This is a genomic window from uncultured Lamprocystis sp., assembly GCF_903933125.1.
Taxonomy (GTDB): domain Bacteria; phylum Pseudomonadota; class Gammaproteobacteria; order Chromatiales; family Chromatiaceae; genus Thiodictyon.
Window position 1 is genome coordinate 1 of the sequence record NZ_CAIZIZ010000333.1, and the last position, 41,276, is coordinate 41,276.

The 41,276-nt window shown below is 62.3% G+C and carries 30 protein-coding genes, 1 pseudogene and 1 riboswitch; of the genes and pseudogenes, 22 read left to right on the forward strand and 9 right to left on the reverse strand.

The features are described from left to right. Positions 1 to 141: 141 nt before the first annotated feature. From QZY03_RS17160 to QZY03_RS17240, 17 genes and pseudogenes are all read left to right on the forward strand, one after another. Positions 142 to 435, forward strand: a pseudogene (locus tag QZY03_RS17160) (transposase); the annotation flags it as partial. A gap of 825 nt (positions 436 to 1,260) precedes the next feature. Further along, the gene (locus tag QZY03_RS17165) at positions 1,261 to 8,991 is read left to right on the forward strand and encodes a type I polyketide synthase (RefSeq protein ID WP_295583186.1); all 7,731 of its coding nucleotides are present in this window, start codon (positions 1,261 to 1,263) and stop codon (positions 8,989 to 8,991) included. Between the two features lie 206 nt (positions 8,992 to 9,197). After that, positions 9,198 to 10,358 carry an aminotransferase class I/II-fold pyridoxal phosphate-dependent enzyme gene (locus QZY03_RS17170; RefSeq protein WP_295583188.1) on the forward strand — a complete coding sequence of 387 codons (1,161 nt, stop codon included), beginning with the start codon at positions 9,198 to 9,200 and terminating at the stop codon, positions 10,356 to 10,358. Then, complete coding sequence (locus QZY03_RS17175; protein ID WP_295583190.1) at positions 10,355 to 11,158, forward strand: formyltransferase family protein; 804 nt, start codon at positions 10,355 to 10,357, stop codon at positions 11,156 to 11,158. Before QZY03_RS17170 ends, QZY03_RS17175 begins: the two co-directional genes overlap by 4 nt. Before the next feature lie 330 nt (positions 11,159 to 11,488). Then, complete coding sequence (locus QZY03_RS17180) at positions 11,489 to 12,652, forward strand: capsule biosynthesis protein (RefSeq protein WP_295583192.1); 1,164 nt, start codon at positions 11,489 to 11,491, stop codon at positions 12,650 to 12,652. Positions 12,653 to 12,661: 9 nt separating this feature from the next. Beyond that, positions 12,662 to 13,450, forward strand: coding sequence for an ABC transporter permease (locus tag QZY03_RS17185; RefSeq protein ID WP_295583194.1), 789 nt, complete (start codon positions 12,662 to 12,664; stop codon positions 13,448 to 13,450). 14 nt (positions 13,451 to 13,464) lie between these two features. Continuing rightward, positions 13,465 to 14,097, forward strand: a complete 633-nt coding sequence (locus QZY03_RS17190) for an ABC transporter ATP-binding protein (protein ID WP_295583196.1) — start codon at positions 13,465 to 13,467, stop codon at positions 14,095 to 14,097. Then, complete coding sequence (locus QZY03_RS17195) at positions 14,072 to 15,646, forward strand: glycosyltransferase family 1 protein (RefSeq protein ID WP_295583198.1); 1,575 nt, start codon at positions 14,072 to 14,074, stop codon at positions 15,644 to 15,646. Before QZY03_RS17190 ends, QZY03_RS17195 begins: the two co-directional genes overlap by 26 nt. A 12-nt stretch (positions 15,647 to 15,658) precedes the next feature. Further along, a complete protein-coding gene (locus QZY03_RS17200) occupies positions 15,659 to 17,647 on the forward strand; it encodes a hypothetical protein (RefSeq protein ID WP_295583200.1) in 1,989 nt (662 codons plus the stop codon). A 9-nt stretch (positions 17,648 to 17,656) separates the two neighbouring features. Next, the gene (locus QZY03_RS17205) at positions 17,657 to 19,003 is read left to right on the forward strand and encodes an exostosin family protein (RefSeq protein WP_295583201.1); all 1,347 of its coding nucleotides are present in this window, start codon (positions 17,657 to 17,659) and stop codon (positions 19,001 to 19,003) included. A gap of 42 nt (positions 19,004 to 19,045) precedes the next feature. Then, complete coding sequence (locus QZY03_RS17210) at positions 19,046 to 20,320, forward strand: glycosyltransferase family 2 protein (RefSeq protein ID WP_295583203.1); 1,275 nt, start codon at positions 19,046 to 19,048, stop codon at positions 20,318 to 20,320. 1 nt (position 20,321) lies between these two features. Further along, positions 20,322 to 21,521, forward strand: a complete 1,200-nt coding sequence (locus tag QZY03_RS17215; RefSeq protein ID WP_295583205.1) for a polysaccharide biosynthesis/export family protein — start codon at positions 20,322 to 20,324, stop codon at positions 21,519 to 21,521. A 23-nt stretch (positions 21,522 to 21,544) separates the two neighbouring features. Then, positions 21,545 to 22,702, forward strand: coding sequence for a glycosyltransferase family 1 protein (locus tag QZY03_RS17220; protein WP_295583207.1), 1,158 nt, complete (start codon positions 21,545 to 21,547; stop codon positions 22,700 to 22,702). A 7-nt stretch (positions 22,703 to 22,709) separates the two neighbouring features. Continuing rightward, complete coding sequence (locus QZY03_RS17225) at positions 22,710 to 23,738, forward strand: hypothetical protein (protein ID WP_295583208.1); 1,029 nt, start codon at positions 22,710 to 22,712, stop codon at positions 23,736 to 23,738. A 5-nt stretch (positions 23,739 to 23,743) separates the two neighbouring features. Next, a complete protein-coding gene (locus QZY03_RS17230; RefSeq protein WP_295583210.1) occupies positions 23,744 to 24,991 on the forward strand; it encodes a capsular biosynthesis protein in 1,248 nt (415 codons plus the stop codon). Beyond that, entirely contained in the window at positions 24,991 to 25,770 is a 780-nt protein-coding gene (locus QZY03_RS17235) for an SDR family oxidoreductase (RefSeq protein WP_295583212.1), read from the forward strand. The genes QZY03_RS17230 and QZY03_RS17235 overlap by 1 nt, the downstream gene beginning before the upstream one ends. Before the next feature lie 8 nt (positions 25,771 to 25,778). Beyond that, positions 25,779 to 27,290, forward strand: a complete 1,512-nt coding sequence (locus tag QZY03_RS17240) for an LTA synthase family protein (protein WP_295583214.1) — start codon at positions 25,779 to 25,781, stop codon at positions 27,288 to 27,290. 19 nt (positions 27,291 to 27,309) lie between these two features. Here QZY03_RS17240 and QZY03_RS17245 read toward each other — a convergent pair whose 3' ends face one another. The 4 genes from QZY03_RS17245 to QZY03_RS17260 all read right to left on the reverse strand — a co-directional run bounded on the left by QZY03_RS17245 (position 27,310) and on the right by QZY03_RS17260 (position 30,419). Then, positions 27,310 to 27,867: a CreA family protein gene (locus tag QZY03_RS17245; RefSeq protein WP_295583216.1), complete on the reverse strand. Its 558-nt coding sequence runs from the start codon at positions 27,865 to 27,867 to the stop codon at positions 27,310 to 27,312. 69 nt (positions 27,868 to 27,936) lie between these two features. After that, positions 27,937 to 29,151 (reverse strand): FAD-dependent oxidoreductase, encoded by a 1,215-nt coding sequence (locus QZY03_RS17250; RefSeq protein WP_295583218.1) that lies wholly within the window; start codon positions 29,149 to 29,151, stop codon positions 27,937 to 27,939. Positions 29,152 to 29,156: 5 nt separating this feature from the next. Further along, the gene (locus QZY03_RS17255) at positions 29,157 to 29,702 is read right to left on the reverse strand and encodes a hypothetical protein (RefSeq protein WP_295583220.1); all 546 of its coding nucleotides are present in this window, start codon (positions 29,700 to 29,702) and stop codon (positions 29,157 to 29,159) included. A 117-nt stretch (positions 29,703 to 29,819) separates the two neighbouring features. Continuing rightward, on the reverse strand, positions 29,820 to 30,419 hold the full coding sequence (locus tag QZY03_RS17260; protein ID WP_295583222.1) for a DUF3365 domain-containing protein: 600 nt from the start codon (positions 30,417 to 30,419) through the stop codon (positions 29,820 to 29,822). A gap of 675 nt (positions 30,420 to 31,094) precedes the next feature. Between QZY03_RS17260 and QZY03_RS17265 the strand changes: the two genes are divergently transcribed. Together QZY03_RS17265 and QZY03_RS17270 are read left to right on the forward strand one after the other, a co-directional pair. Next, positions 31,095 to 32,930: an asparagine synthase-related protein gene (locus tag QZY03_RS17265; RefSeq protein ID WP_295583224.1), complete on the forward strand. Its 1,836-nt coding sequence runs from the start codon at positions 31,095 to 31,097 to the stop codon at positions 32,928 to 32,930. Then, complete coding sequence (locus QZY03_RS17270; RefSeq protein ID WP_295583226.1) at positions 32,914 to 33,735, forward strand: potassium channel family protein; 822 nt, start codon at positions 32,914 to 32,916, stop codon at positions 33,733 to 33,735. The genes QZY03_RS17265 and QZY03_RS17270 overlap by 17 nt, the downstream gene beginning before the upstream one ends. Before the next feature lie 118 nt (positions 33,736 to 33,853). Here the strand turns inward: QZY03_RS17270 and QZY03_RS17275 are convergent, their stop codons facing one another. The 4 genes from QZY03_RS17275 to QZY03_RS17290 form a co-directional block, all read right to left on the reverse strand. Continuing rightward, the gene (locus QZY03_RS17275; protein ID WP_295583227.1) at positions 33,854 to 35,398 is read right to left on the reverse strand and encodes an ATP-binding protein; all 1,545 of its coding nucleotides are present in this window, start codon (positions 35,396 to 35,398) and stop codon (positions 33,854 to 33,856) included. A 342-nt stretch (positions 35,399 to 35,740) separates the two neighbouring features. Further along, positions 35,741 to 36,097 carry a hypothetical protein gene (locus QZY03_RS17280; protein ID WP_295583229.1) on the reverse strand — a complete coding sequence of 119 codons (357 nt, stop codon included), beginning with the start codon at positions 36,095 to 36,097 and terminating at the stop codon, positions 35,741 to 35,743. Continuing rightward, positions 36,094 to 36,384 (reverse strand): DUF6516 family protein, encoded by a 291-nt coding sequence (locus QZY03_RS17285; protein ID WP_295583231.1) that lies wholly within the window; start codon positions 36,382 to 36,384, stop codon positions 36,094 to 36,096. Before QZY03_RS17285 ends, QZY03_RS17280 begins: the two co-directional genes overlap by 4 nt. Before the next feature lie 134 nt (positions 36,385 to 36,518). Next, the gene (locus QZY03_RS17290) at positions 36,519 to 36,896 is read right to left on the reverse strand and encodes a hypothetical protein (RefSeq protein WP_295583233.1); all 378 of its coding nucleotides are present in this window, start codon (positions 36,894 to 36,896) and stop codon (positions 36,519 to 36,521) included. A gap of 162 nt (positions 36,897 to 37,058) precedes the next feature. Here QZY03_RS17290 and QZY03_RS17295 point away from each other — a divergent pair, with 162 nt between their 5' ends. From QZY03_RS17295 to QZY03_RS17305, 3 genes are all read left to right on the forward strand, one after another. After that, positions 37,059 to 37,250 (forward strand): hypothetical protein, encoded by a 192-nt coding sequence (locus QZY03_RS17295; RefSeq protein ID WP_295583235.1) that lies wholly within the window; start codon positions 37,059 to 37,061, stop codon positions 37,248 to 37,250. A gap of 531 nt (positions 37,251 to 37,781) precedes the next feature. Then, a complete protein-coding gene (locus QZY03_RS17300; protein ID WP_295583237.1) occupies positions 37,782 to 38,066 on the forward strand; it encodes a DUF6516 family protein in 285 nt (94 codons plus the stop codon). Continuing rightward, positions 38,051 to 38,416, forward strand: a complete 366-nt coding sequence (locus tag QZY03_RS17305) for a transcriptional regulator (protein ID WP_295583239.1) — start codon at positions 38,051 to 38,053, stop codon at positions 38,414 to 38,416. The genes QZY03_RS17300 and QZY03_RS17305 overlap by 16 nt, the downstream gene beginning before the upstream one ends. A 173-nt stretch (positions 38,417 to 38,589) precedes the next feature. Here QZY03_RS17305 and QZY03_RS17310 read toward each other — a convergent pair whose 3' ends face one another. Continuing rightward, positions 38,590 to 40,737 (reverse strand): CARDB domain-containing protein, encoded by a 2,148-nt coding sequence (locus QZY03_RS17310; RefSeq protein WP_295583241.1) that lies wholly within the window; start codon positions 40,735 to 40,737, stop codon positions 38,590 to 38,592. A gap of 116 nt (positions 40,738 to 40,853) precedes the next feature. Beyond that, positions 40,854 to 40,940: riboswitch (cyclic di-GMP riboswitch) on the reverse strand. Between the last annotated feature and the right edge of the window lie 336 nt (positions 40,941 to 41,276).

A 41,276-nucleotide genomic window follows, 5' to 3' on the forward strand; every position in this document is an offset into this window, starting at 1 on the left:
CACACCGGACCGTTACCAGTCCCGCATGTGCTCCTAGGCTACGACGGGAGAAACCGTCGGTTCTATCAGGCCGCCTCCTAGCGACTTCTTGTAGAACATTCACTTACGCGACTTCGTGTCGCACAACGATGATCAAGGCCGCAGTTCACCAGCGAGGCGTTCACGCGGGTCCTCTTGGACGCTGGCATCGCCATCAGCATGGACGGGCGGGGTCGGGCGCTGGACAACATCTTCGTCGAGCGCCCGTGGCGCACCGTGAAGTACGAAGACGTGTACGTCAAGGGCTATGCCAGCCTGCCCGAGTTGCTGCTTGGGCTGGCTGCGTATTTCGTCTTCTACAACGGGGAGCGTCCGCACCAATCCTTGGGCTACCGCACGCCCGAAGAGGTGCATCGATCAGGGATTGGCGGTGGGGCCTGCATCGTCGATCGGTTCGGCGACCGACCCGCGCCCGCTGCCGCAGCACCGACGCGGGCGGCGGCCGAGTGCTGGCGGACTCCGTGTGGACACAGCGTGAATGTCGCAGTAGCGACCGTGTGGACAAGCCGGGGACAACGCGCTGCGGGCGCGTTGTCCCCACCTTGCCCACACGCATTCACCCTTTGCCCACACTGCGCCGCACGATCGCCGGGGATAACCGAGGATGCCTGCGGCGCAACAGCAACAGATTTTTTTCTTAATCGCTGCGCGGATGCCGTCTTAAACCACGCCCAGTGCGAGAAACGTAATTTGTAGGTGCGGCTTTAGCCGCACGCTTGGCCGGTGCGGTTGACACCGCACCGATGCCAAAATTACGCATCCCGTCCTGGGCGCGGTTTAACGATCGCTCCCCCGTCGGTGGGACAGCGCCAAACCGCTGCGATGAACGTGGGCACGATAGCTTAAATTCGGGGGAAAACTGTCCTGGACGCAGTGCTGATGCTCGGATGCTCGCCTTTGGGCAGCGATTTCTGGTAATATCCAGTATAGTTGGTTGCCGTAGCTGTGATTCTAGAGTTGAGTTTCGGCGGTACAGCGTAAAAAATGGCAGAACAACAACGATGACATGGCAAATGCTAGATTTTTTCAGGGTTTTTTCAAGGCTAAGCAACTTGAATCGTAATGAGGTAGAGCGTTTGTGATGCTGCTTGACTTCCTGGCCGGCGTTTGTTCCTGAAGCTACAACATCTGGTTTATCCCGCGAATAGCCCGTCAAATTGACCCGCGCAGACTTGCCTTAAGACTTGATCGTGTGCCGTCATTACGGAAGCGAGTACCTGAATGGACCACACAACGTTGCATATCGTGTCGAGTTCTACCCTTCCACGCCTGGCCATCGTCGGTTGTGCGTTCCGGTTTCCCGGCGCGCGCGACCGCGCCGCGTTGTGGGATGCTCTGATCTCCGGCCGGGATCTCGTCAGCCGGGTCGCACCGGAGCGCTTTGCCCAAGCGGCCTTTGAGCACCCGCGGAAATCGGAACCCGGCACCAGCTATACCTTCGCTGCCGGGTCGCTGGGCGAGGTCGCGGGGTTCGACGCCGAGTTTTTTGGTATCTCCCCGCGTGAAGCGATCCAGATGGACCCCCAACAGCGGCTCCTGCTTGAACTGGCGTGGGAGACCTGTGAGGACGCCGGGCTGCCCCCATCGCGGCTGCGCGGCAGTCGGTGTGGGGTCTTCCTTGGCATCTCAGGAGTCGACTACAGCTATCGGCTCGCCGATGACCTCGGGTCGATCGACGCGACCACCATGACCGGCAATACGGCCAGCGTTGCCGCCAATCGCTTGTCTTACTATTTTGATTTACACGGTCCGAGCATGGCGATTGATACCGCCTGCTCGTCGGCCTTGGTGGCCTTTCATCAAGCGTGCCGCTCGGTCCTGAGCGGCGAATCGAGTGCGGCACTCACCGGTGCCATGGTTTTGCATCTGCATCCCTTTGCTTTCATCGGTTTCTCCAAGGCGTCGATGTTATCGCGCCGCGGGTTTTGTAACCCCTTTGGGGCGGAAGGGGACGGTTATGTACGTTCCGAGGGTGGCGGCCTCCTCCTGATTAAACGGCTCACTGACGCGGTGGCTGATGGCGATCGGATCCTGGCGGTGGTGCTCGATTCGGCGCTCAACACCGATGGCCGTAAGCAGGGATTGACCATCCCCAGTCATCAGGTCCAGTCCGCGCTCCTGCGCGAGGTCTACGGACGCTGTGGGATTCGGCCGGATGAGATTGACTACATCGAGGCCCACGGTACCGGGACCGTGGTCGGAGATCCACTCGAAGCGCGGGCTTTGGGGGATGCGCTGGGCCGACGGCGTGCGCCGGGGCGGCCGCTGCTGATCGGTTCGGTGAAGAGTAATCTGGGGCATCTGGAGGTTGCCTCGGGTCTGGCCGGACTGGTCAAGGCGATGCTGTGTCTGGAGCATCGCGAGATTCCGCCGACCATCCACCTCGATACACTCAACCCGAACATCGACTTCGTTGGCTGGAACCTGCGGCCCGTCGTTGATCCCACACCGTTAGATCCCGAACGTCAGTTGGTTGTCGGCGTTAGCTCCTTTGGTTTCGGCGGGGCCAATGCGCACGTCATACTCGGGAGTCCGGACCTTGGGCCGCGACCCGCACCGGCGGTTCCCGCGACCGTGATCCCGCCGTTGGTGCTCTCCGCGCGCAGCCCCGCGGCACTGGAGTGTCTGGCCCGCGCCATGGCAACGCGGGTGGCAATGTGCGCGGATCAGGAGTTTTACGACATCGCCGCGGCCGCGGCCTTTCGCCGCGACGCCCTGCCGTATCGCCTGGCGGTGTTCGCCGCCGATCGCGCAGGACAGGCGGCGGCCCTGACGCGCTTTGCCGCTGGTGAAACGACGGCCGACCTAACGACGGGTCAGTGGCTGGCCGCAGCGGTCGGACCGGTGTTCGTCTACGCCGGCAACGGCGCGCAATGGGTTGGCATGGGGCAGGCATTACTCACGGAGGACGCTGCGTTCCGGGCGGCGGTCGCGGCGGTGGATGCCCTGTTCACGTTGCGTGGGGGATTCTCGATCCTGGCCGCACTCGCGGCACCGGCGGATGCGGAACGTCTGGCGGCGACCGAGGTCGCGCAACCATTGCTGTTCGCTATTCAGGTCGGGCTGACCCGCATGCTGGCCGAGCGCGGCGTTCACCCGACCGCAGTGGTCGGTCACAGTGTCGGCGAGGTCGCCGCTGCCTGGGCGTGTGGGGCCTTGAGTCTTGAGCAGGCGGTCGCGGTGATTCATGAGCGCAGTGTGCATCAGGCGCGGACACGAGGTGCTGGTCAGATGACGGCTGCCGCGTTGGACGAGGCGGCAGCGCACGCATTGGTCGAGGCGCTGGGGCTCACTGACTGTTTGTGGGTGGCGGGAATCAACAGTGCGGGTTCCGTGACGCTCGCCGGGACTCAGGACGCTCTCGCCGTCTGCGAGCATGACCTGAGTGCCCGTTCGATCTGGTTTCATCGGCTTGACTTGGACTATGCTTTCCATAGTCCCGTCATGGATCCGCTGCACGACGACTTGCTGGCGGCCTTGGCGCAACTCACCCCAGGTGCCGGGACCATCCCGTTCCACTCCACCGTGACCGGGTCCGTGCTGGCCGGTACCGGTCTGGATGCTGACTATTGGTGGCGCAATGTGCGGGAGCCGGTGCGCTTCGGCCAAGCCGTCGCGGGGCTGCTCGAAGCCGGCTTCAACTGTTTCGTCGAAATCGGTCCCGCCCCCATCCTGCGCGGATACTTGAATGAGTCGGTGCGGCGGGCGGCGACGGCAGCGGTGATTCTGCCGACCCTGTCGCGAGAGGCGGGAGGGCGTGCACAGATCAACCGCTGCTTCCATCAATTGCTCTTGAGCGGGGTCGACTACGACTGGATGCGTCTGTTCCCACGGCCGGCGCGTTTCGTCGATCTTCCTCATTACCCATGGCAGCATGAGCGTTTCTGGCTGGAGGAGGGTGCCGATGCGCTGGGGCTGCTGGCGCGCCACAAGGTGCACCCACTGCTGGGTTATCGCATGGCGCAGGCGCCGCTTCAGTGGGAGAATGTGCTTGATACCACGCTTTATCCTCACTTGGCCGATCATGCGGTGGGCGATGCGGTCGTCTTTCCGGCAGCCGGTTTTGCCGAGATGGCCTTGGCCGCCGCCTTCCAGTGGCACCCGGAGCGGTTGACTGACATCGCGGGTTTGGAGATCGTCGCCCCACTATTGCTAGAACACGCCAGCTCGAAGTGCGTGCGGCTCGCCATAGATGCGAGTGATGGGTGCTTTACAATTCGCAGTCGCGCAAGAAACGATCCTGGCCCGTGGTTGCTTCACGCCACTGGGCAGATCGCGGAGGCCGCCGGCACCGATCCGGTCATGCCGCTGGGTCAGGTTCCGGTCGGCGCTCCAGACGTAGACGCCGATCTGCATTATCAGTGCACACGGGCGGTGGGGCTGGATTACGGACCGGCGTTCCGTGCGGTCGCCGGCGTGTGGATCAGCGGGGAACGAGCGCTAGCGACGCTCGTGACTCCGGAGGTGATCAGGCCGGAGTTGATGCAGGCCCGTCTGCATCCTGCCTATCTCGACGGCGCGCTCCAATTGCTGGCTGATCTGCTGGCCCCGCGGTCACAGCCGAGCACCGCGCGCGCCTATATTCCGATCCGTATTGAACGTTTGCGGCTAGCCCAGGCCGGCGTCGCGGTGGAATTGGTTGAAGCGCAGTTGAAGCGTATCGGTAAGCGCGCGCTACTGGCCGATTTTCGTCTTTACGATGCGGTAGGCAGCCTTGTCGCCGAAGTGAGCGGGGCGCGTTTTCGTGCCGTGCAACTCAAGCGTTTGGCGACTGAGCATGTGCGGCAGGTAACAACCGTCGCGATCCCGCGTCCACGTCCGGCGGATACGGCTCACTCGGTGGTGGTGGCGGTAAGCACGCTCGCGGGGCTGGCGGCCGCGCGCTGGGGTGAGCCCGAGCGAATGGTCTGGCGCGGTCGTTACCTCGGCGAGGCCGAGCCCTTGCTGGACGCTTTGTGCGCGGCGTTTGCCCAGCGTGCCTTGCGGACCCTGGACCCGCGCGGGGCTTGGATCGATCCCGATCGGTTGTTGGCGTCCGGCGCGATCCCCACGTCGAATGAATCGTTGTTGCGCTGCCTGTTGCAGATGCTGACGGACGACGGTGTCCTGGAGCGGGTCGAGGGGCATTGGTTATGGCGGGACGATTCCATACTGCCTGATCCCGAAGATATTTGGATCAGTCTGATGGGTGACTATCCTGATCAAGCTGGGTTGATCGGCCTGGTGGGGCGCGCGGGTCTCAGGTTGCCGGAGATTCTCGCCGGGTCGATGAGTCCGGCGCTGGTGTTGGCCGGCGACGCTGACCTCGCCGCACTTGGGCCGTTCGGGACTGAACCCGGCCTGAAGCAGCGCCTGGCGGGGACGATTGCGGATCTCATCGGCGAGATCGCGGTGCGGTTGCCGTTCGGCCGTCGTCCGCGGGTCATCGAGTTGATTGGCGCCGTGCCGGATGCAGTCTGCATCGCCGCGTTGCTCGATGCGTCTCACGCCGATCTGGTGGTGGTCGCCCAGACGCCGGAGCGCGGCGCGGAACTCGCGGCCTTGCTGCTCCATCGCCCTGCCGTACGCACCTTGGTCATCGATCCGGCGGAGCCCGGGGCGGCGCGGGCGGACTTGGGCGGCTGGTTCGACTTGGTCATTCTTGGCAGCGGTTTGGCTGGTGGTGCTCCCGTCGACTTGCTGACGCGGTCGCGGTCGCTCATTGCTCAGGGCGGTCTCTTGGTCGTTTGTGAGCAATATCCGACCCGCGCTCATGACGTGAGTTTCGGTTTGCATCCGGAATGGTGGTCCAAGACTCACCGCTCGCGTTTGCGAACACCGGAGAGTTGGCAGGCGTTACTCGCCCGCAACGGCTTTCCGGATGCCGCGATCATTCCCGACACCCCTGACGCCATCTCCGGCCACTACCTGGTGTTGGCGACGCCGGATGGCGCGGCGCGAGCGATGGCCGCAGACCCGTGCGGCGATGCCCAGTCGCTCGGACCCTGGTGCATCATGGTCGACACCACGCCCTATGCGGTGGTGCTTGGGCAGACGCTGGCGGGCGTGCTGGCCGCGCGCGGCGATGACGTTTTGTGCATCGTTGCGGGTGACGGCGATAGCGGATCGGCAGCGGGCAACGCATCGATTGCGCTGCCGCTGGCCGATAGTGACGCCTGGCAGCGCTTACTCGTCGATCTGGGGTCTCACCAAGCGGCGCCGCGGGCGATCATCCACTTGGCCGGGCTGGATGTTCAGCCGGCGCGCGATGCTTCAGACTGCTTGGTGCGCCAGGAGCGAAGAGCGGCAGCGCTGCTTGCCTCGTTGCAAGGCTGTATCGCGGCTGGACAGACGCCGGACTATTATGTGATCACCGCGGGGGCCGGGGTCGGATTGCTGGACGCCGGGTGGTCGGGTCCGCGGGGTGGCGGCAGCGTCCAGGATGCCCCGCTGTGGGGATTGGCGCGGGTCGCCATGAATGAATGCCCAGGGCAGCGGGTGCGCTGGATCGACTTGGCAGAGTCACTGGCGCCGCCCCAGGCTGCCGATCTGCTGGCCGCGGAACTGCTGGCACCGGACGCCGAGGATGAGGTGATCTTGCTGTCGACCGCCCGTTATGTGCCGCGGCTCCGGGTCTTGGGGCCGGCATTGCCGGGCCGTGATGCGCCGACACCCTCCCGACGGCGTGTCTATCTGGACTTTGGCTCACCAGGGCCGCTCCGGAACCTTGCCTGGCAAGAGGGTGACGTTGCGGTCCCTGCGCCCGATGAGGTGGAGATTGCCGTGCGGGCAGTCGGTCTGAACTTCCGCGACGTGATGTACGCGATGGGACTCCTGCCCGATGAGGCGCTGGAAAGCGGTTTTTCCGGTCAGACGTTGGGTATGGAGCTTGCCGGGGTGGTCACTGCCGTCGGCGACGTCGTCACTGAGATCCGCGTCGGCGACGAGGTCATCGCTTTTGCCCCAGCCGCCTTCGCCAACCGCGTGATCACGCGTGCCGCCGTCGTGGTCGCCAAGCCGAAGGACTGGTCGTTCGCCGCGGCGGCGACCGTACCGACGGCCTTTTTCACCGCGTTTTACGCCATTGCTGAATTGGCGCAGTTGCAAGAGGGCGAACGCATATTGATTCATGGCGCCGCGGGCGGAGTGGGTCTCGCCGCCTTGCAGATCGCCAAGATGCGGGGGGCGGAGATCTTCGCTACCGCTGGTACGCCGGAGAAGCGTGATCTTGTCCGAATGCTCGGTGCCGACCATGTCTTCGACTCGCGTTCGTTAGCATTCGCGGATGATGTCCTGGCGATCACTGGCGGGGTCGGCGTCGACTGTGTCCTCAATTCACTCTCGGGTGAGGCAATCAGACGCAACCTGAGCGTCCTGCGCCCATTCGGTCGCTTTCTTGAACTCGGTAAGCGGGATTTTTACGAGAACACCCAGATCGGCCTGCGTCCGTTCCGCAACAACATCACTTATTTCGGCGTTGATGTCGATCAGTTGATGAGCGAGCGACCGCTGCTTGCTCGGCGCCTGTTCTTGGATTTAATGTCGCTGTTCAGGCACGGATTGCTCAAGCCGCTGCCTTACCGCGCTTTTGACGCTGCCGAAGTGGTCGATGCCTTTCGTTACATGCAGCACTCCCGCCAGATCGGCAAGGTGGTCGTTACCTTTGCGACCGATTTCGCACCAGTGTCTAAGCCAGCATGGGCCACGGAACCACTCCGGCTCTGCGCGGACGCGTCTTATCTGGTCACTGGCGGGTTGAGCGGATTCGGTCTGCGGACCGCTCGCTGGCTGGTTGCCAAGGGGGCGCGATCCTTAGTCTTGTTGAGTCGACGCGGTGAGTTCGGCGAGGACGCTCCAGACGAGGCGCTTGCCGAACTGCGTGCGGCCGGGGTCCGGGTGCATGCCCCCGTCTGTGATGTCACCAACCGGTTCGCGCTCGCCGCGATTATCGAGCAGGTGGCGGCGGAATTGCCGCCGTTGCGCGGGATCATCCATGCGGCGATGGTGATCGACGATGGGCTGTTACGAACTCAGGACGTTGCGCGGTTGCACCGCGTCCTGGCACCCAAAGTACTGGGCGCCCTGCACCTCGATGCTTTGACCCGCGATCAGTCGCTGGACTTTTTTGTGCTCTGTTCCTCCGCGACAACCCTATTCGGCAATCCGGGGCAGGGCAGCTACGTGGCGGCCAATATGACGTTGGAGGCGCTGGCCGCAGAGCGTCGGGCACACGGATTGGCAGCCACCTGTATCAGCTTCGGACCGATTGCTGACGTCGGTTATCTGGCGAGCAACCCCGAACTTCGCGAGACGCTGGTCGCGCGGATGGGTGGCGCGCCGCTGCAGGCGGACGAGGCGCTGGTCATCCTCGAACAGATGCTGGTTTCCAACACCTCGAATCTTGGTGTTCTCGATCTCGCTTGGGGGGTGATGGCGCGCCTGTTGCCGTCGGCCGCGGCACCGAAGTTTCTGGAGCTTGCCGCCGCTGGTGCGGATACGGCCGGCACTGCCGAAGGCGACGAGGATCTGCGTCGCCAGCTCGATGCACTGGACTTGGGAGCGCTGCGCGATGCGGTCGCCGACATCCTCCGGCAGGAATTATGCGAGATCTTGCGGTTAGCACCGGAAAAGATCGACAGTAATCAGTCGCTCTACGACTTGGGCATGGACTCCTTGATGGGTGTCGAACTGATCACCGCATTGGATGCCCGCTTAGGACTGACCCTGCCGTTGCTGGCGATCAGCGAGGGACCGACGATCGCGCGTCTGACCGAACGAATCGTTCATGCGTTGCGCCCGTTGGATACGAGTGAAGCCGAATCGGATACCCCCGCTGATTTCACCCGGCAAGTACAGCAATTGGCTGAACAACACGGTGATTCCCTGGCACCCGAGTTTGTTCAAACGCTGTCGGTGGAGGTCGGGGCGTCCGTCCAGGCAGGGACTCTGTCATTGACGAGAGATGCTGGATAATGGCCTGGTCAACCAAGGGGTTTCAGGGGATCACGGGGCCGCTCAAGGAGCGTCTTATCCAGCAGGGCCTGGAACGGCGGGCGCGTCGGTCCGAACGTGGGCTTGCCGAGGATCTTGACGCCAATGGTGGCGACGACGCAATTCCGAATCGGGGGAACGGTTCCGATGAATCGTGTCGCTTCGACCTCGACCCGGCCTATCAACAGTTGCGACTCGTCGGCGAAGGAGCCGCACGCCTGGGTATCTCCAACCCGTTTTTTCGTCCCCACGATGGGATTGCCGGCAATACGACCGTAATCGCGGGCCAAACCTACATTAATTTTTCCAGCTACAACTACCTTGGACTCTCCGGGCATCCTCTGGTCAGTGCCGCTGCCAAGCAGGCGATCGACGACTATGGGACATCGGTGTCGGCCAGTCGCCTGGTTTCTGGGGAACGACCGATCCATCGCGCCTTGGAAGAGGCGTTGGCGCGGCTGCATGGGGTTGATGATTGCATCACCTTTGTCAGCGGTCATGCCACCAATGTCACCACTATCGGCGTTCTGTGTGGTCCCGGGGACTTAGTCTTACATGATTCATTGATTCACAATAGTATATTGCAGGGAATCGCCCTATCCAAGGCCAAGCGTCTCTCGTTCCCTCACAATGATTGGGCCGCCGCGGACCGCCTGTTGAGCGAGATCCGCGGTCAGTTCCGGCGTGTTCTGATCATTATCGAGGGGCTCTACGGCATGGATGGAGACGTCCCGGATCTGCCGCAGTTCATTTTGGTCAAATTGCGACACCATGCGCTGTTAATGGTGGACGAGGCCCATTCATTTGGGGTATTGGGCGCACGTGGACTGGGAATTCGGGAGCATTTCGGGGTGGACGGGGGTGCGGTCGACATCTGGATGGGGACTTTGAGCAAAGCCCTGGCCGGCTGTGGCGGCTACATCGCTGGCGGGCGTGTGCTGACGGAACTGCTCAAATGTTCGGCTCCAGGGTTTGTCTACAGCGTCGGCATGGCCCCGCCGCTCGCCGCCGCATCCCTGGCCGCCCTGGCCGTCCTCCAGGCTGAGCCGGAGCGTGTGGCGCGGCTGCGGGAGCGAGCGCAACTTTTTTTTGAATTGGTCAAACGTTGCCGGATCGACGTCGGTCTGAGCCAGGGTCTTTCTATCGTACCCGTCATCACGGCGAGTTCAATCAAGGCCGCGCGCCTCGCCGACGCGCTGTTTCGTCGCGGCATCAACGTGCAACCAATTGTCTATCCGGCCGTTAACGAGCGGGCCGCTCGATTACGCTTCTTCCTGAGCTGCGAGCATACCGAGGACCAGATCAGGGCCGCGGTTGACGCTTTGGCGGCAGCGTTGCGAACCCTGTGAGTCCACCTGCGCGTCCGCTGGTCCGGGTCGTCTTCTGCGGTACTGCCGGGTTGTATTCGGCTTTGGTGCTCCAACGGTTACTGGCCTGTCGCGATCTCGAAGTCGTCGGTCTGATTCGTTCTACCCGAGTGCTGCGCGCCCGCTTCGGCTTTTTGCGTGGTGCCTGGCACCAAATTCGGATCAGCGGTGTATTCTACGCAGCCTATCTATGGATGGCGACGGATTGGACGGAGACCCTGTGCCGATGTTCACTGGGGCATTTGGCTCGCCGTCACAATCTCCCAACCCTGACGACTCGCAATGTCAACGATGCGGCCGGGCTCGCCTTCGTCACCGCTGCGCAACCAGACGTATTGGTGAGCTGCTTCTTCAATCAGCGGATCGGGGATGCGGTGCGGCGGTTGCCGCGGCGTGCCGCGGTCAATCTGCACCCCTCGCTATTGCCCGCGTTCAAGGGGGTCGATCCGGTGTTCCATGCGCGGCTGCGGCAGGCGCCGTCGCTCGGCGTGACGATCCACCACCTGACTGATCGCTTCGATGCGGGATCGATCCTGCGACAGCAGGCGTTACCGGATGTCGCTGCTGACAGCCTGTTCATGAGTACCGCCCGGCTGTTCGACCACGGCGGATGCTTGCTGATCAGCCTGCTTCGCGATGGTTCCGACACCCAACCCGGCATCCCCCAGGTCAGCACCGACGCCTACGATAGCTGGCCAACCGCGGGCCAGGTTCGGCAATTGTGCCGACGTGGAATCGCACTCTTGCGCATGAGGGACCTGGCATGGGCGCGACGCCAGTGATCGGACGGTAGCCAACGGCTGGGGGTGAGCGGCCGAGATCTCCGGAGCTGCGAGCTCGATCCTGCCGCCACCGAGTCATGACCAAGGCCGTCGCGGCGCCTTGTCCCGTGCGCTGTTCGCCAATCTTCTAGAGGGTGTCAAGGCGCCTGATGCTTGTGATAGGCACCGGCAGCGACTAAAATATCGGGCTTGTGCCTCAAGCCGCCGCGGTGCCCGCCATCGTCTCCCAATACTCCCACCGTTGCTCCTGCTCGTCGTCTTGGGAGGCTCATGCGTCAAAGGTCATTCGCATGGCTGTCAGTGTTCCGATAGAATCCGGCAATAGTTGCGATGTCCGAGATCATCCTGCCTGAACCAGCGTCCGTGTCCGATCAAGTTCGGCCGCGCCGGTTTTTTCCGCAGTTGCGGCAAGTGAACACGCTCTTCATGCTGACGGTCGTCATGCCGACCGTGCTTGCCGTTCTGTATTTCGGGGTGATTGCTTCAGATGTCTTTCTCTCCGAGTCACACTTCGTTGTGCGTGGTCCGCAGCGAACGTCGGCCGCCGGTCTCACGTCGTTGTTGCAAGGTGTGAGTGGCGGCTTTTCGCGGTCGGTTGAGGATAGCTACAGCGTGACTGATTTTATGATCTCGCGTGATGCCTTGCGATCACTTGAGGACGAACTGAATCTAACGCAGGCGTTTGGGTCAGATGGCATAGACATACTCAGCCGCTTCGCTGGACTCGATCGGGACGACAGTTTTGAAGCGCTTCACCGCTATTACCAAAAGATGGTCGGTGTAACGGTGGATGCCGCGTCTCCTATTTCAGTTCTCAGTGTCCGTGCCTTCTCGGCAGAAGACGCTTTCCGTATCAATGAGCGATTGTTGGAACTGAGCGAGCAGTTGGTCAATACGCTTAACGCGCGTGCCCGCCAGGATATGATCCAGTTCGCCCAGTCGGTTGTGGCCGATGCCGAGCAGCGTGCCCGCACGGCGGCTGAAAGGGTCTCTGAATTTCGCCACCGTCAGTCAGTGTTCGATCCGGAAAAGCAGTCGGCGATACAGCTCGAACGGGTCTCGGTTCTTCAGGGGGAGCTGAGCATCAGCAAGACCCGATTGGCACAGATTCGTAGTCTGGCGAAAAACAATCCGCAGATCGATCCGCTGCAAAAGATGGTGGACGCAACAGAGGCGGAAATCGCTTCGGAAACCGCAAAAGTCGTGGGTGGTCGGGTGTCGCTGGCGGATAAGGCGGTAGAGTACGAGGGATTGGTCCTGGAGCAAGAACTTGCTGCGAAGCAGTTGGAGACCTCCTTGATTTCGCTGGTTCAGGCGCGTGACGAGGCGCAGCGCAAGCAACTCTACCTGGAGCGTATCGTTCAGCCCAGTATGCCCGATGTTGCGCTTGAGCCGCGGCGCATCCGCAGCATCGTCGCTACCCTCATCCTCGGATTGATCGGTTGGGGCATGCTCTCGCTCGTGGTAGCCGGAGTGCGCGAGCATCACGATTAGGGTGTTAGCGTGGTCAGCGATACACCATTATTCCGTTCGTTAGCGATTCAAGCCCGTGTCATCGGCGCGCTCCTACTGCGGGAGATCATTACCCGTTATGGCCGTCATAATATCGGATTTTTTTGGTTGTTTCTGGAGCCGATGATCTTCACGCTCGGTGTTACACTATTATATGGGTACCTGCGGCCGATGCATGGCGCGATGTCGATCATCCCGTTCGCCATCACCGGCTATTCGTCCGTGCTGATGTGGCGCAATGCGGCCAGCCGTTGCTCCAAGGCGATCGAACCGAATCTCTCGCTGCTCTATCATCGCAATGTAACCACGCTCGATATCTTTGGCGCTCGGCTCTTACTCGAGATTTCCGGGGCCACCATCTCCCTGATCGTGCTCTTGGCGGTCTTTATTTTTGCCGGCTATGCACCGATGCCCGCGGATCCTCTGACGATGGTTGGCGCTTGGTTGCTCCTTGCCTGGTTCGGCGGCGCGCTCGGGCTCATCGTCGGGGCTCTGTCGGAGCGCTCGCAGACCTTCGAGCGCATCTGGCATACGCTGACCTATCTGATGTTTCCGCTCTCCGGGGCGCTCTTTATGGTAGACTGGCTGCCGGCCAAGGCACAGTCACTGATCCTCTGGGTGCCGATGGTTCATGGCGTGGAGATGCTGCGCGACGGTTACTTCGGATCGGCAGTGCGCACGCATTATGACGTCGGCTATCTCGTACTCGTCAATTTCATTATGCTCTGGGTCGGTTTGCTCTTGATTGACCGCGGTAAGTACTTGGTGGCTTCCGAATGATCACGTTGCGGGGGGTGTCCAAAGATTATCGCACCCGTGAGGGTGGTCGCCACGTGTTACGGGATATCAATCTGCAGATTGACCGTGGCGCGAAGATCGGCATTCTCGGCCGCAATGGTTCCGGTAAGTCGACCCTGATCCGGCTGATCGGCGGGGCCGAGCACCCGACCTGCGGTGTGATCAAGCGCGAGATGACGGTATCCTGGCCGCTCGCGTTCAGCGGCGGATTTCAGGGCAGCCTGACCGGTTTGGATAATTTGCGTTTCATTTGCCGTGTCTACGGTGCCGATATCGATCGGGCCCGGCCTTTTGTCGAGGATTTTTCCGAACTCGGCGTTTACTTTCGAGAGCCGGTGAAGACCTACTCCGCCGGTATGCGCGCCAGACTGGCCTTCGCTTTGTCGATGGCTATCGAGTTCGATTGTTACTTGATCGACGAAGTGCTGGCTGTCGGTGATTCGCGGTTCCATGAAAAATGCCATCACGAGCTCTTCGAGAAGCGGCGTGATCGCGCGTTGCTCATGGTGTCGCATTTGCCCCAACATATACGCGAGTACTGCAGCACGATCTACGTGCTGAGCGCTGCGCGAATTCAGCGATTTGATGATGTCGACGAGGCCTATGCATATTTCGCCGAATGTGGGTAGCACGACCAGCATCCTGTTCGATCTGAAGCCGGCTTTGGATGGATATGCCGGTATCCCGCAGGAGACGCGCTTGCTGTTTCGAGGGCTGCGATCATTGTCTTCCTGCGACGTGACCGGACTCATCCAACATGGTGCGCGGCGGTTGCGGTCCGGCTCCGCCACCGCGCGGTCGTCGAACCCGCGCGCTTACCAGATCAACCGTTCGTCACGTATTGTCGTTGCGTTGCGTGATATGCCCGCGGCGAGCCCCGGCGAGGCGGATGTGCAGGTCTTGGCTCCCGGGACGAAGAGTGCCAATTCAAACGTCGGTCTCAACTCCGTACTACATGCCGTGGGATTGTTCTTGTTGCTGCAGTCAGCGCAGTTGGGGGACCGGTTGGGCCGGCGTCTTGAGCCCACTCCGTTCGCCTCTGAATTATTCGATGACTTCGTCTGGCGGACTTTCTTCAGTAAGACATTGAAGTCCGCGGACAAGTCGTTAGTGACGTCATCCCGGTTTCAGACCCTGAGTGTGTCGCGTAAGCGGCTGCATCAAGTCGGTCTGGCCGGCCGCCGCTGGTCGAGAACGCCGCGCTATCTCAGCATCAACACCCATGGCAGCGATGTGCTGTTGGCCCAGACACCATTCCCCGCGCGCGTCTCCGACGGGACGCAACTGGTGATCCGGTACCATGACACGATACCCATATTTTTCCCTCATACGATCAATGACAGCGTTTTCCATCAGGCGTCACATTATTACGCGTTGCAGGACAATGTTCGTGCCGGTGCCTGGTTTTCATGTGTTTCTGAATCCACGCGGCGTGATCTGCTGACGGTCTTTCCGGAGGCTGAAGCCCGAACGTCAGTGATTCATAACATGGTCTCCGACGATTATTTCGACGAACTTTCAGCGTCCGCTTACGTGCCTCAGATTCTCCGCAGTCGGCGCGCTCAGTCCCGTGCTGTTACCGCAGATCTGAGTTCCTTGGAACCTGCACTCAGGGGCTCGGACACCGGGTTTGATTACTTGCTGATGGTTTCAACGATCGAGCCGAGGAAGAATCACCTGTTGTTAACCGCCGCGTGGGAGCGCTTGAAGTACAATGCCATGCCGCGGTTGAAATTGGTCGTTGTCGGCAGCCAGGGTTGGGCCTCCGCGTCGGTACTCGACGTCTTTCGTCCCTGGATTGAGCTGGGTGATCTCTTTTATCTGAACAATGTCCCGTCGGCAGAACTCAGAGTGCTCTATCGACACGCTGCAGCGACTGTTTGTCCCAGCCTGGCGGAGGGATTCGACTATTCCGGTATCGAGGCAATGCGCAGTGGTGGGGTGGTGATTGCGTCCGGCATTCCAGTACATCGTGAAATCTACGGGGATGCGTCGGCCTATTTCGATCCATACTCCGCGGAAGACGCCGCCGCGGTCATTGGCAACGTGTTGTCCGGTGAGTCGCTCGGGTTACGGGAGCAGTTGCGGGTCGCGGGTGCACGCGTCGCGGCTCGCTACACCTCTGAGCATCTCCTGTCCCAGTGGGAGGGCTTTTTTCACGAGCTCAAGAAGTCTTGATCGTATGACCGAATGTTCAGTAAGGTGCTGGAGAGCAAAGTGACCATTGTTGTAACCTGTGGCTATCCTGGTTCAAGGTACGAAGAAGTGCACGGTTTGTTTACGGCATCCGGGCTCAGTGAAACCACGCCATCCCGCCGTGAGGGTCTAACGGTCGGGTGGTTCCATGAGCAGGCGCTCAAGGCGCACGGGGTATCCCCACAGGATGACGAAGCGGTCTTGCAACTTGCTCCCGGAAGACTCTGGGAAGAGCTGGCAATCGACTTGGTCTTGGGGAATTTACAGAAAGAAAATTGGGGGTGGGCGGATTGGCGATCCCTATGGTTGTTAGAGTTCTGGCGCGATTTTGATCCGCAGATTCGCTTTGTTCTCGTCTATCAGTCGCTGGATGTGCTGGTTGCTGAACTGGTACAAAGCGGTGCTACGATGTCCGCTCAGGACCTCTTGCAGATCACGAGGCTGTGGCTTTCCATCCATCGCGAGTTGGTGCGTTTTCATCACCGTAATCGGGGTCGGTCGATCCTGGTCAATGGCGATCGGGTGTTCCAGGCTCCGGAACTATTCGTCGCCAAGGCGAGCGACTGTCTTCAGTTGCCATTGCACTGGCCGGCCGCGGCTGATATTCCGGCACCGGGAGCACCATCAGCGCTGGCCAGGCTGTTGGTAAAGTCATTGCCCTGGGTGGAAGGCGATGTCAGCACACTGTGGGGGGAGTTGGAAGCCGTCGCCGAGTTCGGATCTGATGAGCAGGAGTCTGAGCACCCGTCGGTCGAGCATGCGGTCACTGAGTTTCAGGGACTCGTAGCGGCGCTCAATCGGGCCGAGTCGCGCTTTACCATCGTCACGATGGAAAACGATGCGTTGCAGCAGGCGCGAACCGAGCATGATCGGCTCGTCGATGAGTTAAATAGTCAGTTGAGCGCCGTGCGGAGTGCACAGGCGGCCGCGGAGGCGGCGGTAGAGACGGAACGTGCGGCGAAGGTCGAGCACGTCAAGGAGAACGAGCAGCTATTGGTGCACTTGCATCAAGTGCAAGAGGAGTTGGAACGTTATTTCTACAAGGATCAAGGCGATGCGTTGCAGCAGGCACAAGTCGAGCATGGTCGGCTCGTCGATGAATTGAACAGTCGGTTGAACGCCGCGCGGAGTGCACAGTCGGCGGCGGAGAAGAGCGAGGCCGCGGCGAAAAACCGCGTGGACAAGGCTGAAGCGGTTAATCGGAGCGAGGCGCAAGCGCGGCAGCAGGAGCAGATCAAGCACCAACAGCTTATTGATGATCTAAAGCGTCAACTGACTACCGCGCGGAATGCACAAGCGGCGGCGGAGGCGGCGGTATCCAAAGAACGCGCGGCCAAGGTCGAGCAGGCCAAAGAGTGCGACCTGCTGCTCGCGCAATTACATCAAGTGCAGGAGGAACTGGAGTCTTATTTCTTGCAGGATCAAGCGCGGGGGGGCAACGCTCTCCTGGCTTCGGCGTTGCCGCCGGGCAATGCCGATGCGTGGAATCCGCTGCGTCCGGTGGAGTGGCTCTTGGATTTGCGGGAGGAGATCGTCGGCGAGAACTGGTACTATGCGGAACACGATGGGCGGTGGGCGGGGCCTGAGGCTCGGAGTTCGCTCGAACTGCCGGCGCTCCCGCGTGGTCGTTATCAGATCCGATTCGACATTGTCGATACGATGCAGCCGGAGATCCTCGCTGGCCTAACTGCGGTACTGAACGGCACGCGACTTGATCTGGAGCCGATCAAGGCTGAATTGCCCGCGCTGGTCATTGCCTTGTATGATGCCGGCGACGCCCCGACCGAGGGTCAGTGGCGGCTGGAGTTGCTGTTTCCTGGGCTGGTCTCACCAGCCGAGCGCGGCTCCGAAGATGAACGTCGGCTGGCGATACGACTGCGTACCGTGCGAATCATCGCGGTGGATGAGAAAGCGCAGCAGGAGCAGATACCGCCGCTCGGCGAAGGGAAGAAAAGGAAGCGTAGATGGTGGAACAGAGGTTGATCAGTCGCAGTGTACTCAGATTTATGCTCGGCGGGAAACCGACTAGCAGTTGATCGGCAATGCCGGGGCGCTGTCTCCATCGGCGAGCGTCATGGCTTCGTGGATGGGGGCGAACTGGCCTGGCATTCGCTGCGGCGTTTTTGTATTTACCGGCGTGGGAATCGCTGGTTAGGTATGGATTGGCTGGAGCCTGGGGCGGCTTTTTTACTGCCGTCAGCAGTGGTTGCCAAGTGGGGCGGCACGCGTGCGGCCCTGCCGGAAGCGATCTTAACGCGCTTCATTCGGCCGGTGATCAGTACCGCGCCAATCGTGATCCGGCAGCGGTGCCGGCATCCCGGCGATGACCATTTCTGGCAGTATCCTTGCGGCACTGAACGCCAGGCTGATGAGAATCACCAGAAGATTGCGTTGGGAGCAAACCTTGACCGTGGTGGCGAAACCATCCATACCTATCTGGGGCTGCCGTGGGCCACCTATATCGATCGTAAGCGCTTTCCGGAGGAGATTCTGCAATGGCTGCGACCGCGGATTACCGGATGGCGGCGACTGGCCTGGGAGCAGGGGTATCGGTTGGCCGTTCATACGGTCTGTCAGCAGATATACTGGCGGCGCCTCATCGACCGCTTTCGCGAGCTTGGCGTGACTGATTTGCACTTGTCGCATTGTGAACGTGCGGTGCGGGAAGCCCGGACCTCCGGGAGTCTGCGAATTCACAGTTGGCCCCTGATCGCGGTAAATGTTGAGGATCATACGCGTGGTGAGGGGCTTGAGCCCGGGCGGCTGGTTGCTTGCCGGCGCTATCTCGCGTCATTTATCGGCGCTTATCTGCCTCACTATCGATCGGATGCTCGGCTGCGGTTGTTGGATGCGGCGCGGCGTGATGGCGGCGATGATGTGATTGTCGAGGTGAGTGACGAGTGGCATTTCGAGAAGACCGTCTATCAAGAGCAGGTGGGTAATATCCCGCTGACGCTTCGGGATCGTGAGTCGCAGGCCGCCGCGACCAGACGTTACAATGAAGTGTTGTCGGATTCGGTCTTTTCGTTGTGTCCGGAAGGCGCCGGACCTAATACGTTACGTTTATGGGAGTCGCTGGCGGTGGGTGCGATTCCGGTCATTCTGGCGGAGCAGTGGGAACCGCCGGCATGTCTGCGCCGCAGCGGGGCGGCGGCGGAATGTTGTCTTTTTTTCAAGGCGAGTGAGATTGGTCGGCTGTTCACGGAACTGCGGGCAATCAACCGTGAGCGCATTCGGTCAATGTCGGCGGCAGGTCCGCGGGTCTATGCCGAGGCGCGCGAATTGCGGGCTTTTGCGGTAAATGATACTGGTGTTTGCGGTGGTCGTAATATCCAATAGCGGGTGGCGCAAGTGAATCAGTGTGACGTTAAGGCTGACGCCATGCCGGCGGGGACCGCGGGTGGCACTGACCACGGGTGCCCAACCGTCTCAGTGGTCATGCCATCCCGCAATCAGGCGGGTTATCTCGAGTCGGCGGTGGTGAGCGTGTTGAGTCAGGACGTCACCGCGTTGGATCTCTGTGTGGCGGATGGGGCCTCGACCGATGAGACGCCGCAGCGGCTCGCACGGCTCGCGCAGCGCTTCGGCCGGCGTCTGCGCTGGCAATCGGAACCGGATTCCGGACCTGCCCAGGCCGTGAATAGGGCGCTGGCGCGCAGTCGAGGAGAGATTATCGGCTGGCTCAACGCCGATGATTGTTATGCCCCGGGTGCGATCCAAAGCGCGGTTGATTTCTTTGCCGCCCACCCCGCTGCGGTGATGGTTTACGGTGAAGCCGAACATATCGACGCCGCGGGCAAGCCGCTAGGTCGCTATCCGACTCGCTTACCGGAGGAGACGCTATCCGGATTCCAGGCCGGGTGCTTCATCTGCCAGCCGACCGTCTTCCTGCGTCGTTCGGTGTTCGCCCAAGTCGGGACGCTCGACGAGGGTCTGGCGACCGCCTTTGACTTTGACCTCTGGTTGCGGATCTTTCAGCAATTTCCCGGCCGTATTGGGTATGTTGATCGGGTTCAGGCTTACTCTCGGCTGCATGCGGGATGTATTACCCGTACGCAGCGCCGATTGGTTGCAGAAGAAGCGGTCCGGTTGCTTGCACGGTACCTGGGCCGCGCTCAGGACCACTGGTTGCGCACCTATGTGAACGAAGCCCTCGCGAGCTATCCGTTTGGCGATGTCCGAGGCGCCATTCAAGAGCATGTCGCGGAATTTGTAGCGGGCTTGGCAGGGTATCTTGAACCTGCCGCGGCACATCAGTTGCGGCAAGATCTTCAAACCGACGCGCGCTTGTGTCTGGCGCGCACCGGCATCGCCGTGGATGTCTATCCGGATGGCTGGGCACCGCGAGACCTGGAGCTGCGGATGGCCGGGCAATCCGTTCCACAGCGTGCGCTGCGGCTGCACTGCCAACATGCTTGGCCATTTGCCGCGTCGCTTGAGCTCGTGCTTGGTCCGAGTTGGGCCGCAGCATCGCGGATGCGCATCGCTGCGCCCGGGCCCTTCATCATCGAGATTCCCTTGGCGGATGTGCCGCCGGGGGCGGACGTGACGGTGCGGATCACCGCCGATCGGGTGTTTGTGCCGCGGCTGTTTCGGGCCGACCATGACGATGGTCGGGGATTGGCGTTTATCGTTCGCGGCTTGGAGTTGGTTTAGGGTGAAGAGCAGGACGGACCTTGGCTTTCGGATCATCCGTTGGTTGCCGCTGATCGTGTCGAGCGCGCTGCTGGTCGGGTGTTCCTGGTCGGGGGATTGGCTGGCGGCGGCGGGGCCGAGTTACCGGCAGGTCAAGTCTGCCGGCGCCGATCCGCGTGCCTCTGGTATCCAGGTCGTGGAGCTGACCGATTCAGTCGCGCGGCGGTTGCTGGCAAACCAACGAGCGATCTTGTTTTCGGAGACCTTGGGTAGCGCGGCTCAGCGGTCGCCCGGTGTCGGCCCCGGGGATGTGTTGGAGATCACGCTCTGGGAAGCGCCCCCGGGACTGCTCTTTGGCAGCGGTTCGGCGGGCCCCGCTGCCGGTCCGGCGACCGCCAGCGCTACGACCTTACCGGCGCAAATGGTGAGTGCCGATGGCGCGGTCGGTCTGCCGTTCCTTGGGCAGTTGCCGGTGGCCGGCAAGACGACGCAAGAGATTGAGGCCGAGATCGTGCGTCGGCTGCAGGGCAAGGCCAATCAGCCACAGGCATTGGTCCGCATCACGCTCAATTCGACTGCCAATGTCACCGTGGTCGGCGAGGTGACAACCAGTGCGCGCGTGCCTTTGACTGCGCGCGGCGAGCGTTTGTTGGATGCTTTGGCGGCCGCCGGGGGGCTACGGCAGCCGCTCGATAAAATGACCCTGCAAGTGACCCGCGGAAACCAGGTGGCGGCAATGCCGTTACAGGAGGTCGTCCGTGATCCCCTGCAGAACATTCTGCTGCAATCGGGCGATGTGATCGCTGCCCTTTACCAACCGCTGAGCTTCACCGTGCTGGGGGCGGCCGGAAAGAACGAGGAGATCAATTTCGAAGCGCAGGGTATTTCGCTTGCCCAGGCGTTGGCGCGGGCCGGTGGACTCTTGGATAACCGTGCGCGCGCGAGCGGGGCATTTGTGTTTCGGCTGGAGCAGGCCGGTGCCCTGGAATGGGCCGTGCCGCCGCGGATCACGCCGGACGGCCGGGTCGCGGTCATTTATCGTGTCAACCTGCGTGACCCGGCAACCTTCTTCGCCGCGCAGAGTTTCCCGATTGAAAATAAAGATATCCTGTATGTCTCCAACGCCAGCGCTGCTGAGTTGCAGAAGTTCCTGAATCTCATTGTATCGGTGGTCTATCCGTTGGTGAATGTCGGGAACTCGGTCGGAAACCTGGGCAATTGAACGATTGGATCGGGATTCTTGCGATGCGCGATCTCCTCATCGACATTACCCGTCTGATCGGACGCTTCATGCAAGGACGGCTGCCGACCGGTGTGGATCGCGTGGGCTTGGCGTACATCGAGCACTATCGGCATCGGGCGCTGGCGGAAGTGCGCTGGGTTGGCCGGGGTTTTACGCTGTCCCGCGGTCTGTCGGACCGCCTGTTCGACCGGTTGCTGTGTCCCTGCGAACGTCACCGGACAGCGACGCGGATGCTGGTGGCGCGAGGGATCATCGCTGCCATGGGACGGCCTGCCGTAACACACCGTCTGCTGCTCAATACCGGCCACAGTGGGCTGGAGCACCACGGTTACGCCCGGGTCCTAGCCCGCCGACGGGTGCAACCGGTCTTCCTGCTTCACGACCTGATTCCGATCACGCACCCGGAGTATTGCCGTCCCGGCGAGGGCCAGCGGCACCGTACCCGTCTGAATACGATGCTTGATCTGGCGCGCGGAATCATCACGAATTCCCAAACGACCTTGGAAGAGTTGGGTGCCTATGCACGACGGATTGCCCGTGACCTGCCCCCTGCAATGGCGGCACCGCTGGCGCCCGGCTTGCTTGCCATGCCGCCCGCACCGCGGCCGCTGGACGCACCTTACTTTGTGGTGCTAAGCACCATCGAGCCGCGCAAAAATCATTGGCTATTGCTGCATGTCTGGCGTCAGATCATTGCCGACTTGGGTGCGTCGGCACCGCGTCTGGTCGTCATTGGTCAGCGCGGGTGGGAGTGCGAGAACGTGGTCGATCTGCTGGAGCGCTGTGAATCCCTGCGGGAGGTGGTGCTGGAGCGTTCAGAGTGTTCGGATACCGAGTTAGTCAACTATCTGCATCATGCCCAGGCGTTGTTGTTTCCGTCGTTTGCTGAAGGGTACGGGATGCCCTTGATCGAAGCGCTGTCCCTCGGTGTGCCGGTCATCGCGAGTGACTTGCCGGTCTTTGCGGAGATCGCAGGCGATGTCCCTGAGTATATCGACCCGTTGGATGGTCGCCGCTGGCGCCAGGTCATCGAGTCCTATGCCGTTGCGGACAGCGGACCCCGGTCAGCGCAATTGGAGCGGATGGCGCGGTTTGCGGTACCCTCTTGGAAGCAACACTTTGCGGTTGTCGACACCTTTTTGGAACGGGTCTGTGCCTGAGGTTCCCGTGGCTACAGCAGAAGTGATCTATGCCCTGAATTTCGCTTACTGGAAGCGGCGATCGGTGCGGCGGTTCCTGGCCGGATCGCGGGTGTTTTTTGTGAACTGCGCGCAACGGGCCGCGCCTGGCAGCACGCTGGCCGTTTGGGGGCGGCGAGCGATTCCTGGCGGGCTGCCGCCAGGGGTGCGGGTGCTGCGGCTGGAGGACGGTTTCTTACGTTCGATTGGCTTGGGTGCCGATCTGATTCCGCCGGTCTCCTGGGTGGTCGACCGTCGTGGGATTTATTATGACGCGACAGGACCATCCGATCTCGAGGTGATCCTGGCCGAGACCGATTTTTCTCCGTCGATGCTCCAGCGCGCGCGCGCATTGCGGGAGTCGATCGTGGCCGGTGGCTTGACGAAGTACAATACCGGCGATGCAGTCTGGTCCCGCCCACCCGCTGCCCGGCGGGTCGTGTTGGTTCCGGGGCAGGTGGAGACTGATGCCTCGTTGCTCTACGGTGCCCCAGGGGTTCGCACCAACGTGGGATTGCTGTGCGCCGTGCGCGCCGCCAATCCGGATGCGTATGTGGTCTACAAGCCGCATCCCGATGTTGTGGCCGGGTTGCGTGCTCCCGGAGCAGACGAGGGACGTGCGCTGGACTGGGCGAATGAACAGATCACGGAGGTTGGCATGGGGAGACTGTTATCGCTGGTGGACGAGGTCCACGTGCTGACCTCGCTGGCGGGATTCGAGGCGCTCCTGCGTGGGAAGCCGGTGACCTGCTACGGGCAACCGTTTTATGCAGGTTGGGGTCTGACGACAGATCAGCTGCCGCTTGAGCGTCGGACGCGTCGGTTGTCACTGAATGAACTGGTGGCCGGGGCCCTGGTGCTTTATCCGCGCTATGTGAGTCCCCGAACCGGCAGCTTGACCACACCGGAGCAGGCACTCGATGATTTGCTTGAATGGCGTGCCCGTGTCGGCAAGGGAGTGACTTGGTGGCGTAAGGTCGTGCGCGTCATTCTGCGGCGGATTGTCGGTGTGCGATGACTGGAATGCGTTCTTACCTGTTTCTGCAAGGACTCGCGACGCCGTTCTTCACGCGTCTGGCGGATCGACTGCGGGCGGATGGTCACGCCGTTCATCGCGTCAATTTCTGCGCCGGCGACGCGTTCTACTGGGGCACCCGCGCGGCTTGGCATTTTCGCCGCGGTCAGCATCGGCTGCCTGACTTTATCGATGGCTGTATCAAGCGCAGCGACTGTTCGGATCTGATTCTGTTCGGTGATCTCCGGCCGATCCATCGTCAGGCGATCACGGTGGCTAAGTCCCACGGGTTGCGTGTGCATTGTTTTGAGGAGGGCTATGTGCGGCCCAACTGGATCACCTGTGAGCGCGGAGGCGTGAACGGGCACTCGGCTTTGCCGCGGGATCCCCAATGGTATCGCACCGTCAATGCCGCCCTTCCCGATCCCGGCGAAGGCCGACTGGTGCGTGTTCCGCTGCCGGTGCGCGCGGCTCAGGACTTGGCGTACCGCATGGCGAATACACTCAACGCCGTGACCTATCCGCGCTATCGCACGCATCGCCCCAAACATGCCGCGCTCGAGTATTTGGGTTGGATGCGGCGTTTCGCTCAATTGCCACTGCGCGCGCGCGATGAGCAGCAGCGGATCGCTCACCTGCTGGGGCGTAAGCAACCGTTGTTCATTCTGCCCTTGCAGCTCAGTGGCGATGCTCAGATCGTCCACCACTCGCCGTTCGCCGACATGGCGCAGGTGATTGACCAGGTCTTGCGCTCGTTCGCTGGCTGCGCCCCGGCGCGGGCTGAGATCCTGGTCAAGAATCACCCGTTGGATACCGGACTCTTTCCCTATCGTCGCTACATCGCCGCGCTCGCCGCCGAGCTGGACTTGACTGGTCGGGTTCACTATGTGGAGACCGGACACCTGCCGACTCTGTTTGCGCATGCGGCCGGGGTGGTGGTGGTCAACAGCACGGTCGGGATGTCGGCGCTACATCAGGGGCGTCCGACGAAGGCCCTGGCTCGACCGATTTATGACCTGCCCGGCCTGACGGCCGCAGCCCCGCTCGATGCCTTCTGGAAGGATCCGGAGCGACCGGACCCGGTACTGTTTCGGGCTTTCCGTAACACGGTGATCCATGCCACTCAGGTCAATGGCGACTACTTCACGGGTGACGGTATCGCCCTGGCCGTCGCCGGCTGCACGCGGATGCTGGCCGAGCGCTCACCGCTCGATACGCTGTTCGATGCGTTCGGCCGACCGGCCGGTGCGCCCTGATGCCATCCTGCCCGAGTCCGACCTGTATTCTGATTACCGGTGCCAGCGGTGGCATTGGCGCCGCGCTCGCCCGTCTTTATGCCGCGCCTGGGATGACCCTCATCCTGCAGGGGCGTCACCGCGCGAGGCTTGACCAGCTCCAGTCCGTTTGTGAGGCCCAGGGTGCGCGGGTCGAGCGCTGTGTTCTGGAGTTGGAAGAGTTGAACGCGGTCATCGAGCGGATCAGCGCCTTGGCCGACCGCTACCGGATCGACTTGGTCATCGTCAATGCGGGCGTCACCCATCACATTGGGAACGCGAACGCGGGGGAGTCCTGGGTCGACATCGAACGGGTCATGACGATCAATGCGCGCGCCGCCCTGGCCACGGTGACCGCCGTGCTGCCGGCGATGCGGCAGCGTGGCGCGGGGCAGATCGCCCTGATCAGCTCGCTGTCGGCCTGGTATGGTGTGCCCCTGACACCGGCCTACTGCGCCAGTAAGGCTGCGCTGAAAGCCTATGGCGAAGCCTTGGGCGGGTGGCTTGCTCCCGAGGGGATTGGTGTCACCGTGGTCCTGCCCGGATTCGTTGCCTCGGCGATGGGTGAGCAATTTCCGGGGCCGCGCCCGTTCCTGCTCACGGCCGACCAGGCGGCGCTGCGCATGCGCCGGGGGCTGGAGCGTCGGCGTGCGCGGATCAGCTTTCCTTTGCCGTTGGCCCTCGGAATGCAGTGCCTGGCAGTGTTTCCGGCCCGCTGGTCCCGTTGGATCTTAACGCGGCTTGGGTATGCGGGCTCGTGACGGCCGCCGTGGATCCTGATCTGGTGTTGATGGCGTCCGCGGGGCTGAGCGGTGCGGCCGTGTCGATGGCCCTGGACCGGTTGGTCCGACCCGGCGGCGCCGGTTTTCTTCGGCCATTGTCGGCCACTGCGATTCATGTCGGGCTCTTTGTCGTCTTCTGGTCCGGCTTTTGGGTGATGGTTGGTCGGCCGGGTTTCGCCGCCGCACTGACCCTCGCATTGCAGGGCCTGGTGGTTGCCGTCAGTAACGCCAAGTATCGCGCCCTGAATGAGCCCTTCGTCTTCTCCGACTTCGTTCTGTACCGCCAGGTCGTCCGCTTTCCGCGGCTCTATCTGCCTTTCCTGGGGATTGGTCGTGCCGCCGCGGTGTTGTTCGCATTGACTGCCGCCATTGTCATTGGCTTGGTGCTGGAGGCGCCCTGGCCCGGCTGGGGGCTGCCCTGGCCCGCGATCCAGTTCGGCGGTGCCATCGTGCTGCTGGCCGGCGGCACCCGCGCGGCCCCGCGCATGAGTTTTGATCCGGTGCAGGACTTGGCAACGTTCGGGTTGTTTCCCAGTCTGTGGTGCTACACCTGGACCGGACTCAGCCGTCGCCAGTTCGTCCCGCCGCGCGTCTGGATGGAGTGTCCGCAAGCTCCCGTGTTGGCCGAGGGCCGCGCGCTGCCCGATCTGATCCTGCTCCAAAGCGAGTCTTTCTTCGATGCGCGCCGACTCGGCGTGGGGGTGCGGCCCGGACTGCTGGCTGGTTTCGATCGGTTGCGGCGGGAGTCGCTGGTCCAGGGGCTGCTGTCGGTCCCGGCCTGGGGAGCGAATACGATGCGAACTGAATTTGCCGTTCTAACCGGTATTTCACCGAACTGGCTCGGTGTTCATCGGTTCAATCCGTATCTCAGCATCGCCCGTCAGGGACTGAGAGCATTGCCTCATCTGCTGCGGGAACTCGGCTATAGTACTGTTTGTGTCCACCCGCATTCAGCCGGTTTTTTTGGGCGCGACCGGATCTTTCCCCGACTCGGTTTCGACGCCTTCATTGATATCGCGGAGTTTCCTGACGCCGAACGCGCGGGTCCGTTTGTGAGCGACGCCGCGGTGATGCGCAAGGTCGAGGCGGTCTTGGCGGCGGCAAGCGGTCCCACCTTTGTGTTTGTTATCACCATGGAAAATCATGGCCCGCTGCACTTGGAGTCGGTCTTGCCGGGGGATGTACAGCGGCTCTACCGGCAGCCGCCGCCCGCGGGTTGGGAGGATCTTAGCGTGTATCTTCGGCACCTGCTCAATGCCGATCGGATGTTTCTCGATTTGGCCGCGGTGCTCGCGGCACGGCCTCGTGGCGGCCTCTTGTGTTTGTATGGGGATCACGTCCCGAGCATGCCGCAAGTCTATGCCGATCTTGGGTATCGGGATTCACGTACCGACTATCTGATCTGGTCGACGGATGGCGGGTCCGGGCGCGGCCGCGACTGTGCCGCTCACGAATTACCGCAGACCCTGTCCGCGTTGCTTAGGAATGGTTCAATTTAAATCAGTTCGTTGAAGAGGTTCATTTCGCGTTCTGGGGTGTGGAGGGCGTCGCGATCGGTGTTTGCCAAGGCGCAATGGCCACCACCGTGACGCTGTTCTTGGGTGAGCCCTCGATGATCCGGTCACTGTAGGTCAGATAGACCAGGACATTGCGCGGGGCATCGTAGAAGCGGACGACCTGAAGCGTCTTGAAGAGCAGTGAGGTCCGTTTCTTGAAGACCTCCTCGCCGTTGCGCTTCCCGCTGCGGATGTCGTCCGGCAAGGTGATTGGGCCGATCTGGGTGCACTCGATATCCGCATCCGAGGTGTCTTCCGCCACCCCGACGGCCCCGGAGATCCCGCCGGTCTTGGCTCGGCTCAGATAGCAGGCGACCCCGGGGAGATCCTCGTCCTGAAACACCTCGACGACGATCTTGTCGTTCGGCCCCATGAACTTGAACTTGGTCCCCACGCTGCCGATGATATCGGCGGCGGCGGAGTGAGCGAATACCAGCGCGATCAGGGCGATCAGGGCGATCAGGGCGATCAGGGCGATGAAACCGAAGCGCGCGAGAGGCTCTGTGATCAATGTGTTCATGTGCGGACCAATCCTCTGCTGCGTTCTCGGGTCTTGCCGCCCTGTCCGGTCCGATCCGGTCCGATCCGGTTAGCCCAAGGCTTTGGTTTCCGGTCCGAACAGCCGATCGGATTCCCGACGACTGCGCGTCAAGGCGTCCTCGATGGAGACCCCGAGGAACCAGTTGCCGGTGATCCCGAGCCGACTGCCGGCCAGCGCCCGGTCGATCTGGTCCACCACGGATGCATGACCGGCCCGCAAGGCCGGCAGGCGGTTGTGGGTTTCCCCCTGCGCGGCGATGTGCCGCGGGTCGACACCGAGTGCCTGGCAGGCGACCGTCACCTGTTCCTTCGGGCACAACTCGCCGGGACGGAAATGGAAGGCAAACCCGCGGTAGGTGCTGTCCGGCAGGAAGTCGCGCGACACCGCCGAGTAGAAGCTGCCTCCGACCGCGATCAGACCGGCCAGCGGGGGCAGTTGCAGGTCGCTGACGCGGAAGGCCAGCGTCAGGGTCTCGATCTCCGCCATGGCGATGGCGGCGATCGTCTGCCGCGCGGCGGTGAAACCGTCCGGCATCAGTCGGGCGGCCTGATCCGGCGGGACCGCCAGCGTCAAATAGGCGCAGGTGAGCGCTGTACCATCGCCCAGGTCGATCCGGAAACCGTCCGCATCGGGGGTGACAGCGCTGACATGCACCCCGGTGCGCACCTCAATGCGCTCTTGGGACGCAATCGCCTGAGGAATGCGGGACAGTCCATCAGCAAACGTGAAGGCCTTGATGACGTCCTTGCGGCGCGGCTTGCGCCGGAACAGGGCCTCCGCGGGATAGTCGTCCGCGTCCTGGCAGATCACCGCCTGGAAGGCGTGGCGCAGTAGATCGCGGTAGTTGCGTCGACCCAGGACCCGGCCGTAATAGTCGGCGACCCGCTGCCCGTCCTTGGGGGTGGTGAAGAGCCGCGGCAGCGAGACCGCCGCCTCCAATAGATGCAGGGCGGAGCCGATGGAGCGGCGCTTGCCGTCTTTCCAGAGCCGGTAGCCGACCTTGGTCTTGGTCTGCACCGCGGCGGTCAGACCCAGATCGTCCATGATGCCGAGCAGGTTGCCGTAACTGTTGAAGCAGGTGTGGCTGCCGGCCTCGGTCCAGAACCCATCGAGTCCCGCGAACGGGTGGGTCTTGATACAGCCACCGACCCGCTGGGACGACTCCAGCACCAGCGTGCGCAGTCCGCGCCGCGCCGAAAAATGGGCGGCACCCAGGCCGCTGATGCCGGCGCCGATAACAATATGGTCGAAGTCCTTGGTCATCTCGATTACTGATCCAGCTGTGGATTGGTAGTGCCTTCGACCCGCGGTTCGACAGGCGCCAGGCTGAGGTAACTGATGTCCGGTTCCGGGGTGGGGGTGGGCGGGGGTGCGCAGTCCGCCAGGGTCCAATCGTCGCCCGGCACCAGGCTCAGATAACTGGTGTCCAGGTCCGGTCCGCCGCCGACCGGTGGCTCCTCCAGATTGCCGCCTTGCGGCGCCAGGGCCAGGTGCCCGGTGTCGATGCCGCGCGCCCGTGCGGGCGGATGCGTCGAATCCGTCGCGGCCATCGCGTCGTCGCTGTCCGGTCCGCCCGGATCGTCCACCGGGGTGACGGTGAGCGTGGCCCCGGCGTGAGCAAAAATCGTCTCGAAGCGGGCCGCGGTGGCGAAATCGACGCCGCGTTTGACGATGACGGGCCGGCCGGTGAACAGACGCTCTGTGCCCTTGTCGGTCAGCTTGAAGACCGCGCGCAGGCGCTGCCGGACTTGCTCTGGGTCGGCGCCTGGTGCGATCAGACCCAGGTAACTGAGATCGAAGCGTTCGTCGGACATGGTTCCACTCGCTCTTGGCAGCGTGCCCCTGCCGTCATCGCGCCGACGGGCCATACCGAAGGCGCGCGTCGGCAGCCTGGGATAGAGCCCGCTGGGGCGGATCGACGCGGAACGCGTTTACTCGATCGTTTTGCTCAGGCTGACGGCCCCGCGGACATCACCGACAGCATAACCGCGCGCCTGGTCTTCTGGATAGGCTTGATCCAGTGCGGCGGCGACTTCCGGGGTGATGGCGCTGCCATGACAGGCCAGACAGGGTTCACCGGTCGGAATCGCCTTCATGAAGCGGAACTGCTTGGTACCGTCGACTTGCACCACTTCGGCGAAGGCCATGGTGTCGACCGGCTCACCGGCCGCCTGGCGTTGATCGAAGCGGGTCAGGACCTGCTGCTCCCAGGCGTCCGGTGTGTCGAGCTGCGGATTGCGTGTCTTGAGACTGACGCGTCCGACCTCCCAGCCGGACCGGGTGGCAATGTCTTTCGCGATGGCCGGCGCGCGGTCCTGGCAGATGCTGACGGCCTTGGTCGGCCCGCCGGCCTTCATGGCGGCCTCCAGCTCACCTTTCAGGGTGCCGGCGAACTCCTTGACGAGTGACTTGGCTTCCTCGGCCAGTGGGTTTGCCGTCGGCGCGGCAGCCGCGGGCGCCGCGGGTGGCTCCGCGGCCAGTGCCCCGGCGGCAAACAGGGTGGCCATCGCGCTGAGCAGGATGTGGTTCATGAGAAAACTCCAGTGAGTCGATATGGTTGATCAGGGTACTCTGAGACAGCGGTGGAGTGTGCCTGGTTCTGACTGCCGGGGCTTTGCGGAAACGCATGCGGTGGGTGCCGCGGCTTAACGTGGTCATCGAGTGGGTATACGGGCGTCAAACGCGATCACCGGACCTAGCAGCCTGTCGGACTTAGCCCCTAGAATATCGACAACTTATTTGACAACCGGACAGCTACGCCAATCTAAGCGCCGCAACCATCTGAGAAATAGATAAAAAAGCTAGCGCCTACCGTCCGGCGTGCTCGTATATCAAATGATTCCTCGATAAGAGCATGAGTCAATATAAAGGCTTTTTGTTGCTCCATAATCTAACGTAAGGTGATTTCCGCGAAAAATCCAACTTGTAGGAGCCCGCTTGCGGGCGACGGGGGGGGGCAGAATGACGCGATTCCGGCAGGTCACGTCGCCCGCAAGCGGGCTCCTACGGAGCTTGATTCTTGATAGCGTCTTATTCGGAAATCGCCTAAAGTCCGACAGGCTGCTAGGGGCGGATTTCAAACCGGCCCCTACGCCGAGGCCAGGTCTGGATACCAGGCGCGAAGGGTATAATCCGCTCGCGGCCTCACCGTGGCGGGATGCGCTTCAGTCCTCGCCCGGAAGTCGCCACCACCCCCCGGAGTAGTGATGCAGGCCATATGCGGTTGGATGGGGCAGATCGCCGACGCGGCGGCCTCGGACCAAATCCTCGACCAGCTGCTCGGCCGCTGCGGCGGTGGTGCACCGCAGGGCAAGGGCGCGGGTCTCATCCGCCACCTGAGCGGACATGCGGGCACCCTGGCCGGAGCTGGGCAGGCCTACTCGGATGGGGAGCTGCTGGTCTGTCTCACCGAGCCGATCATGCTGTCGGCTGGTTCCGCGCCGGCCGTGTCGGCGGACGCGGCGGCGGTGGCCCGACGCTATCACGCGCAGGGCGATGCCCTGCTGGGGCACTGTCACGGCAGCTTCGCCCTGGTCGTCATGGACTTGCGCCGCCGTAAGATCCTGATGGCCGTGGATCGGGCCGGCATCAGGCCGCTGTACTTCTGTCGCAGCGGCGCGGCCGTGGTCTTCGCCAGTCGACTGTCCGCGCTGCGCGCGCTCCCCGGCTTCCAGGCGAACCTGAGCGATCAGGCGCTCTTCGATTATCTGTATTGTCACGTCGTCCCGAGTCCGGGCACTATCTATCAAGGCGTTGAAAAGCTGCTGCCGGCCCAGGCCGTCGACCTGGGTCCGCTGGGTCGCCATGCGTTCTTTTATTGGCAGATGCCGTATCGAGACGACAACCCGGCCGCGCTGACCGATCTCAAGCGCGAATTTCGCGCTCTGCTGCCCCGGGTGGTGGAGCAGGCCGCGGCCGCTCCCGGAGCCGACGCGACCGCGGTCGGCTGTTTCCTGAGCGGCGGCACCGACAGTTCCACCGTCGCCGGCACGCTGCGCCAATTGCGCGGAGCACCGGTGCGCACCTACTCGATGGGATTTGCCGCGGCGGGTTTCAACGAGCGCGATGATGCGCGTCTCGCGGCGCGTCACTTCGCGACGGATGCGCGTGAATACCAGGTTGAGCCGCAGGACGTGTTCGAGGCCATTCCGCTGGTGGCCGCCTATTGCGATGAGCCCTTCGCCAACGCCTCCATCGTGCCCGCCTACCTGTGCGCCCGCTATGCCCGCGCGGACGGTATGGAGCGCTTATTGGGCGGTGACGGCGGTGACGAGATTTTCGGCGGCAATGCCCGCTATGCCAACCAACAGGTTTTCGAGATCTACGCCAATCTGCCCGGCTGGCTGCGCCGCGGACTGGTCGACCCGCTCGCCGCCATTCCCGGACTGCGCAAGTTCAAGCGCTACGTGGAGCAGGCCCGCATCCCCCTGCCGGACCGTCTGGAGAATTACAACTTCCTGCACCGTACGCCGCTTGCCGAAATCTTCGACTCCGGCTTCCTCGCGCGGGTCGATCCGGACGCGCCCTTGGCGAGTCAGCGCGCCTGTTACGAGCGCACCGCTTCCCGTGCCATCGTCAACCGGATGATGCATCTCGATCTCAAGATCACCCTGGCGGACAACGATCTGCGCAAGGTCAGCCAGGCCTGCGAACTGGCGGGGATCGACGTCCGGTATCCGCTGCTCGATGAGCGTCTCATGACCTTCGCGGCCGGGGTACCGCCCCAGATACAGATCAAGAACAACCAGTTGCGCTGGTTCTTCAAGGAGGCGTTGGCCGATTTCCTGCCGCCCGCGATTCTCACCAAGAAAAAACACGGCTTTGGTGTGCCGATCGGTCTGTGGTTGGCCGAGTACCCGCCGCTCAAGGCCCTGACCGTGGACAGCCTGGGCACCTTGCGCGAGCGCGGCATCGTCAATCCCGCCTATATCGATTGGCTGCGCGCCCGGCACGCGGGCGAGCACGCGGGCTATTACGGCGTCATGCTGTGGGTGCTGGTCATGTTGGAGCAGTGGTTGCGCGCCCATGGCCATGCGTCCTGAGCAGTCCGGCGCGATCCCCCCGACGGGGGGCTCCATGGCGCCGCGGCCGGGGGCGCCTCATGGTGCTCGGGCCAGGTTCAATCCTGTTGCCGCTGGTGGTCCGCCCGCCCGCTGGACCGAGCCGCTGAAACGTCACAGGTATCTGATCCTGCTCCTGGTGCTGGTGTGCGTCCTGGTTGTGCAGTCGGTTGATCGGCGGCTGGTCGGCGTGACCGCCATCGCGGAGTTGCTCGTGATGATCTCGCTGGCCGCCATGGTGCTGGTGGTGTTCGAGGGGCGCCGGGGCCGGATCGCAGCCCTGTGGTCCGGGGTCGTGGTGGCCGCCCTGGGCGGGGCGCGCTACCTCCTGCCGGCGGTCTCCCAGCCTGGGCTGGAAGTCCTGCAACAGGTGCTGTTGATGTGTTTTCACGGCTGGGCCGCGGCCCTGATTCTCCGTGACGTCTTTCAGCAGGCGCAGATTCGTACGGACGACGTGCTCGGGGCCGTGAGCGGCTATCTCCTGGCCGCCGCGGCCTGGGCGAACCTCTATGCCGTTTTCGAGATCCTGTTCCCCGGCTCCTTCACCATCAGTCCCGACCTGACGGCCCAGTTCAGCGATCTGCGGGGGCGCCTGGCCCTGTTCACCTATTTCAGCCTCGCGACCATTACCTCGGTCGGCTATGGCGACATTGCGCCGGCACGCGGACCCATGACCGCCTTCGCCATGCTCGAAACCGTATTCGGCCAGTTCTATATCGCCGTCGTCGTCGCGCAGCTCGTCGGTATGCGTTTGGCGCAAGGGACGCGGGGGAAGGGCGGCCGGTGAGGCGGGCGTATCATCACCAGCGCCGCGGAAAACCGCCAACTGGCGGTGCGACTGCAGTCGCACCGACATCCAATCCGATGATGGGTGGTCACAGAGGTTCCGGACATCACCGAACGCCCTACAGCGTCTCGACCTCAAAGCCGACCACCCCGCGCTGTTCACGGCTGAATTCTATGCCGATCAGATGGATCGGCTGGCCAAGCGCGCGGTATGGGGCCGCATAGCCACGGTCCTTGAGCTGTTGCAGCGCCCGCCCGGCGGGTTCGAGTTCGACCACCTTGAATTCGAACAGCCAAATCCGGCCATTGAATTTCAGCGTCAGATCGACCCGGCCCTGACGGCTGGCGTCCTCCGCCGTCAAGTCCAGGCCCAGCGCGGCCAGGTGACTGTAGAATACGCTGGCGTAATAGTTCTCATAACGGGCGATGGGATTGCCGGTATGCCAGTGAAAGGGAATGGCGGCAAACAGGCTGTCGAGATGGGCGCGCAGGCCCGCGAAATCCGTCGCCGCCAGCAAATCGTAGAGTCGGCTCGTCAGCTCGCTGGCGCGTCCCGGCTGGCCGGTCAGCGCCTTGACCAAGCTGTCGTTCAGCGCGCTCTCGACCTCCAGATTGGGATAGCCCAGGGTGTATTCGCGTCGGGCGCCAAGCTGCCGCGTGCCGGTGAAGGTGAGATAACCGGTCTGCCACAGCAGCGCCTCGGTGGCCAGATGATCCACATCGAAGGCCGACAGCAGTGCTTCGTCGGCGCGCAGACGCGCCAGACTTGGGGTGAAAAAGCCACGCTGCATCAGCAGGTCCACCAGAAAAGTCGGCGTACCGGTTTCGAACCACCAGGTTCGGAATTCGCGCTCCTGAAACAGCAGCAGCAGATCGAAGGGATTGTAAACGGCCGCGCCGGTCCAGTTGTAACCGTTGTACCAGCGGCGGATCGCGTCCCGATCCAGCCCGGAAAGTTCGGGGGCGAAAATGGTCTCGACATCCTGCTCGGTATAGCCGCACAGGGCGGAATAATCGGCAGAAACTGTGATATCACGCAGGTTATTGAGCCCCGAGAAAATGCTTACCTTGCTGAACTTGCTCACCCCGGTGATGAACACAAAGCGGACATGCGCGTCGTTGTCCTTGATGACTGAATACAGATCGCGCAGCCCGTCGCGGGTGGCGCGCGCGGTGTCGGGGTCAGTGAGATTGTCGAGGATCGGCTTGTCATATTCGTCGACCAGCACTACCACCCGTTGACCAGTCGCGGCATGGGTCTGTTGGATCAAGCGGGAAAACCGTCCGGACAGACTCGGTGCCTCGACCGTCAGGCCGAGCCGCAGGGCATTGTCGTCGAGCACCTCGCGGATCTTGTCGTCCAGTTCCGCCCGGCTGCGCACGAGACCGCCGCCGAAGCTGATCCGGATGATCGGATAGCGGGTGGCCCAGTCCCAGTGCGGATGGATCGCCAGACCGCGGAACAGCGCCTCGTTGCCGGCGAAGAGTTCCCCCAGGGTATCGAGCAACAGCGACTTGCCGAAGCGGCGCGGGCGCGACAGAAAATACTGGGTGCCTTCGTCGGTCAACTGCCGGATGAAGCCGGTCTTATCGACATAGTAATGATCATCCGCGCGGATCTTGGCGAAGGTCTGGATGCCGATCGGCAGTCTGTGGCGGTGCATGGCGGGCCTCGGCAGCGGGGATATCACGCAGCGGTGTTCAGGGTAACGGGGGTAGTGCTGCAATCTACGAGTTCGCGAAGGGGGAAGGAAGCGGTCATCCCATGAGTTTTCGATTTTTTCAGGTCAAAGTTGCGGAGTTTCCCCTACAGATCATAGGACTACCGTCCGGCGTGGAGTGCTATCAGAAACATATTTCGTGGTACGTCCCCTATTTCCCCGTCCCCTATTTCCCCTCGTGGCTGTTGGCGCGGCAGCGACCGTGCCTCGCCTTCCTGGTCTCCCGCCTCGCGGGCGAAGCGCTCCCATCTCATGACGCAGGACATATTGGCTTGCTGCCCCAGTTCAGGCCGCATCCCGGATGGCCGCGTGGATCAGGACCTCATCGTAGGGGGCGGACAGGGCGCCGTTGTCGTCAAGCGCCAGGAGTCCCAATTCGACCAGCGCGGCCACGTCGGTCTGTACCTCCAGCGGGTCGCGGTCAAGCCGCTTGGCCAATTGCAGGGCAGCGAGCCCAGGATGGGCGGCGAGGCAGCGCATCAGGTCCATGCGTGCCTCGGTGATGGTGGTAAACAACTCATGCAGACTGCCAAAGGTGACCCTGGGTGCGATGGCTTGCCCGGCCTCGGCGCGGTGCCAGGTCTCGGCGAATGCACGCAGTGCCGCTGCCGGCTGCATAACGCTGATCTCGATTCGGTTCATTCCCACCTCCAGCCCGCCAGACGGGCGCAATCGTCGCGGAAATCGGCCAGCAATCGTTCCACGGACAGGAAGCGATAGGGTTCCTCCCGATCGCCGTAATGGCGATGGTCGCCCTTGCCGGTCTCATTGTCGTAGCGCACCAGGCAGGTGCCCGCCAGGCCGCAGTAGAGCCGGTACTTCAGGCCGTGCGGCCGGTCGGCGGTCCGCGTCGGGAGCGCCCAGACCACCATCTCGACCCTCGCGTCGCCTTGGCAATCGGAAAAACGGAACAGTTGACGGGCCTTCATGAAAGATTGATGGGCCAAATGGATTTTGTGTGTCGCTTACTCCCAAGGCGCGCGCCGCCACCCGCGGGCTCAGTCAGGCGCTCTGTCTGCTCGCGCAAGTGCGCTCGCTACGACCGCGGAGAGGCTCTCGTTGGTCAGTTGCGAGATCTCGCGCGTGAGTCGAAGCCAGAACACGCAGGAAGCCGCCTGACCGGCGGAAACGTTGGGCCTCCTTCGTCGGCCCAACCTACGGGCTTCTGTATTTCGTTGCGGTACTCTGCCTGTCGCGCCAGCCAGGTGCGATAGACACTCGCCCATTCACCGAAGTCCAGTGTCCAACGGTCGTCCTCCGGCTCTTCGCCGTTCATATAGGCAGGATAGAAGGTCTCGGAGCGCAGACCATACTTGCGCTCGAAACCGAGCAGATCCTCCTCCAGCGCGTGAATATCCGAAAGAATCTCGAGGTGTTTCATCGCCAGAATTTCCAAAGCTTGCGTGTTGCGGTTGCGCTTGGTCGGCCCATAACCTTTCATGCAGGCCCCAAGGGTTCGGCGGATCGGCGCCGACCGGTTGCGTTTTCCGGAGGTAGGCGCCGGTCCGCGTCGGCGAGCCCCTCCTGAACCTGCGCGCGCAGTTCCCCTAACTTCCGTTCCTGCAAGGCCCGCTTGTGCCGCCAGTCGCGCAGAGCTTCGCGGATGATCTCACTGCTGGAGGCGTACTCGCAGGTCTACACGGCGCCGCGCACGGTCTGGGCCATCTCGGCGGTCAGTGTGATGGTGATACGCTCGATGGTGCTCATGAGTATGAGGTTATCATGGCGGTGTTGCGAGGAGGCCGGCTTTCGAGTGTCCGTTGTGGTGGTCGAGAACCTGGACGACCGGTGCTGAGGTGTCCCACGGCCCAGCCGGCGTCGTCTCGTGACGACCTGGCCCCGACGCGCCTTAATCTATTTCAGCTTTCCGCCAGAAGTCTCGCGGGGAGTGCTATCAGAAAACTATTTTGTGGTACGCCCTTTATTCCCCCACGTCCCCTATTTCCCCGATGGACCCCGCTCCTAGCCCCGTTGTCCCCACGCCACTACCGCCCCAGCAAGCCCTTGATGTTCGTCAAGACCTGGAGCCCGACGGTGAAGGCATCGGAAGGCACCGAAGGTACCGGGTCAGGTCTTGCCTCTTGCCTCCTGTCAGGCAAGACGCAAGACCCCATTCCCTGGATCTCTTGAGCGGTTGACCATCCGGGCGGTTCGCTTCGACCCGCCGCGCCCTGCGCATTGACGTTCACGGCAAAGCCTTGACAAATCCAAAGAAGCCTGCTCCACTTCGATCGACTCGGAGTCCGAAACGGATCGACGGCTCAGGGTCGCTAGAGATTCATTGCCGCGATCAGGACGCATCAACACGTTTTCCGTACCCTGCGAAATGAATGCGACACTACGGATCCGGGCGAAAGAAGTCGACGATGAGGGCTCGCTCATCGCGGTAGTGGTTTGGGATTTGCCGGAACCGCTACCGCCGTGCACTCATTTGTACAAATACCGACTTTTCTACGGTACAGCGACCGAAGAGCGCGTGCGCTACGACAACGAACGAGGCAAAGGCGATCATCGCCACTTCCGCGGTAACGAAGAAAGCTACAGTTTTTCCACGATCGAGCAACTTCTGGCCGACTTCAGACAAGACATTCAGGCGTGGAGACGTTTATGAAGGCAATTATTGAAGTTGCGCCCCCTGGCTCGATCTTTCGCACCGCCCAACAGCAGTTTGCCGAATCGCGCTCCGGCAAGACGCCTGATTTTCGGCTCAGCTTCGCGTCGGCGAAAATCCTCTTTGCCAACCTCACGCCCGCTCGCCTGGAACTCCTGGATACGCTTCGGCGCATCGGCCCCTGCACGCTCGCGACGTTGGCGCGGGTCGTGGCAAGCACCGATCCCGATGTCCAGACCGACATTGCGAGTCTCGAGTTCCTTGGGTTAGTGGAACGAGATGACGCCGGTGACTTGACTGTCCCTTACGAGTCGGTAGAAATCATTCTTCCGCTGGCGCAGGTCGCCTGATCGGTGTTGTGCTGATTGCGCGATGCTTGCGTCGCCGAACTGCCGCAGCCGAGATCTGGTGACCGTTTCCTGATTTTTTCCATCCCAGACGTTGAATTGAGTAAACTGTCATCGGGGTTCCCTCTGTCCGAATTAAGTATACTGTCCCCGGAATTCCTTATGACCAAGGCCCGCTAGGGTATTATGACGGTCACTTGCTTCACCGCCTGATTGTTGGCTTCAGTGGACTCGGTGGTATCGCACCAACTGTCCACGTAGGCGCGCAGGGTCTTGGCGCCCGCGGCACCGGCGCGCAGCCCGGAAAAGGTCAGCGTCTTGGTCGCATTGGCGGCCAGGGTGCCGATGCTGGCGTAGTCGTTGCCATCGGCCCCGCAGGTCTGCACCGTCGGTTGATTGACCCAGACATCCAGATAGCCGCCATCGCCACTGACCGCGCCTTGGTTCTTGACCGTGACGGCCAGGTTGAAGGTGCCTCTGGCCAGGGGATTGCCCGGGCTCACGACCATGCTGGTCACCAGGAAATCGGGGGCCGGCGGCTTGACGGTATAGGTCTTGGCCAGCTGGTTGTTGGTCTCATCCAGTTCCCTGGCCTGGCACTTGCTATCCACGAAGGCGCGCAGGGTCTTGCTCCCGGACGCGCCCGCGGCCAGTCCGCTGACCGTGACCGTTCTGGTGGTTCCCGGCGCCAGGCTGGTCAGCGTGACCGACTTGTGACCCAGGGCACCGCAGGGCGGCTGAGCCGATTGATTGGCCCAGACTTGTAGGGTCCCCGGCACACCCGCCAGGGTACCGCGGTTCCTGACCGTGATCGCCGCGCTGAAGCTGGTGTTGGCGAAGGGACTGCCGGGCGTGAGGACCATCGCGCTCACCTGGAAGTCGGGCGTGCCGCTACCGTCGTTGAACTCGTAGGCGCCAATGTCCACCGCCGCCCCCAGCAGGCGCGGGCCGCCGCCCAGATCGGTCGCGGGCAGGTCTGGGGTCGCGGGATAGCCGGCATCGATCATGGGAGAGCCGGCCCGCAGGTGCAGGTCGCCGGCGGCCTGGTTGGCGAACAGCGGGTCGACGCCATTGAGATTGCCGGGTGGGATCGTAATTGGGAGCGTGATCGCAAAGCCGATCGGTGTCTGATCGAAGTTGTTGGCGCGCAGGGTGACAGGTGTCGGGAGGTAGTCGCCGTCGCCGTCGTTTTCGATCTCGATGTCTGCGCCGTTGTTCTCATCGGCCACGTTGTCCAAAAACAGGTTGTTGTAAAGCGTTGCCGAGAGCGCGGTTTCGGAGTCGGTGAGCCTAAGATTGAGTCCACCACCAAGGTCCGCACTATTGCCCACAATGGAGTTATTGGTGAGCCTAAGCGTAGCGGTACTTGTGCCAAAATAGAAGCCGTAATCGATATACGCACCACCGCCATCGGCACTTGTATTGCCGGTAATGCTGTTGTTGGCGAGCGTAACGATGTCGCCGTGGAGGATCTCTACACCGCCGCCTTGGTTGCGCCCCGTATTGTTCTTGATGCTGTTGTTGGTGAGCGCAGCGGTGTGGGCATAGCGAATAGATGTGCCGCCACCATAGCTAGCCGTATTGCCGGTGATACTGTTGTTGGTGAGCGTGGCGGTGGTGGCGCCTAAATATACGCCGCCCCCGTAGGTTGACGTATTGCCCGTAATGCTGTTGTCGGTGAGCGTGGCGGTGGTGGCCTCGATACATGCACCGCCTCCGTAGCTGAAGAAAGCGGTGACCTTATTATTTTCAATCCGATTGCGCTTGACCATCACTGTTCCGTCGCTATTTGCATAGAGACCGCCCCCATATCCATCGTCAGTCGTGCGCTTACCATTGCGCAAAGTCAGCCCTTCAACCAGAAAAGCAGCGGCCAAATCCGGGGCCGATAGCACCAGTACCGTGTTGGTCTGATTGCCGTCCAGGATCGTATTGACCGGATTGAGCACCCGGCTGGCGCAGCCTGCCGTGTAACCACCCAGCACGCTCAGCTTGTTGACCTGAGTGCTGGCGTAGACGAAGTTGCCGACATAGGTGCCCTGGACGATGTGTACCTCGTCGTCCGCGCCGTTGGTGGCGGCCGTGCTAAGCGCGGTCTTGAGGGTCGCGGCGCTGTTCACACAGAAGGTGGCCGCACCGGCCGGGGCGGCCAGGCCGAACAGCGCCAGCATCCCGGCGACTAAATTCGGGCCGACCGGGGTTACCTGGCCCTTGGAACGCCCCCTCAGCCAACCGGCCCTGATGGTCGCCCGGCGGGCCGCGTGCGGGGCTCCCGGAGACCTGGACAGGTGGGTAAACAGAAACACCGCGGATCGGACGAACATAAGATTCCCCTTGGCATGGATGAGTCGGCAAGGCGACGGGGTCCTGCCGCCCGGACCAGGGCGAAGGGGCCGACAAGCAGCGGGGGCGGGCGGGCTGGGCGCGCAGGCGTCTGGTCCGAGGCAACCCAGCCGCCCGCCTGCGATTCAGGTGAGGGCCCGTGGCTCTGCGTCCGGGGCTTTCACCCCGTTTGCCATTTGTTCTCGAATGGAAAATAGCCGCTTTTTGACTATAGCAGAAAACCTGGTACTGTCTACTGAAGTTTCCTACTTTTAATTAATGAGAAATACACAATATGCAACGCGAAAAAGCGTACACGTATCGCGTCGTCCATTAGTGGTAGCTAATATACTGTATCAGCCGCTCAACGGCCTCGCTGGTGGCGCGAAATAGCGGCCTATTGCGATGACATTTCAGTGACTTAACGGTGAATGCGGACTCTATTCAGCGTATAATCGAGGGTGACTAAACCATTGATTAAAAACTAAACGAGCCCGCATTCCATGTCGATCTTACCCGCTCTCGCCGTGCAGTTCCAAGC

What these genes read in the sequence shown, in the direction of transcription:
- QZY03_RS17165 (WP_295583186.1), top strand. Translation starts at nt 1,261, where the DNA reads ATGGACCACACAACGTTGCATATCGTGTCGAGTTCTACCCTTCCACGC.
- QZY03_RS17180 (WP_295583192.1), top strand. Translation starts at nt 11,489, where the DNA reads ATGTCCGAGATCATCCTGCCTGAACCAGCGTCCGTGTCCGATCAAGTT.
- QZY03_RS17195 (WP_295583198.1), top strand. Translation starts at nt 14,072, where the DNA reads ATGCATATTTCGCCGAATGTGGGTAGCACGACCAGCATCCTGTTCGAT.
- QZY03_RS17200 (WP_295583200.1), top strand. Translation starts at nt 15,659, where the DNA reads ATGTTCAGTAAGGTGCTGGAGAGCAAAGTGACCATTGTTGTAACCTGT.
- QZY03_RS17210 (WP_295583203.1), top strand. Translation starts at nt 19,046, where the DNA reads ATGCCGGCGGGGACCGCGGGTGGCACTGACCACGGGTGCCCAACCGTC.
- QZY03_RS17220 (WP_295583207.1), top strand. Translation starts at nt 21,545, where the DNA reads ATGCGCGATCTCCTCATCGACATTACCCGTCTGATCGGACGCTTCATG.
- QZY03_RS17230 (WP_295583210.1), top strand. Translation starts at nt 23,744, where the DNA reads ATGCGTTCTTACCTGTTTCTGCAAGGACTCGCGACGCCGTTCTTCACG.
- QZY03_RS17235 (WP_295583212.1), top strand. Translation starts at nt 24,991, where the DNA reads ATGCCATCCTGCCCGAGTCCGACCTGTATTCTGATTACCGGTGCCAGC.
- QZY03_RS17245 (WP_295583216.1), bottom strand. Translation starts at nt 27,867, where the DNA reads ATGAACACATTGATCACAGAGCCTCTCGCGCGCTTCGGTTTCATCGCC.
- QZY03_RS17250 (WP_295583218.1), bottom strand. Translation starts at nt 29,151, where the DNA reads ATGACCAAGGACTTCGACCATATTGTTATCGGCGCCGGCATCAGCGGC.
- QZY03_RS17255 (WP_295583220.1), bottom strand. Translation starts at nt 29,702, where the DNA reads ATGTCCGACGAACGCTTCGATCTCAGTTACCTGGGTCTGATCGCACCA.
- QZY03_RS17260 (WP_295583222.1), bottom strand. Translation starts at nt 30,419, where the DNA reads ATGAACCACATCCTGCTCAGCGCGATGGCCACCCTGTTTGCCGCCGGG.
- QZY03_RS17265 (WP_295583224.1), top strand. Translation starts at nt 31,095, where the DNA reads ATGCAGGCCATATGCGGTTGGATGGGGCAGATCGCCGACGCGGCGGCC.
- QZY03_RS17270 (WP_295583226.1), top strand. Translation starts at nt 32,914, where the DNA reads ATGGCCATGCGTCCTGAGCAGTCCGGCGCGATCCCCCCGACGGGGGGC.
- QZY03_RS17275 (WP_295583227.1), bottom strand. Translation starts at nt 35,398, where the DNA reads ATGCACCGCCACAGACTGCCGATCGGCATCCAGACCTTCGCCAAGATC.
- QZY03_RS17280 (WP_295583229.1), bottom strand. Translation starts at nt 36,097, where the DNA reads ATGAACCGAATCGAGATCAGCGTTATGCAGCCGGCAGCGGCACTGCGT.
- QZY03_RS17285 (WP_295583231.1), bottom strand. Translation starts at nt 36,384, where the DNA reads ATGAAGGCCCGTCAACTGTTCCGTTTTTCCGATTGCCAAGGCGACGCG.
- QZY03_RS17290 (WP_295583233.1), bottom strand. Translation starts at nt 36,896, where the DNA reads ATGAAAGGTTATGGGCCGACCAAGCGCAACCGCAACACGCAAGCTTTG.
- QZY03_RS17295 (WP_295583235.1), top strand. Translation starts at nt 37,059, where the DNA reads ATGATCTCACTGCTGGAGGCGTACTCGCAGGTCTACACGGCGCCGCGC.
- QZY03_RS17300 (WP_295583237.1), top strand. Translation starts at nt 37,782, where the DNA reads ATGAATGCGACACTACGGATCCGGGCGAAAGAAGTCGACGATGAGGGC.
- QZY03_RS17310 (WP_295583241.1), bottom strand. Translation starts at nt 40,737, where the DNA reads ATGTTCGTCCGATCCGCGGTGTTTCTGTTTACCCACCTGTCCAGGTCT.